The organism is Ferrimonas sp., from assembly GCF_048263965.1.
In the GTDB taxonomy this organism is placed as follows: domain Bacteria; phylum Pseudomonadota; class Gammaproteobacteria; order Enterobacterales; family Shewanellaceae; genus Ferrimonas.
This window is the reverse complement of sequence record NZ_JBLXDO010000001.1, coordinates 171181-228851: the sequence shown is the minus strand read 5'-3', so window position 1 is coordinate 228851 and position 57671 is coordinate 171181. Positions and strand designations below refer to the sequence as shown.

Below are 57671 nucleotides of genomic sequence, written 5' to 3'. Positions count from 1 at the left end.
GAGCCGGGTGAAGAGGCGGATGAAGGCCCCTATGGTGATCACACAGGTTACTACAACGAGGTGGAGCGCTTCCCGGTGTTCACCGTCACCCACATCACCATGCGCAAAGACGCCATCTACCACAGCACCTACACAGGCCGTCCGCCGGATGAGCCCGCCATGCTGGGTGTGGCGCTGAACGAGGTGTTTGTCCCCATCCTCAAGAAGCAGTACCCGGAGATCGAGGATTTCTACCTGCCTCCGGAAGGGTGCAGCTACCGGATGGCGGTGATCACCATCAAGAAGCAGTATCCAGGCCACGCCAAGCGGGTGATGATGGGGGCCTGGAGCTTCCTGCGCCAGTTCATGTACACCAAGTTCATCATCATCTGCGACGACGACGTCAATGCCCGGGACTGGAACGACGTCATCTGGGCCCTGACCACCCGAGTCGACCCCACCCGGGATACCCTGATGGTGGACAACACCCCTATCGACTACCTGGATTTTGCCTCACCAGTGGCAGGCCTGGGCTCCAAGATGGGCATCGACGCCACCAACAAGTGGCCGGGAGAGACCGACCGCGAATGGGGCGAACCCATCGTCATGGATGATGAGGTCAAGCGCCGGGTGGATGAGCGCTGGGCGGATCTCGGTATCGATTAGCCTCATCGAAAATATCCTACTGCCGCCCTGGGGCATTACTGGCCCCGGGGTTGGCGTTCGCGCTACAATGCGCCGCAAACCGGAATAAGAATGAGAACTCAATGCAAAGGATAAGCTGTAACATCGCCTCGGTGACGCCCCTGTGCGACACCGTTTTCAAGGTCATTCTCACCCCCGAACACCCTGTCCAGTTCAAGGCCGGTCAGTACCTGACCGTGGTCATGGGCGAAGAGGACAAGCGTCCCTTCTCCATCGCCTCCAGCCCGGTGGACGGCAATCAGTTGGAGCTGCACATTGGCGCCTCGGTGGCGGAAAGCTACGCCATGCAGGTGATCGATCGTCTGCAGCAGAGCGACTGCATCGACGTGGAGCTGCCCTTTGGCGACGCTTACCTGCGCCAGCAGAGCGATCGCCCCCGGCTGCTGGTGGCCGGCGGTACCGGTTTCTCCTACATCAACGCCATCATGGACACCCTGATCGCCAATGGCGACACCACCACCACCTTCCTCTACTGGGGATGCCGTGACAGGGAAGCGATGTACCTGGCGGAGAAAGCCAATGCCTGGGCACAGCAACTGCCCCACCTCACCTTCGTGCCGGTGTTTGACCAAGCCGAAGAGGGCGCACGTCAGGGCACGGTGATCGACGCCATCTGCAGTGACTTTGTCGGGCTGGGCGAGTACGACATCTACATTGCCGGCCGTTTCGAGATGGCCGGGGCCGCCCGTGAGGCGTTCCGGGAGCACGGGGTCGATGAGGCCCACCTCTATGGCGATGCCTACGCCTTTATGAAATAGGCCACAGCCAGAACCAAAAAAACACCGCCAGATGGCGGTGTTTTTTTTATCTGTTCGGAACTCAGTGTCAGCTAATGGCGTAACTGGCCACCACGCCGGTAAACAGCGCCAGGCCCGCCCAGTTGTTGTTGAGAAACGCCTTGAAACACTGGGCCCGGTCCCGGTGGCGGATCAACCAGTGCTGGTAGAGGAAGAGGGACGCCATGGCGGCCATGCCGGCAAAGTAGGGCCAAGCCAGTCCCAGACGAACACCCAGGCTGACCAGCAGGCCCAGGCAGGCCAACTGCAGCAGGGCAATGATGCCCTTGTCCCGGTTGCCAAACCAGATGGCGGTGGAGCGAATCCCCACCTTAAGGTCATCCTCCTTATCCACCATGCCATACATGGTGTCGTAGGCCACGGTCCAGCACCAGTGGGCCAGAAACATGATCCAGGCTTCCGCGGGCACGGCGTTGGTCTGGGCGGCAAAGGCCATGGGGATGGACCAGCTCCATACCACCCCCAGCACCATCTGAGGCCCAGGGAAGAAGCGCTTGGTGAAGGGGTAGATCACCGTCAGGGCGATCCCCACAAAACTCATCATGATGGTAAGGGTGTTGAGGGTCAGCACCAGAGAGAAGCAAATAAGCCCCAGCACCACAAACAGTGCCAGCGCCTCCCAGGCCTGCAGTTCACCACTGGCCAGGGGACGCCCCTTGGTACGCTCAACATGACTGTCCAGATCCCGGTCGGCGTAATCGTTGATGATGCAACCATTGGCCCGGGTCAGCCAGACACCGATGAAAAACACCAGCAGGACCCGGGTTTCCGGTGCCCCATCGTGGGCCGCCAGCCAGATGGCGGACAGGGTAGGCCAAAGCAGCAGGAAGGTTCCTATAGGGCGATCCAGCCGGGCCAGCCTCATGTAGGGGCCCAGGCGATCACGCATAACAGCTAGCATCATCCGCGCACGGTCTCTTAAGAGTTCAACTGGGGCCATTATGCGTGATCCAGATCAGATTTTACAGTGGGTTGCTACCCACTGAAGTTGAATCTCTGCAGTTGATTCTGCAGGGATGCCGCATGGTCCAGCAGAGCCTGACTCTGCCCGGCAACCTGTTGAGCCTGAAGCTCCACCTCACTGCCCGACTCATTGGCCCGGATCAGATTCTGGTTGATCTCCTCCGCCACGGCACTCTGCTGCTCGGAGGCGGTGGCGATCTGGCCGGCACGGTCGTTGGCATCGCGGATGCGGCTCACCACCTGTTCCAGCTCCAGGGCCATCGCCTTACTCTCGGCAGCGCTGTCGCTGGCCAGGGTGGTGCAGCTGCCCATGGCTTCCACGGACACCATGGCGCCCCTCTGCAAGGTTTCGATGGTGCTCTGCACCTGGGAAGTGGACTCACGGGTTCGCGCCGCCAGACCCCGCACCTCGTCGGCCACCACGGCGAAGCCGCGGCCCTGCTCTCCAGCCCGGGCCGCCTCGATGGCGGCATTGAGGGCCAACAGGTTGGTCTGCTCGGAGATGCCGTTGATCACATCGGTGATTTCGCTGATCGCCTGAACCCCCTGATGCAGTTCGCGGATGCGATCGGCACTGGCACCCACACTGGCCGCCAACTCATTGATCCGCTCCTCGGCCTGATGCATCCGCTGCTGCCCCTGCTCACTGCTGTTGCTGGCGGCATGGGTGGTGGTGGCGGTCTGCTCGGCGTTGTTGGCCACATCACCGATGGTGTGACTCATCTCATTGACCGCGGTGGCGACCTGCTGCAACTGAGATTGCTGCTCGGTGATGGAATGACGGCTGGCCTGGGCGGAATCCGCCAGCGCCAGAGCCTGCTCCTGGGCCTCGGTGGCGGTGCGCTTTACTTGTGAGAGCACGGTCACCAGGGACTGACGCATCTTGCCCAGGGCCTGAGCCAGATGACCCAGTTCATCCTTGCGGTCATGCAGGTGACTGTCCTTGTCGCCCAGGTCGCCGTCGGCCATGGCATCACAGGCCACCTCCAATTCGTGGATGGCAGTGGCGATATCCCGTCGGACGAAATGGCTCACCAGTTGGGTGACGGCGGTGGCGATCAACGACACCCAGATCAGCCTGATCACCAGATCCCAGAACAGGGCCTGACCACTGGCGTGCTCGATGCCGGCGCCAATGATCCAGTTCCACTGGGCATCGCGGACAACGTAAGCGGTCTTCTCCACCGGCTGGCCGTCAGCGCCCTTAAGGTGGTAGGTGAGGAAGCCCTGTCCCGGGCCTTGACCCAGGTTGACCATCTCCCGCCAGAAGGGGGAGCCATTGACATCGGTCTCCCGGGTGATGTCCTGGCCTAAGGCATCGGTTCTGTGTGGGTGAGCCAGCAGCTCGCCATCGGTCCCCAGCACCCAGAAGTAGTGCTTGCCCTCAAACCTGAGCTGGGTCAGGGCAGCCAATGCCTGAGACTTGGCTTGTGCCTCCCCCAGTTGTGCCGCCTGCCCCTGATAGAAGGTCACCAGGGAGTGCGCCTGATCCAGGTGCCCCTTGAGGGCCTGATCCGTGGCATCGTTGATGCGGCTTTTAAGGAGGTTGGCGGAAAAGATGAGCAGCCACAGGGTGGCAATGATGGAGAGAATGACCAGAAGCCACAGCTTCTTGCTGATAGAAATTCGTTTCAGTAACAGCACTTTAACTTCTTCCTTGAGAAACGTGTAACCGCAAAATACACGCTTCTCAAGGTGGGGTACTGATCTGGATCACAACTGCAACAACTTGGGCGTGATCCCCGCCCCCCTCTGAACTCATCTCAACTCAGAGGGGCTGACCCTGACACACGCCGACCAGGCTACAGCCAACGCCGCTGGCCATAATCCAGTGTCGGTTGCACGCTGAAGCGTCCGTGGCGGTCTTTGCGCATTACCTTGTCAAAACCTTGCTTGTCCAGCTGCACCAGCAACTGATGATCCCCGGCCTCGAAGTAAACTCTGTCCTGGTCCGACAGGGCGTCATCCACCACCACCGGCAGATTATAGGCCTGACCCAGGGCAGGCAGGGCACCAAACTGGCAGTCGGGGAAGCTTCGTGCCGCTTCCACCTCCTCCATCAGGCTGAACTCCCGCTCCATGATCTCTCCCAGGCGCTTGAGGCGGATGCGGCGATCGGCGGGAAGCACCGCCATCAAATGGCGCCCCTCATGATCTTCCAACATCACAGCCTTGGCGACCTGCTGTTTGGGGATGCCGGCACTGATGGCCGATTGCAGGGCTGACTCTGTGTAGGGGTGTGACACCACCTTAAAGGGGATGCCTTGTTGATTCAGATATTCACTGACGCTGATCGCAATGCCCATATCCCATCCTCCTCACCAAGAAAGAACCTCACTCTAAGTGTAGGGGGTATGGGCCCTGGGGGCGCAGTTTTACAGTCTCTTTGTGGGGATTGGCGGCGCAACCAGCCACTTTGACGTTGTTCGGTGTCAGCGCCGCTGCCAACGAGGCATTATGCGGGTTGCAATCGGGCGTAGGCCACCACCAGCCACTTGATCCCCTGGCCGTCGAATGCCACCTGCACCCGACTCTGAGGACCGGTCCCCTCATAGTTGATGATCACCCCATCGCCAAACTTAGGGTGCTTGACCCGCTGCCCCAGTTTCAGCCCGGTATTGTCGAAGCTCTCCTGGGTACGGCTGAAGCGGTTGACCGCCTTGGTCTGAGTCACCTGGGTCTGAGGACGGATCTGCTCCAAGTACTGTTCGGGGATCTCACTGAGGAAGCGAGACGCCTTGGCAAAGGTCTCCCGGCCATAGATGCGGCGGCTTTCCGCATAGGTAAGGTAGAGCTTCTGCATCGCCCGGGTCATGCCCACATAGCAGAGGCGACGCTCCTCCTCCAGACGATCACCCTCCTCCACCGCTTTCTGGCTGGGGAACATCCCCTCCTCGACGCCGCAGATGAACACCAGGGGAAACTCCAGGCCCTTGGCGGAGTGCAGCGTCATCATCTGCACCGCATCTTCACTGTCGCTGGCCTGATTCTCCCCCGCCTCCAGGGCGGCATGGGCCAGGAAGGCGTTGAGATCGCTCATCTCATCCGCTTCCTCCGGCTTCTCGAAGGTGCCGGCAGCGGTCACCAGTTCCTGCAAGTTCTCCACCCGGGCCTGGCCCTTCTCCCCCTTCTCCTGCTCATACATGCTCTTCAGCCCGGAGTGCTGAATCACATGGTCGGTGGCCAGCTTCAGGCTGAGATCCTCGGTTTCATCCTCCAGCTCCTCCACCAGGGACATGAAACCGCGAACCGCATTGGCCGCCCGTCCGGAGAGAGCTTTCTCATTGAGCAGTTGCTGACAGGCACGCCACAGGGAGAGCCCATGCTGACGGGCGGTGGTGCGCAGTATGTCCAGGGTGCGATCGCCAATGCCCCGGGCCGGGGTGTTAACCACCCGTTCGAAAGCCGCATCGTCCCCCCGGTTGGCCACCAGGCGCATATAGGCCAGGGCATCTTTGATCTCCTGACGCTCGAAGAAGCGCAGTCCGCCATAGATTCGATAGGCCACCTGCTGATGGAGCAATGCCTCCTCCAATACCCGGGACTGGGCGTTGGAGCGATAGAGCACGGCACAGTCGGAAAGGGCCCCGCCCTGCTCCAGGTGCTGACGGATGCGGCTGACGATAAAGCGCGCCTCCTCCAGCTCGTTAAACGCCTGGAACACCGAGATCAGATCGCCGTCCCGCCCTTCGGTCCACAACTCCTTACCCATGCGCTCGGCGTTGTTGGCGATCAGGGTGTTGGAGGCCGCCAGGATGTTGGCGGTGGAGCGATAGTTCTGCTCCAGGCGGATCACCTGGGATCCGGGGAAGTCATCCAGAAACTTGGACAGGTTCTCCACCTTGGCGCCACGCCAGCCGTAGATGGACTGGTCGTCGTCGCCGACGATCATCACATTGGTGGTGTTGCCCGCCAGCAGACGGATCCAGGCGTACTGAATGGCGTTGGTGTCCTGGAACTCGTCCACCAGCAGATGGCGGAAGCGCCCCTGGTAGTGAGCCAGGATATGGGGATGGTTCAGCCACAACTCATGGGCACGCAGCAGCAACTCGGCAAAATCCACCAGCCCGGCCCGATCGCAGGCGTCCTGATAGGTGGTGTAGATCCGCAGCAGGGTCTGCTCCATGGGGTGATGGCTGGCATCGATGTGCTTGGGACGCAGCCCCTCATCCTTTTTGGCGTTGATGTACCCCATCGCCTGACGGGGTGGCCAACGCTTCTCATCCAGATCCAGGCTTTTGAGAATGCGGCGGATCATCCGGTACTGGTCATCAGCGTCCAGAATCTGGAACCCTTCCGGCAGCCCGGCTTCCTGATGATGGGCCCTGAGCAGCCTGTGGGCCAGGCCGTGGAAGGTGCCGATCCACATGCGGTTCATGGGGCCACCGACCAGAGACTCAATCCGACCACGCATCTCCGCCGACGCCTTATTGGTGAAGGTCACCGCCAGGATGGCAAAGGGACTCTCGCCCTGGTCATTGAGCAACCAGGCGATGCGGTGGGTCAGTACCCGAGTTTTACCACTTCCGGCACCGGCCAGCACCAGAACCGAGCCCGGCGCCGACTCCACCGCCGCCCGCTGCTTATCATTGAGCGAGTCGAGAAGGGGGTGAGAGTGTGCTGCAGTCATGGTGGGGCTCCGGGGACAAAAAAGGCACTATACCAAAAATACTGAATATTTAACCAGTACTCAGAGGGGCAATTGTAACAGTTGCTCCAGTTGGCTGAAGCTGAAGGTCGGCAGGCTTTGCCCCATGGGCCGGGGCGCCTGTCCATAGGGCGGGGTCAACCAGCCACTCTGGCAGCCGACCCGGTTGGCCCCCTGAATATCCGCCCTGGGGTGATCGCCGATATGCAGCAGAGCGACAGGCGCGATATCCAGGCGTTCCAGGGTGGAAAGAAACAGGTCTTTGTCTGGTTTCATACGGCCATCAGGGCCGGCATGGACGCTGAACTGAAACGGTGCCTCGGGCCAGAAGCGGGCCAGGCTTGCGTTGCCATTGGTGATGGCCACCAGAGGCCGCCGCTGGGCCAGAACCGCCAGGACGCGCTTAACCTCCGGCGCCAAGACGATCTGAGAGCGCCACTCCAGAAAGTTGGCCATGGCCCCGTCCGCCAGTTCCTGGGCTTCACACTGCTTTGCCCCCAGCGCCCTGAGTCCCGTCTCCAGGGTGCGATGACGCAGCTTGGTGGTGTCGTGCCTCAACCCAGGCTCTCCCGCCAGCATCAGCCGCTTCTGTTCACGCCACCAGGCGGTATCTGCGGCTTTCGAATGAAAGTGGTGCCCCAGCCACGTCATCAGCCGGGATTCCGCCGCCAGCAGAACGGGCTTGTTGTTATACAGGGTGTCATCCAGATCAAAGCTGATCGCTTCGATGGGACAGAGGCGGCGATAAAACTTCATGGGGCTTCCACAGTCGGGTACGGATTGGACTTAGCATATCTTGCCCCTTTGAGGCGCCCAACAGAAAAAAGACAATTTGGATGAAATACCCTGGCGGGATAGTGGGTCTTATAGATGACTGTCCTGTCTGTTTCATCATTTCATCCTTAGCCGGGGTGCCTTCGGGCCCCCGTTTTTTTGTCCCTGAGACAAAAGGTCGGCCACATCTGCAAACCAAGTACCCGACTAAAACAGTAAGGCATTATTCTCCTGAACTTTTTTATGGTTTTTTCCTGTCGAGGCGAACCAAGCTCAACTACCTTTTAGGAGCACCTCCCTATAAGGACAAAAAGGAGAGTAATGATGAGCAGTTGGAATCGCTTGGGACTCGCCCTGCTGGTGGGTTCTTCCTTGATGCTGGGCGCCTGTGATGGCGACGATGGCGCAGACGGCGCCCCAGGACCAGAAGGTCCTCCCGGTCCTCCCGGGGATCCTGGGCTGCCCAGTGACGGCTTCACCCGAGGCGCCGAGCTGGCTTCCGATGTCACCCTGACCCTGGAGAGCATCACAGTCACCGGGGCCGACCCCTTTGCCCTGGCCTTCTCCGCCTCCGGCAAGAACGAGCGTGGTGAATCCGTGCCCCTGGTGGGCCTGTCCCGCATAGCTCTCTATGTGATGAATCAGGCCGCCAACAGCAGCGACAGCGGCGCGCCGGTGCAGTGGATCAGCCATACCCAGGCCAACGAGTTCGGCAGCTCCATGTTCTGCACACCAACGGGCACCGCAACCTCCAGGGGTAACGAGGTCAATGCCTGTACCCTGGTGGAAGATCCGGACAATCCAGGTCGCTACACCGGCAGCTGGAGCCACGACGGCAACGCCCCCGTGGTCCTGGCCGATGGCGACGCCAACGCCCTGCACCGAGTGGTGATCCGCGCCTATGACCTGGTGGACAGCAACGGTGAAGGGGTGGAGGACAAAGTGATGTCCCAACCCAAGGATTTCATTCCCGCCACCGGGGAAGACGCCATTTCGGTCAAGGACAGCGTCGCCAACGCCGCCTGCATCCAGTGTCACGGCGCCCTGGAGGGGTATCCGGAAGGGGACGATCGATTCGCCTATGTGTCACGTCACGGCAATTACCAGAAGGTGGAACAGTGCGTTGCCTGCCACACTCCAGCCCTCGGCAGTGCCGACTTCGCGCCGATGATTCATGGCATCCATTCCAGCTTCCGAGAAGGGTTCGAAGAGGTCGGCTTCCCAGGCGAACTGTTCCAGTGTCAGCACTGTCACGGCGAGATGGACAGCTGGCAGTCCAATATCTGGGGTCAGGCGTGCCAGGCATGCCACACCAGTGAAGCGGCCGCTAACCACATCACCGCCGTTGGCACTGATCGGGGATGCGCAACCTGTCATGGGGCCGATGCACCACCCGCCGGACCGGGCCTGCCCGGCTCAGTGGCGGACAGCCATATGCCGATGCGTCGAGCCATGATGGCGGCCACACCGGGAATGGCCTTTGAGTTCACCTCGGCAGTGGTCAGCGACAACGGCGTGGACGATGGGCTGAGCACCCTGACGGTCTCCGCCAATCTCAGCTTCAATGGCGCCCCGGCCGCGGACGATTTCGACTTTACCCCCTACATGACCAACACGGGTCGAGGCATCCTGCTGGGCAACGTCGCCAGCGATGGCGTGGTCACCCGCAACACCACCCTGGATATCCATGACGATCGGGTCAGCCTGACCGGAGGCGTACTGACCGTGGCCAGGGACCTGGCCGACGCCACCCTGACCGGAACCGTCTATGTCACCGCCGAAGTGCAGTTCTGTGGTGAAGCCGGGATGGCCATGCCCTGTGAGGCGGACGGCACCGGCTACGCCAACCTGGCACCTGTGGCCTACTTCAATCTGGATGGCGGCGATCCTACCCTGGCTCGCCACAGCCAGCCCGATCGGGTCACGGTCACCGAGGCCAACTGCAATACCTGCCACGAAAACCTGACCCATGTGAAAGGTACCCACGGCGCCACCGAGTTCACCCAGTGCATGCATTGCCACAACAGCACCTGGGCCGGCTCCTTCCACCCTGGGGTTAACCTGATCAACGACGATGGCAGCTTTACTGCCGTACCCGGGCTGACTTACGCCAACCGGGATCTGGTGACCGTAGTACACCGTTACCACAGTGGTGCCTGGGACAATGAAGAAGCCCACGGCGTCTACCTCGATGGTGACGTGGAACTGCAAGGTTACCCCAGCGCCATCAACGACTGCAGTGCCTGCCATACGCCCGGTCAGTCGCTGTTTGCCGCCGATGGTGGCCTGACTTCAGGCAAGCGAGCCATCGCCATCGGTGCCGACCAGTACATCACGCCGGTCGCCGCAAGCTGTCGGGGCTGCCATGCCCACTCGGATGAAGCCGCCATGGCTCACTTTGAGAGTATGGGAGCCACGGTAGACAGCAGTCCGGACACCAGCCCCAACCTGCCGGTAGAAAGCTGTGCCACCTGTCACGCAGAGGGCAAGACCTTCGGCATCGACATGGTTCACGGTCACTAGCCTGAGCCACCCTCAACAGGGCCCCAGCCGGGGCCCTGTTTCAAGCCTGCCCTCCCTGAGTTACACTGCCCTCCCCTGCATCACAACAGAGTTCCCATGAGCAAAAAAGATCAACACACTCCCTCCCCCCAGGTGGTGGCTGAAGCGGAGAAGATCGCCCGGGCCACCCAGAAACCGGGGCAAACCAAAGAGCAGACCCGACTCATCGCCAAGGGGATCGAGAAGGGGATCGCCGAGTACAAGAAACGCGAGAAGGCCAAAGCCCGGGAGCGGGACAAACTGAAAAAGAAGCAGGTCCGGGCCAAAGCCGACGCCGAGCCGGAGGCGGTTGCGCCGGCGGAGTCCAGCGACGCCAAGTCACAACCCCTGCCCTGGATTCTGCTGGGGATCAGTTGGGCGGGATTCGTCGCCTACCTGCTGATGGCCTGACTCTGTGGCGTTGAAATATCGTTGCAATCACGAAATATGGTGACATGGCGGCCACCATATTTCGTCATTCCCCTTCATAATTCAAACAATCTCCCTCCTAAGCGGGTATTTTCTCTCTTGGCACGGCCCCTGCTCTCTATTTACCACAACAAAAAACACTCTATAGGTAAATATGATGATGCCCATGCGTTTGACCAAATCAGCTTTGGTGATCTCCGCTCTGTTCTCCTCGATGTTCGCGATGAATGCAGCGGCAGAAGATGGAATGAATATCGGCGGATCCGTTCGAGTTAATTACGGCCTTCGTTTTTACGATGACCAGCAAAAAGACAAGGGCGGCGATTTTAATTTCGACGTTCTGACTCTGAAATTTGACGGCACTCACGGAAAGTGGGGCCTGTCCAGCGAATATCGCTTCGCTTCCGGCAAACATTTCATCAAGTGGGGCTACGGCTACTACCAGATGAACGACGATCTGCAGATCCAGCTGGGTGTGAACAAGACCCCCTTCGGTAACCCCGGCTTCATCTCCAACAGCTGGTGGTTTGGCCTGCCCTACTACCTGGGCTTCGAAGATGACTTCGATGTGGGCGCCAAAGCCGTGCACCACAGCGGCAACCTGACCACCGAGTTTGGCTTCTACAAGAACGGCGAATACAACTCCGGTGACAACAAGGCCTACGCCCCGGACATCTACAACGGCGTGGTCAATGGTACCGAGTACAACAACCAGGAAACCAACCAGCTGAACCTGCGCCAGGTGTACAAGCACAGCAGCGGCGAGCTGACTGTGAAGGCCGGCTACTCCCTGGAGTACGGCCAGATCTACAACACCAAGACCGAGAAGAACGGCGACCGCTACGCCGTGGCTTTGCACATGGATGCCAGCTACCAGGGCTGGAACCTGCAGCTTCAGGCGATGCAGTATGAGTTCGATGCCGAGAATCCAGAGGGCATGGACAACAACAAGATCGGCCTGGGCGGCGCTGGCTGGCAATATGAAGTGGCGTCCAAAGCGCAGATCTACTCCTTCAACATCGCCAAGACCATCCCCACCAGCTTCGGCAGCATCAAGTTCTACAACGACTTCGGCATGCTGACGCCGGATACCGATGACGCCAGCTTCGATGACAGCTTCCAGAACGTCACCGGTATGGCCATCGCATCTGGCCCGATCTACATCATGGCCGACTTCATCCAGGGTAAGAACATGACCTTCTCTACCAAGATGGATGATCACGTAGGCCTGCCTCAGGCCGGCGATGGCTGGGATCAGCGTATCAACATCAACTTCGGTTACTACTTCTAACCCGTTCTCCCCTGTTCAATTTTCCTGACCCTTTTGCCACCGCTTCGCGCGGTGGCTTTTTTATGCCAACGACACACTCCTGGCACAAAAAAGCCGGGCAGTTGCCCGGCTTGCTCCTTTGTCCGCCCCCTACATCAGCCCCAGCTTCTTCATCCGGCTGCGCAGGGTATTGGGGTGGATCTCCAGCCGTTCGGCGGCGCCTCCCGGCCCGTGGATCTTACCGCCGGTCAGGCGCAGGGCGTGCTCAATGTACTTGGCAGTCATGGTGTCCAGGGGCACCAGATGATCCCCGGCGCGGCTGGGGTCAATCACCACGGTCTCGCCGCCGGACGCGATGGGCACCTGGTCATGTTTGCCCGGCGCCAGGAAGTCGAACTGCAGCGGGCCCCCCCTGGATTGAATCATCGCCCGCTCCACCGCATTCACCAGCTCACGCACATTGCCCGGCCAGTCGTAGTTCTGCAGCCGCGACAACTGCTCCGGCGCGATACTGGGGAGTCGCTCCAGCTTGAAGCGCACCCGGAACTGCTCCAGCAGATGGTGCACCAGCAGGGGGACGTCGCCACGACGTTGGCGCAAGGCAGGAATGGCGATGGGGAACACGTTGAGTCGGTACCAGAGATCTTCCCGGAAGCCGCCGGCCCTGACCATCTGTTGCAGATCCCTGTGGGTGGCGGCCACCACCCGGATATCCAGCTCTACCGGCTCCACACCACCAACCCGGACTATGGTACGGCTCTGGAGCACCCTCAGCAGACGAACCTGGGCAGACAGGGGCAACTCCCCCAGCTCATCCAGGAAGATGGTGCCACCATTGGCCTGCTCGAAGTAACCCTGCTTGCGCTTCTCGGCGCCGGTAAAGGCCCCCTTCTCATAACCGAAGAGCTCAGAATCGATCAGGCTGTCCGGGATGGCACCACAGTTGACCTTGACGAAGGGACGCCCCGCCCGGGCCGAGCGCACGTGGATGGCATTGGCGATCACCTCTTTACCACTGCCGGTTTCCCCCTGAATCAGCACGGTGCTGTCCAGCGGCGCAATGGCTTCCACCTGCTCCATCACCTGCTTAAGCCCGGCGTGGGCGCCAATCACCTCATCCCGGCTGTCCATGGTCCGGCGCAGGCTGCGGTTCTCCGCCTCCAGTTGCGCCTTCTCCGCCAGCAGGTTGCGCCCCTGCAGATTGAAGGCGGTGACCATGGCAAAAGGCTGATGCAGGGATTGCAGCAGATCCCCGTGGCGGGGGCGAAAACTGTGCTCCTCCCTGGAGTAGAGGCCCACCACCCCGAGGTGGAAGTCGTCGCAGCGCATCCGCAGCAGCATCACGGATTTGGCGTCCGGGATCAGCTGAGACAACACGTGATGGGTCACGCTGTCCTGCTCGATGGCGTTCAGGATACGGATGGGCGGGCGCTCCCGATCCGTCAGCCCCTCACACATCTCGGGGGTCAGGGCGATGCGCCGATCCAGCAGCTGCCCACCACCGGCATTGGCGTGGGCCAACATCTGAATCTCCTGGCTTTCCGCCACGAAGATATTGATGTAGATACCATCCACCGGAATGTGGTCCGCCAGGTACTCCAGGCAGGATTGGAGGGAGCACTCCAGCTGAAGGCTACCAGACAGCCGCTGGGTCACCTCATAGAAAAAGCGCAGTTCGGAAGACATGGAAAGGCTCAGGCAGTTACGAAGTCTCGTAATGGTAAGTCACAGCCTCAGGGCAAACCGGGGGTCAGGTCATGTATTTATATTTAGCCATATAGGGAATTTTAAAAAATGAAGCCTCGCTATCATTTTTATAATCTCTTAATTAAGAGTCGGCTTAATTTCCATTTTATACGCCGCTATTTTTGCGTTTATTATCTTATTAACTCAATTTAAAATACGCTTTAGATCACAGTTTTGTTTTTCTGAGCCTGAGCCCACAAAGTACGATTTTTTTGATATTGTTCACATCCTTAGGCCGAGACATCTTATTCCTTTAGTGTGACGATGCCACACTCTCAACCCAAAGAAGCCCTTGGTTAGATTTCGTAGATAACCACGATATCCAGTAAATGAATGTACGATATATCGTAGCTTGGGGCCGCCGATCATAGTTCTGCGGCCAAACCCCCCCTTTGGCACGGCTGGCACACTAGCTGCAACCACAGGGCAAGAGACGAGGGAAACCCCCTGTCCATCGCAGACTAACAATAGATAAGCTGGAGATAGTGAAGTGAAAGCTGTAACGAGTAAAGTCGCACTTGCCCTTGCCCTTAGCCTGAGCGCTGGCAGCGCCCTGGCCAAGGATACCATCGCCCTGAACGGTTTCGACATGACCCTTGATCAGGCGTGGGCCATCGCCAAAGGCGACGCCAACGTGGACATCGCCAAGAAAGCCCACAAGCGTCTGGACAAAGCCTTCGACACCCTGATGACCGCCGCACGCCTGGGCAAGCCCGTTTACGGCCTGACCGTAGGTGTGGGCCTGAACAAGGACCACAAGCTGTTCGACGCTTCCGGCGAAATGACCGAAGAAGCTCTGAAGGCGTCTCGTGAATTCCAGTACAACGCCCTGCGTGCCCACTCCGCCGGTGTCGGTGAGCCCATGCCAGCCGAGCTGGTTCGCCTGGGCATGGTGGTCCGTCTGAACACCCTGCTGCATGGTCAGACCGGTGTGCAGCCGGTGGTTGCCGATCTCTATGAAGCCTACCTGGATAACGACATCGTTCCCGTGGTTCCCTCCAAGGGCACCGTTGGCGAAGCGGACATCCTGATGGCCTCTCACGTAGGCCTGGCCATGCTGGGTGAGTGGGACGTGTACTACAAGGGCGAGCGAATGAGCTCCTCCAAGGCGATGAAGAAGGCGGGCATCAAGCCTCTGTCCCCCATCGGTAAGGACGCCCTTTCCATCCTCTCCAACAACTCCTTCGCAACCGCCTACGCCATGCAGGCCCTGAAGGACTCCGAACAGGTTCTGGACGTGGCCCCCACCCTGTTTGGTCTGTCTCTGGAAGGCCTGAACGGTAACGTTGCCCCCTTCCTGCCTCAGACCAACGACGTGCGTCCTTTCCCCTATGTTCAGGCCACTGCCGACACCATCCTGAACAAGCTGGACGGTTCCTACCTGTGGGAGCTGAACAAGGATCGTCCTCTGCAGGACCCTCTCTCTTTCCGCACCTCTGGCTACACCTTTGCCATGGCTGAAAAGGCGGCAGACGAGCTGGAGAAGATGCTGAGCATCCACATCAACGCCTCTGACGATAACCCAGCCGTGGTGCTGAACCCAGGCAAGGAGTACGTTAACAAGCCTCAGGTCGCCAAATACCTGATCGATGGCAAGGGCGGTGTGTTCCCCACCACCAACTTCAACCCTCTGCCCGTCGCCATGGCGGTACAGCAGCTGAGTGTGGCCATGACCCAGGTGTCCCATAACTCTGTAATGCGCACCACCCGACTGTCTGACGACCACTTCACCCACCTGCCCCGTTTCCTGACTGCGCCAGGTAACATGGGTCACGCCTTCGGTGCGGTTCAAAAGGCTTACGTGGATCTGCACGTACGCAACAAGCAACTGGCTCAGCCTGTCAGCTTCGAAGGTGTAGCCATCGCCGGTAACATCGAAGACACCTTCACCAACCTGAAGCTGGCTTCCGACAACCTGATCCAGATTGCCGACAACATGAGCTACATCTTCGGCCTCGAGCTGTTCCACTCTGCCCAGGCCATCGACCTGCGTAAGATGGGTAACCCCATGCTGAAACTGGGTAAAGACACCGGCGAGATGTACAAGGAGTACCGCAAACTGGTTAAGTTCGTGGATAAGGATCGCCCTTACACTCCTGACTTCCAGGCCTCTTCCGAGTTTGTGAAAGCCTACTAAGGGTTCTCTCACCCTTGAAAAGCCGGCCCCAGGGCCGGCTTTTGCGTGTTTCGCATTTACCAAATGTCGTAATTCACAGATCGCAATCGCAAACAACCACCCGCAACAGAAAAGAAACTTTCCCATCCTGGCCATATCTTACGAAAACCACTCCAACAACTCGTAACCAGTCACCATATTTCGTAGCGCCTCAAGCCGACATTTCGTGCTTATGAGGGGCGGCTCATGAATCCGGGCCTTTTCCCTGCTTCAGGTCAGGGTGGCACGACCGCTGCAGTGTTGAGGCATCACTATGCCAAGGTGCACTGGAGAATTAACTATGAGTCACCAACACAACACCAACACCTCACGCCGGGCGCTGCTGAAGCAGGGTGCCGCCCTGGCTGCCGGCGTGGGCGGCCTGATGGTCGCCGGCCCCAGCGCCGCCGCGACCTCCTCCCCCAGCCCCAAGTTTGACGAGATCTTTGACATCATCGTGGTCGGCTCCGGCTTTGCCGGCATGTCAGCCGCCGTCCAGGCCGCCGAAGAGGGTGCCAAGGTGCTGGTCATCGACAAGATGCCGGTGTTTGGCGGCAACTCCACCATCAACGGTGGTGCCATGGCCGTAGCCAGCTCCGGCCTCCAGGCCAAATCCAGCATTGAGGACAGCGTAGAGCTGATGGTGTCCGACATGCTCAAGTCCGGTCGCGGCATGAACGATGCCGAGATGCTGAAACTGGTGTGCGACGGTACCGCAGAGTCTGCCCGCTGGTTGGAGAGCTACGGCACCGTATGGAAACCCTTCGTCCAGCATTTCGGTGGTCACTCCGTCCCCCGGGTCTTGCAAACCAGGGAGAGCTCCGGTGCCGGCATCATTCGTCCCCTGATCGCTGCGGCGAAGAAGGCAGGCGTCACCATGTACAAGCAGACCAAACTGATCTCCTTCGTCCAGGATGAGCAACACCGGGTGATCGGCGTGAAGGTCAAGAGCGGTTACTTCTTCCCCAAGGAGCGCACCGGCAAGGACAAACTGCTGGGTGCCCGCCAAGGAGTGATCATGGCCACCGGTGGTTTCGGCCGGGACATCCCCTTCCGCCAGATGCAGCAACCCAGGCTCACCTCGGAGCTGGACTCCACCAATCACCCTGGCGCCAATGCCGACGCCCTCAAGCAGATGATGCTGATCGGTGCCAACCCCATCCACCTGGACCAGATCCAACTGGGTCCCTGGTCCTCCCCCGATGAAAAGGGTTTCGGTACCGCCTCCCAGTTCAACACCGCGGCCACCTATCAGAACGGCATTGTGGTCGACGTTCGCACCGGTGAGCGTTTCTTCAATGAACTGGCGGATCGTAAGGCCCGAGCGGAAGCGATCATGACTCGCCGTGACGCGCAGGGTCAGCCGGTTTACCCCGTCGGTTTCACCAATGAGAAGGGCGCGGCCAAGGCGCAGACTCTGGAGTGGGGCCTGAAGTACGACGTGATTAAGAAGGCGGATACCCTGGATGAGCTGGCTGGCCTCTATGGCATCCCAGCGGAGAAACTGAAGGCCCAGGTAGCCCAGTGGAACCAGTATGTGCGCGACGGTGAGGACAAGCAGTTTGGTCGTCCTCTGATGAAGGCGTTCGAACTGACCCAAGGCCCCTGGTACGCGGTACGCATGTGGCCCAAGGTGCACTACTGCATGGGGGGCGTTCGGGTGAACACCCACTCCCAGGTACTGCACCTGATCTCCGACAAACCGATTCCAGGCCTGTTCGCCGCCGGTGAAGCCACCGGTGGCATCCACGGCGCCTCCCGACTGGGTGCCTGCGCCGTGGCCGAAGGGGTTGTGACCGGCCGCAACGCCGCTCGCAGCGCCGCCAAGGCTGACGCCGTTTCCCTGAAGCTGGCCTGAGGAGTACCCAAACCATGAAAAGAGCCACCATGACCAAAACCATCCCCTCCCTGGCCGCCCTGTTGATGGCCGCCATCGTCGGCCTGTCGCTGCCGGCCATGGCCGCCAAGATGCCGCTGAAGTCCTATCACAAGGAGATCTTCAGCGACGACAAAGGCAACGTGGAGTGCAGCAGTTGCCACGGTGACAGCAAGCCCTACACCATCCCGGATGAGGACGCCTGCCTGACCTGCCACGGCAGCAAGGAGGATCTGGCCGAGGAGACCGAACGTCCGGGTCACGGCGCCGCCTACGAGCCCAACCCCCATGACAGCCTGCACTATGGTCAGGATCTGAGTTGTGTCTACTGTCACGCTCAGCACAAGAAGACCGAGGTGTACTGCAACAACTGCCACGAGTTCAAATACCCCGAGCTCAAGCGCAAATAACCCCGGGGCAGGATGCCCCCACAGGTTTCATCATCATCTCACCGACAATGCCCACCTGTGTGGGCATTTTTTATGGGTTGAGGAAATTTTGGGCGATTCTGGCTACAGGACGCGCCGCAACCAGCAGATCCGGCCACTAAAGGCAAGGGAGAGGGGCGAAATACCGTGATCAGTGCCCCGGGCACTGCTAGAATCGGACTCTGTTCAACCCCTTATGCAGTAAAGTCCTATGAGCTTAGATCTATTAGATAAATTGGAGTCTCGCGTTCAGAGTGCGCTTGAGACCATTGAACTTCAGCAGATGGAGCTGGAGGAGGAGCGCGGCCGTGCCCAGGAGATGGCAGAGAAGGCGGCAGAACTGGAAGCGCGCAACCGAGACCTGGAGCAGCAGTTGCAAGCCTGGAACAGCAAGGCAGAGGGCCTGCTGAATCGCCTGTCCCAGGCTGATGACAGCAATCAGCCCGCTCCGGGGCTGAGCGAGCTGGCCTAAACCTTTATCCGGCTGCTGCGGGTTCTGGCTGCAGCAGTCCGTTCAATTCATTGATCACATCTCTCACCTTGGGCAGCGAGTGTCTGGGCATGATGAAACGCCCCGCTTTGAACTCCAGCCGACCAATGTGTTTTACCAGCACCACTCCATCCCTGAACACCCTGGCGTGCTTAGCAATCATCCTTGGTGCGTAGATTGGGAAAATTCTCACCGTCAAATTCCTTGTTATATTCTGACTGACGCAAACTATCAGACCGCCGCAATTGTATTTGGTTTTATACGCAATACAACGTACTGCGATCAGATTAGCCCAAAGGGATCCGTAGCGATAATTTGACGCCTCCTCATTTGGCAAGATGTTGCAACTTTGTTACCTTGCTTGGCGCAGTGTTCCTAACCGCGGGCACCGGCAGTCAGTACTGCGCCTCGAGGGGTATGGGGCTGAGAGGCCGTGGAGTCGGGTCCGCCTTTTTTGATCGGTGATTCACCGATCTTTTTTTTGTTATTGAGATGTGTATACATTATGCAGAAACATCCATTAACAAAAAGGGCGCCCCAAGGCGCCCTGTCAAACCGGTCAGGCTGAGTCTCAGTCCTGCTTCTTGGCCAGGTAGTTAACCAACTCGCTGAGCTGCTCGGCACTCTCCAGACTGCCCATCTCCACCTGGTACTTGCCGTTGACGATCAGCGCGGGTACACCGCGGATACCGGAGTCGATCTGCTCCTTCTTCCACTTCTTCACCTTGGCGTTCACCATAAAGCTGTTCATCGCCTTATCGTACTTATCGCCGTCAACGCCATTGTCCACAAACAGCTGCTTCACATCGGCACCGGTGGAGAACTGCTTACGGGCATCGTGAATGGCGGAGAACAGGGGGGTCTTCACCTGGTCACCCACCTTGAGGGTCTGCATCACCGCCAGGGCCTTGGTCATCTCCACGCCCATGGGGCCGCCGATGAAGTCCACGTGCTTCTGCTCAAACTTGATCCCGTCGTCCAGACCCTTCTTCAGGTTGGGCAGGTGCACCTTCTCAAAGGTGTAGCAGTGGGGGCAGTAGAAGGAGAAAAACTCGGTAACCGTTGGCTGGCCCTGCACCTTGGCCTGGCTGACCACCTTGTAGTGGGTCCCCTCTTCAAACTGGGCGGCCATGGCCATGGGGGCCAGCACCAAGGCGAAGAGGATGGCGAATAGTTTCTTCATAATCTCTACTCTGATTCAAAGGGTTAAATTGGCAACTACTGTGCCACAGCCCGGGACAAACTAATAGCCCGGAGTCAGTGACAGCGCCGGCTCCTGCAGGGCCGCCAGCTGCTCCTTGAGCGCCAGCACCTGTTCCTCCCAGAATCGACCGGTGCCGAACCAGGGAAAGTTGCGGGGAAAGGCCGGGTCACTCCATCTCAGGGTCAACCAGGAGAGGTAGTGGATCATTCTCAGCGCCCGCAGTGGCTCCACCAGCTGTAACTCTGAGTGGTTGAAGTCGCAAAAAGTTTCATATCCTTCCAGCAAAATGTCCAACTGCATCACTCTTTGACTGCGTTCGCCGGAGAGCATCATCCACAGGTCTTGTACCGCCGGACCGGTTCGGGCGTCATCCAGATCCACAAACCCCGGTCCATCGGGTGTCCAAAGAATGTTGCCAGGGTGCATATCCCCGTGAAGCCGCTGCTGAGCCTGGTCCCAGGGGGCCTGAGCCACCTGTGCCAGCACCTGGTCCAGCACGGTAAAGAAGGCGGTCTCGATGTGACCGGGCAGCTGCGCCTGTTGCTCCAGCACCTGACGAGGCTGATGACCGTGGGTATCGATGTTGAGCGGCGCCCTGTGGGCAAACTGCCCCCCGCGGGCCACCTGATGCAAGCGACCGAGAAACTGCCCCACCTGCTCCAGCTGCTCCAGGTTGTCCACCTCAAACTCCCGGCCGCCGATGCTGTCCCACAGGGCAAAGCGGTACCCCTGATGCTCAAACAGGGTCTCCCCGTCGATGCGCAATGGGGCGGCCACCGGCACCTCGGCATCGGCCAGCTCATGGGAAAAGGCATGCTCCTCCAGGATCGCCGCCTGGGTCCAGCGCTGGGGGCGGTAGAACTTGACCACATAACGACGGCCATCCTCGGCCCGGAACTGGTAGACCCGGTTCTCGTAGCTGTTCAGCGGCAGCAGGCCGGTCTCGGGGTAGATCCCCATGGACTCCACCGCATTGAGGATGCAGTCCGGTCCCAGGGAGTGAAAATCAAATTGGGCTTGGGTCATTGGTGATTCCAAAGTTGCGCCAGGAAAGCGACGACGTCCGCCTCTTGGGGGCGTTCCGCCTCCAGCCAGAGGCTGTCGCACAGTGCCTCATACTGAAGCCGCAGCCGGGCCCCTTCAAACTCCAGGGACCAGCAGTGACGATCCGCCCCCCACTGATGTTCGCCGATACGGCAATCCAGGGCCCTCGCCAGTTGGGTGACAAGGTCCGCCAGGCCCGACTCGGTCAGACTGGCCTGCCAGCGCAGTTGCCCCGCGCCGGCATCGAAGTGAGCGCTGCCTAGCTGGAGCAGGAGAGGGTGATGCTGCTGGCCCATGAAGGGGGATCCTCGGTGTAGTGGGGTGTCTCGGGATGGTCATCATAGGGATGACACAGGGCCCGATGCAAATCCATTAACGGTCCGGCGTCATCCCGCTCTGCCGCCTCGATCGCCGCCTGGGCCAGATGGGTGCGCAACACCACCGCTGGATTGGCTCCGGCCCGAGCCTGTTGCCAGGCATCAAGCTTACCGAAGGAGAGGGCCTGCTGGTACTGCTGCCACCACTGTAACCAGGCATCGTCGGCGCCGAGGCGGACCTGCAGCTCACCCCCCTCTCCCTGAGGATTGAGCCGGGCAAACAGCCTCAGGGTGGTATGGTAATCCACCCCGGTTCTTTGCATCATCCCCACCAGGGCAGACACCCTGTCCAGCCTGGCCTGAAGATCGCCCTCCCCTCCCAGGCCCAGCCTGGCTTCCATCCGCCACAGGTAACGGGCGGTCAGCCGACTCTGGTACAGCTCCAGTGCCTGAGGCATCACCTCGCTGTCCAGATGATCACTCAAGGCCAACGCCAGGCGCTGCAGGTTCCACCAACCGATGCCCGGCTGCTGATCGAAGGCGTAACGGCCATAGTGATCCGAGTGATTGCAGACAAAGCCGGGATCGCAGCGGTCCATAAAGGCAAAGGGACCATAGTCAAAGGTCTCCCCGAGCAGGGACATGTTGTCGCTGTTGAGTACGCCGTGGGCAAAGCCGGCCGCCTGCCAGTCGGCGATGGTGTCGGCGGTTCGGCCAGTGACCTCGAGAAACAGGGCCGCCACCGGGTCCGACTGTTGCTGACACTGGGGGAAATAGCGGGTCAGGGCGTAATCGAGCAGCGCCTGCAGCGGCTTAGGCTGCTGGCTGTGGCGGAAATACTCGAAATGACCGAACCTCAAATGGCTGGGCGTCACCCTGACGGTGATGGCACCGCGCTCGGGCTGCTCGCGAAACACCGGCGTGTCCGAGGCCAGCACCGCCAGGGCCCGGGAGGTGGAGATCCCCAGGTGATGCAGGGCTTCACTGGCGAGGAACTCCCGCACCGCCGAGCGGATCACCGCCCGCCCGTCTCCTCCCCTTGAATAGGGAGTGGGGCCACTGCCCTTGAGAAACAGCTCCCAGCCATTGAGCTCCCCAAGGTGGCAGCCCCGGCCATCCCCCAGCCTGGGGGTATAGCCGCCAAACTGGTGGCCAGAGTAGACCTGGGCGGTGGGCGCCAGTGCAAAGGGGCCCTCTCCGTTGAGTTGGCGCAACACTGATTCGCTGCATTCCCTCAGCCCCAGGGTGGATGCCATCTGCTCACTCCACCCGAGCAAAATCGGGTTCGCCAGAGGCACGGGCCGGACCTCCTCGGCCAGCCCGGCCACCGCCTGATTGATTCCCGGTGTTAGCTTCAGCACACTTTCTCCCTTATCCCTCTGTCACAATAGCGAGATCTGTTTTCCCAACTGGAGTGACCATGACCTCTATCCTGATGGTGGCCCACGACAGCCCCTACGGCTCCGAAAAGCTCTACAACGCCCTGCGCATCGCCCTGGCCCTGCAGGAGCACGCCGACACACCGATTCAACAACGTCTGTTCCTGATGTCCGACGCCGTGGGCGCCGCCCTGTCCGGCCAGAGCACCCCGGATCTCAGCTACCACATCGGTCAGATGCTGGAGCTGCTGATGGCCCAGGACGTGCCGGTCAGCCTGTGCAAAACCTGCGTCGAAGCCCGTGGCATCTCCGAAGAGCGACTGATCCCCGGGGTGAAGATCGGCACCCTGGTGGAGCTGAGCCAGTGGACCCTCGGCAGTGACAAGGTGATCCATATTTGATCCCCTTCGCAGATCTGACCTAAGGCTGTAGAGGCATTGTCGATGCTTTTTTAAGATACCACCATACCTGAGCAATGAACCGGGGTATTGGATGAAAAGCGAGTTTCTGACCGGGCGGCTGGCCCGTGAGTACCAGACCATGGCCAAGATGACCCGACTCTACTGTCGGGCCAACTGCAGCGATAACGAAGCGCAATCGGACCTGTGTCCCGAGTGCGACGAGCTGCTGGCCTACGCCGAGAAGAAGCTGGACCGCTGCCCCTATGGCGGGGAAAAGCCCACCTGCGGTAACTGCCCGATCCACTGCTACAAGCCGGCCGAGCGTCAGCAGGCCAGGGTGATCATGCGCTACGCCGGTCCCAGGATGATCCTGCGCCACCCCCTGGCGGCCATCCAGCATATCGCCGACAGCCGTCGACCGGTGCCGGAACGCCCCCCTATGCAGGCCAACCGACGTCGCCGCAACCGGCCAAGGCCGCTGCAACCCTGATACGCAAAAGGGCGCCAATTGGCGCCCTTTTTTGCCCGAAGTCTCCTCACCGGGGCAGTAAGTCTCTACCCTAAATCCAGTCTGAACCTACCGGCCTTTCACTCAAACAAACACAGGGTCGCCCTGACTGTTTAACCCTTTGGCAAAAATCCCCTTATCGCCCCTACTCTGGGGCGGAAGATTTGGGTAAGCTCAACGGCAACAATCACAACAAGGACACGACCCATGAAGAGAGGATGGCTCCCCGCGGCAATCGCGGCGGCCCTGTTTGCCCAACCCGCCCTGGCCGAACGTCACCACGACATCACCCTGGACGACTTTTTTACCATCAACGGCATGAGCCAGGTACAGCTGAGCAGCGATGGCAAGCAGGCTGTCTGGGTCCAGAGCTACTGGGACGAAGCGGCTGACAAGAGCCTCAACGACCTGTGGCGGGTGCAATTGGGCAGCCAGATGCCCGAGCGCCTCACCTTCACTCCCGAGCGTGAATCCCAGCCAAGGATCGATGCGGCCGGCAAATACCTCTACTTCCTGAGGGCAGAGAAGCGGGGCGAAGGCAAGCAGCCTCCCTACAACGGCAAATCCCAGGTGTTCCGTATGCCCCTGGCCGGGGGCGAAGCGGTGCCGCTGACCCGTGAAGTGAAGGGGGTACGCCACTTTGAGCTGGCAGACGGTCAGCTGTGGTTCACCGGGGTACGTGACCACACCGAGCAAGACACCTTCACCAAGCACCGCAGTGCCAACAAGGGACCGGACTACGGTCACGGCACCGTCAAGGTGAACCCTCTCTATAAGCTGGACCTGCAAAACTTCCGCCAGGAACTGGTGCTGGACGACGATAAGGTGGTGTGGGACTTCGACATCAGCGCCGACGGTAAGCGTCTGGCCCGGGTAACCACCACGGACAACGAACTGATCTTCCTCGAGGGCTGGTCCAGTGTCGAGGTGTATGACATCGCCAAGGGCAGCAACCTGGTGCTGGAAGACAGTGCCTGGCGTGAGCAGGCGCCCTCTCCCTACGGCTGGCTGATGCACCCCAAGTGGAGCCCGGATGGCGACAAGCTGGCCTGGCGCATCGACTTCGATGGTCACCCGGGTCAGATGTTCGTCGCCCAACTGGATGATAAGATGAAGGTTGAGTGGCAGCTGGACATGAAGCGTCCCGGCAAGGCCACCCTCAACGGCAGCGACAGCCAGTGGCTGCCCGGCTCCGATGAGCTGTGCTACCGAGGCGCCGAGCAGGGCTCAGTCAAGCTGTTCTGTACCGACATTGACGACGGCAAGCAGGGCAAGACCCGCACCCTGACCAAGGGCGACTATGTGGTGGGCAGCTACGCCTTCGATGGCCGCGGCAAAACCATGGTGATGAGCCACAACGCCCTGGATCACTTCTATGACCTGTACCAGGGCAAAGTGGGTAAAACCCCTCACCGGGTAACCAACATCAACCCCCAGTCCGACGACTGGAAGCTGCCTCAGATCAGTCGCTACCAGTGGACCGCACCAGATGGCAGCACAGTCGAGGGGATTCTGGAACTGCCCCCAGGCTACAAGAAGTCTGACGGCCCTCTGCCTCTGGTGGTACAGATCCACGGTGGTCCTACTGCCGCCACCCCCTACGCCCTGGCACACCGCTCCTACGGACGCGCGACCTTTGCCGCCAAGGGCTGGGCGCTGCTCTCTCCCAACTACCGCGGCTCCACCGGCTATGGTGACAAGTTCCTGGTGGATCTCATCGGCAACGAGCACGACATCGAAGTGAAAGATATCGAAGCCGGTGTGGATGCCCTGATCAAAGAGGGGATCGCCGACGCTGACAAGCTGGCGGTGATGGGGTGGAGTAACGGTGGCTACCTGACCAACGCCCTGATCAGCACCAACACCCGCTACAAGGCGGCCAGCTCCGGTGCCGGTGTGTTCGATCAGCGTCTGCAATGGCTGCTGGAGGACACCCCGGGGCACGTGCTCAACTACATGGAGGGGCTGCCCTGGGAGAAGCCCGAGGCCTACACCCATGGTTCCAGCCTGAGCCACGCCGGCGACATCCGTACGCCCACCCTGATTCACATGGGTGAGAACGACGAACGGGTACCTGCCCCTCACGCCAAGGGGCTCTACCGCACCCTGCGCCATTACCTGAACGTACCCACCGAACTGGTGATCTACCCAGGTGAAGGCCACGGCCTGAGCAAGTACTCCCACCGCAAGACCAAGATGGGGTGGGACCTGGCCTGGTTCGAGCACTATGTGCTGGGCAAAGAGCAGAAATAGCTGATAGTTAACTAAAAAGGGGAGCCGACCGGCTCCCCTTTTTTATCCTGTGGATCTCAGACTGGCATGGCAGATCACCAAACTGTGGAGACCATCCGATATGAGCAGGTGATGGACTAAAGACCCCAGCCGTCACCGACTGGGGATTAGGTGGCGGCTGACCGCCAGGGTCTCGGAGGGGGTTTTACCCAAAGTGTAACGCCCGGCCACGGAAAACTGCTGGTTGTACCTGGCCAGCCACTCATCCAGCTTCTGTTGAACCGGTACCAACTCTTCATACCTCTGGGCCTTGAACAGGGGTTCATAGAGCTCGTTCCAGATCAGAGTATGGAAACGGGCCCCCAGACCATTGACCACAGGACCATTGTAGGCCCGCATATGGATGTGATTACACTCCAACTCATCGATGGCATTCTGGTAAGGCAGGCTCTTGCCACCGAAAAACTCTGCCCCTTTATCGGTCAGTAGATTAGCAATGGGCAGGCTGTGCTGGCGATACCAGGGGGCCACCCGGCTCAACAGGAATTCGCCGGCAGCGGCAGAGTCATTGCTGGTGCTGATCCAGGCGTGGGCGTACTGGCTGTAGGCGTCGAGGAAGGTGTGCTGATACAGCATTCCCAGGCAACCGATCTCCCCCAACTTAAAGGTGTCCTGAACACACACCTCTCCTGGGTAACGACACTCCCCCACCTGGTCCACCTTCAGTTCGCAGAGCGCCTCCGCCTTACGGCGAGCCTCAGAGTCCAGCGCTTTGCGCTGATCCAGGGCACTCTGCAAAGCCAGCAGCCGATTCTTCTTGGTTTCCAGGTTGTGACGAACCCAGATGGCGCGCACCCCTGAGGGCGAGATGGTGCAGCCACGGGCGGTAAGCAGTTCGGCGACCCTGGCCTGGCCATAGTTGGGGTAATCCAGGGCAATCTCTATGACCTGGGACTCCACCTCGGGCGAAACCCGGTTCTTCAATGCCGGCTTCTTACGGGATAGGTTCTTCAGACCCTTCTCCCCAGCCTTCTCATACTGACGTTTAAAGCGGTAGTAACTGTCCCGGCTGTAACCCATGATGTCACAGGCACGGCTGATGCTGCCCAGCTCCTTTGCAAGCTGCAGCAGAGCCAGCTTGCTGCGAATGTCACCACTGCTTTTTCCGGTCACTAGAGTGCCACTGATTTGTTGCAAGTGAGTTCGAGGTTACCAGAAAACTCCGTGGCTCGTGTAGTCCAACCATTTAAACCTGATTTCTCCAAGTAACACACTGGTAAACCTACTGATAATCGGCCATGTTAAGCTGAATTTGCAGGTGTCAGACAGGCTGTAATCGGGGGTGGAATGGCGCGCCGCGCCTGCTTGCTGTTGAAGGGAAACAGATAGCAATGCTCCATCAGCAAACAGCAATCGTGACCCTGTGGGTGTTGTCAGGCCGACATTGGCCTGTTGGGGGCTTTGAAACGACAAAAGAGGCGCCTGGCGCCTCTTTTTCTGTTCCGTCTCCAGGCTCAGGACCCCATCAACAGCTTCACTGCGATGGACCACATCAGCGCCCACACCAGCAGGTCGATGGCCCGCCACACCTTGGGGGAGGAGAGCACCGGCGCCAGCTTGGCCGCTCCCAGGCTGAGGCCGACGAACCACAGGGTGGAAGCCGTCACCGTACCCGCATAAAAAGACCAGCGCGCCTCTCCGAACTGGGCACCGATGGAGCCGAGCAACACCAAGGCATCCAGGTAGACGTGGGGGTTGAGCAGGGTCACCGCCAGGGTGGTGCCCATCACTTTGCGGCGACTGGCGATGGCCTCACCGGCCTTCATACCCTGCTGCCCCCCCAGGGCCCGTCGCAAAGAGCAGAAGCCAAACCACAGCAGGAAGGCCGCACCACCATATTGGGTCAGGGCCATCAGCTGCGGGGTATCGGTGATCAGGGCGCCGACACCGGCCACACCCAGGCCGATAAGCACCACATCCAGCAGGGTGCAGGTCAGGGCCACCATCAGATGATACTGGCGCTTCAGCGCCTGACTGAGCACAAAGGCACCCTGAGCGCCGATGGCCATGATAAGCCCCGCTCCTACTCCCAAACCATTGATGTATGCCGATACCATCTTCCCTTCTCCTGAACTGCAACCCTGAGGGCTTGTGACTCGATGGCTGGGATTGTAGGCTGGAGATTGAATTAACAAAAATTAATAGTGCTAATCAAATATTAGCGGAGCTAATTAACAAATGCTGGATTACAAGCTGTTGGAAGCGATGGCGTCTGTGGCTCGCCTTGGGAGCTTCGATCACGCCGCCAAGGAGCTGGGCCTGACCCAGTCGGCAGTCTCCCAACGGGTCAAACTGTTGGAACAGCGACTGGGACAGCCCCTGCTGGTGCGGGCTCACCCCATACGTCCCACCCAGGCTGGCCTGGCACTGATGCGCCATCAACAGCAGGTGGCGATGATGGAGTCCACTCTGGCCGCCAGCCTGACCGAGGAGCAGGATGACAGTCACACCCCGGTGCGGCTGGCGGTCAACGCCGACAGTCTGGCCACCTGGCTGACACCGGCACTGGCACAGCTGTACCGGCAGCACGGCGTTCTGGCCCAGTTGACGGTGGAGGATGAGGAACTGACTCTGGAGCGATTGCGGGGCGGCGAGGTCGCCGGCTGCATCGCCTCCCACGCCCGGGCCGTACAGGGGTGTCGCTCTCACCTGTTGGGGGCCCTGCGTTATCGATTGATGGCGACGCCCGCCTTCGCCGAGACCCATTTTGCCCAAGGTCTCACCGAAGAGGTGCTGATCGCCTGTCCGACCCTCACCTACGGCCGGGACGATGAACTGCTCAACCGTTTCTTTGCCCGCCACTATCCCCAGGTCGCTGGCCGCCCTCCCCATCATCAGCTGCCCTCCTCCCAGGGGTTTGTGGATGCGGTGCTGCTCCACATGGGGTATGCCCTGTTGCCGGAGCTTCAGGTCGAGGAAGCGCTGTCTCGGGGAAAGCTGCAGCTGCTGTCCGACGCCCATATCGATGTGCCTCTCTACTGGCACAGCTGGCGTCTTCAGAGCCCGGTGATGGAGGTGGTGGGTCAGGTTCTCACCGCAGAGGGGAAGCAGCGGTTGATTCAGTAGGTTCACAAGTTGGACAGCAGAGATAATAAAGGGGGCCTTCAGGCCCCCTTTTTCTCAATTTGATGCCACTTAGAAGCGGTAGGTCGCCTGAACACCGGCCAGCCATACGTCACCGGAGATCTCGCCTTCGTAGACGGCAGCCGCCTGCTCGCTCAGGGCCACGCTCTCGGTGATGGGGGCATCGCCGTGAGACTTGATGTAGGTCAGGGACATATCCAGGGTCAGATCCTTGGACGCCTGGTAGCCGGCACCGAAGGAGAACCACAGACGATCGGAATCAGGAATGCTCAGGGTGCGGTGCTCGTCGTCTACCGCAGTCTTATCCAGGGCAACACCGCCGCGTACCAGCCACTGGCTGTCCAGCTGATAGGTGGCGCCCAGGGCAACACGCCAGTTGTCCTTGAAGTTCTCCTCCTTCAGCAGATCGGAGGGTTCACCGGGGAAGTCCACCACCAGCTCCTCGAAGGCACTCCAGTCGGTCCAGTTGATGGAGCCGTGCACGGACAGGGCCTCGGTCAGCTGGTGCACACTGGAGAGCTCGGCGTAGGCGGGCAGAGGCAGCTTGAGGCTGCCCTCTTTGCTCTGACCGGGCATCAGGCCAAAGGCCAGGCCTTCTGCATCGCCTTCCAGCTTGAGCTCCACCTCGGAGTGGTAGGCCAGGCCGATACGGTGGCCTTTGGCCGGCTCCCAGGTCATACCCAGCTGGTAACCCCAGTCTACGCCGTCACCCTCAACAGCCTTCAGCTTGGCGCCAACGGGCAGACCAAAGTTACCGCCCCAGTTTGGCACTGTGCCTTCCACCTTGCCCTCACCGTAGACGATGCGCAGACCCAGGCCCACGGCCAGGGTATCGCTCAGCTTGTAGGCTATATTGGGTGCCAGCTCCACGGTGGTGATCTGGGTGTCGGAGCCAAAGATCGCCGCTTCATGGGTGTCCGGCAGCTCGGTGGCAAAACCGTAGTTGGAGGTCAGGGCCAGGCCGATGGCCCAGTCATCATTCAGGCGGTTGCTGTAATAGAAGTTGGGTACCCACTGAGCCGGCGCGATGTCATCGGCATTGGCCGGGGTGGTGAAGCCGGCGGCAGGCACTGAGGTGGTGCCTTCCACATCGATATTGGGATCCACATAGATGAGACCTGCGGAGATCTGATGCCCCTCCAGCTGCATCAGCAGGGCGGCGTTACGACCCTGGGCAGAGGCATTATCAGCAATGGCTGCTTCACCGGCAAAAGCACGACCAAGGCCAGTGGCGGAGTACTCAGCCAGTTGGAAACCAGCGGCGTGAACCTGACCGGCGAGGGCGCCGGCCACCAGGGCAGCAACTACACGAATCTTCATACTTTCCCCAAAAATTTTCGGTGTGGATATTATTAGACGCGGCCATATTAGGGGGAGGAAAAAATAGTGCAATTACTCCAGCCAGAAAAGCGGAAAAACCCTGGTTCATGGATAGATTGCGGAAGATCTAACGTAAAACAACAATGAAATTCAGAGCTTTCGGCGAACACCAGTAAACAGCTGTACCCTGATCACGACAGAAACAGTCAGCAAACAAACAAACAAAATGAACAAAAACAACAAGATAGAGGCAAGAAGGAAGGAGTTTGATGTAGGCCAAAAAAATAGAAGCCAGCCAGTGGATCTCACTGGTCGGCTTCGGGTCATTGGGCTCGCCAACCTAAATATTTGATTAGAAAGGCTTTACACTGGTCGGAGCTGTGAATCACCTCTGTTTTCAGCGTACAGCCGATCACTGTCTCCACGCAGGCAGCTGAGCTTCATGGTCGGCAATGGCATCATCATGGGCCAGAGTCAGGCCAATGGCGTCCAGGCCGTTCAACAAGTTGTGCCTGGCATCGGCATCGATCTCAAAGCCGAAACTGTGCTCACCACAGCTAACCCGACACTTCTCCAGATCAATCGCCACGGAGTGCTCTGAACAGGCCTCCATCAGCGCCTCCACCTGCCCCTGGGGCAGAGTGATGGGCAGCAAGCCATTGTTGATGGCGTTCTGATAGAAGATGTCGGCGAAGCTGGGGGCGATGATCGCCCTCAGGCCGAAGTCTGCCAGGGCCCAGGGGGCGTGTTCCCGGCTGGAACCACAACCGAAGTTCTCCCCCGCCAGCAGCACACTGGCATCACTGCCTGGCTGCTGATTCAGGACAAAATCCGGGTTGGGCTGGGTGCCTTCATGGTCCAGATAACGCCAATCATGGAACAGGTGAACACCAAACCCCTCCCGGGTCACCTTGGCCAGGAACTGCTTGGGGATGATCTGGTCAGTGTCGATGTTGGCCCGATTGAGTACCGCGGCCACCCCAGAGTGTTGTGTAAAAGCTTGCATTAGGTTCTCCTAGAGCTGGCGGATATCGACAAAGTGACCGGCGACCGCCGCGGCGGCGGCCATGGCTGGGCTGACCAGATGGGTGCGGCTGCCCCTGCCCTGGCGGCCCTCGAAATTGCGGTTGGAGGTAGAGGCGCAGCGATCCCCCTCCTCCAGCCGGTCATCATTCATCCCCAAGCACATGGAGCAGCCCGGCAGGCGCCATTCGAATCCGGCGGCGACAAACACCTTATCCAGACCTTCCGCCTCAGCCTGGGCCTTCACCAGGCCCGAGCCTGGCACCACGATGGCATCTACCCCGGAGGCCACCCGCTTGCCCTCAACAATGGCGGCGGCGGCACGCAGATCCTCGATACGGGAGTTGGTGCAGGAACCGATAAACACCTTGTTGATGGCCACCTGGGTCAAGGGCGTGCCCGGCTGCAGGTCCATGTAGGCCAGGGCCTTCTCGGCGGCGGAGCGACTGACCAGCTCATCGAAGCTGTCCGGTGCCGGCACCGGCTGATCGATGGCGATCACCTGACCCGGATTGGTGCCCCAGGTGACCTGCGGGGCGATCTCGTTGGCCTGCAACACCACCTCGGCATCGAAGCTGGCGTCGACATCGCTGTGCAGGCTTTGCCAGAACGCCACCGCCTGCTCCCAGGCCTCACCCTGAGGCGCCATGGGGCGCCCCTTAAGATAGTCGAAGGTGGTCTGATCCGGCGCAACCAGCCCCGCCTTGGCCCCCAGTTCGATGGCCATGTTACACACGGTCATCCGCCCCTCCATGGAGAGGTCTCGAATCGCCTCGCCACAGAACTCCACCACATAGCCTGTACCGCCGCCATGGCCCACCCGGCCGATGATCGCCAACACGATGTCCTTGGCGGTGATGCCTTCAGCCACCTTGCCACGCACCTCGATGCGCATGGTCTTGGCCCGGCGCTGCCTCAGAGTCTGGGTGGCCAGCACATGCTCCACCTCTGAGGTGCCGATGCCGAACGCCAGGGCGCCGAACGCACCATGGGTGGCGGTGTGGGAATCACCACAGACGATGGTGGTCCCCGGCAGGGTAAAGCCCTGCTCCGGCCCCATCACATGAACAATCCCCTGGTTCTGGTGGTGGATGTCGTACAGGGTGATGCCGAACTCTTCGCAGTTGCGCTGCAGGGTCTCCACCTGGGTGCGCGCCAGAGGGGGCAGGGCCTCGATGGAGCGGGTGCGGGTGGAGGTGTTGTGATCCATGGTGGCCAGGGTGCGGCCGACCGCCCTGACCTGGCGTCCAGCCTGGCGCAGACCGTCGAAGGCCTGGGGCGAGGTCACCTCGTGAACCAAGTGACGGTCAATGTAGAGCAGCGGCGTCTCTTCCGTTGGCACCGTGATGGTGTGGCTGTGCCAGATCTTGTCATAGAGGGTCTGTGCCATGTCGTCTCCTTAAGCGATGTAGGCAGCGATGGCATCGCCCATCTGTGCGGTAGTCAGTGCCTGGTCGAGACGCTCCTCGGGCAGCAACTCGGCAGTAAAGCGTCCTTCGGACAGCACCTTAGCCACGGCGGCATCGATGGCGTCGGCAGCCTCGGCCTCTCCCAGGCTGTGGCGCAGCATCAACGAGGCGGAGAGGATCTGTGCCACCGGGTTGGCAATGCCCATGCCGGCGATGTCCGGAGCGCTGCCTCCGGCAGGCTCGTACAGGCCGAAACCGGACTCATTGAGGCTGGCAGAGGGCAACAGGCCCATGGAGCCGGTGATCATCGCCGCTTCGTCGGAGAGGATGTCACCGAACAGGTTGGAGCAGAGCATGACGTCAAAATCGAAGGGCCGGCGCAACAGCTGCATGGCGGCGTTGTCGATATAGATGTGCTCCAGCGCCACGTCGGGGAAGTCGGCGGCAACGGCGTTGACCTCCTCCCGCCACATCACCGAACAGGCCAATACGTTGGCCTTGTCCACCGAGGCCACCTTGCCTCGGCGCTTGCGAGCCGCCTCGAAGGCCAGGCGGGCGATACGGCGGATCTCATGACGGCTGTAGGTCATGGTATCGAACGCGGTCTCCTGATCCCCTTCACCCCGACGCCCCTTGGGCTCACCGAAGTAGATGCCGCCGGTGAGCTCACGCACCACCAGCAGATCCATCCCCTGGGCACTGATGTCCGCCCTCAGGGGGGACAGAGCTTCCAGGCCAGGGTGGATCTGGGCAGGCCTCAGATTACAGAACAGGCCAAAATGGCCCCGCAGGGGCAGCAAAGAGGCACGTTCCGGCTGCTCGTTGGGGGGCAACCCCTCCCACTTGGGACCACCTACGGACCCAAAGAGGATCGCCCTGGCCTGCCCACAGGCGTCCAGGGTCTGCTCTGGCAGGGCCTTGCCGTGGTTGTCGATGGCGGCACCACCGATGTCGCAGTGAGTAGTCTCCAGCTCGAAGCCGAAACGCTCCCCGGCGACCTTCAACACCTTCATCGCCTCGGCCATCACTTCGGGACCGATGCCGTCCCCGGCCAATACTGCTACGGGATACTGCCTGCTCATGCTTCCTCCAAAATCTGCTGCTTCTTCTTCTCGATCTGTTGCTGACGGTGAATCAGGTTGTAGACCCGAATCAGGGCGATGGCCGAGGACTCAATGATGTCGGTGGACAGCCCCATACCGTGGAAGGTGCGCCCCTCGCACTCGGCGGTGATGTCCACCCGGCCCAGGGCATCGTGGCCGCCCCCCTCGGCGCCAATGTGGTAACTCTTGATGGCCAGCTGGCGCCCTGTGGCCCGAGCGATCGCCTTGTAGGCGGAGTCCACCGGGCCGTTACCGGTGGCCGCCTCGGTCACCGTTTCCTCGCCAATCTGCATCTCGATCGAAGCCGTGGCGAAGTGGCTGCTGCCCGCCTGAACGTTCAGCTGGTTGATGCGGTAGTGCTCCTCGTCCTCTCTCTGGTTTTCGAAGAACAGCAACGCCTCCAGGTCATAATCGAACACCTGGCCCTTCTTGTCCGCCAGAGCCAGGAAGCGCTCATACAGGGTGTCCAGATCGTATTCGGCATCGGTGTAGCCCATCTCCGCCATACGGTGACGAATGACGTGGCGACCGGAGCGGGAGGTTAGGTTCAGGTTGTTGCGTCCCAGGCCGATGGACTCAGGGGTCATGATCTCGTAGGTGTTCTGACTCTTGAGCACCCCATCCTGATGAATGCCGGAGCTGTGGCTGAAGGCGTTGGCGCCCACAATCGCCTTATTGGACTGAATCGGCATGTTGCACAGGCGACTGATCGCCTGGCTGACCCGGTGAATCTCCTGAGGGTTGGCCCCCACTTCCAATCCGAATCGGGCTGCCCGGGTCTTGAGGATCATGATCACCTCCTCCAGAGCGGCGTTACCGGCACGCTCACCGATGCCGTTGATGGTGCCCTCCACCTGACGGGCCCCCGCCTCAACGGCGGCGATGGAGTTGGCCACAGACAGGCCCAGGTCATCATGGCAGTGGACGGAGATCACCGCCTGGTCGATGTTGGGCACCCGCTCGAACAGGGTGCGGATGATGCCGCCGAATTCGGTTGGAGTGGTGTAGCCCACGGTATCGGGAATGTTGACCGTGGAGGCGCCGGCACGAATGGCAGACTCCACCATACGGCACAGGTTGTCGATGGGGGTCCGGCCTGCATCCTCGCAGGAGAACTCCACATCGTCGGTGAAACGGCGGGCGTAACGCACCGCGTCGACCGCCATCTCCTCCACCTGAGAGAAATCCCGGCGCAACTTGCTCTGCACATGGATGTCCGAGGTGGAGATAAAGGTGTGGATGCGGAACTGGTCCGCCACCTTGAGGGATTCGGCAGCGGCATCAATGTCGCCTTTGACCGCCCGGGACAAGGCGCAGATGCGGCTGTCCTTGATGGTGGCGGCAATCTGCCTGACCGACTCGAAGTCTCCCGGAGAGGAAACGGGAAAACCCGCCTCGATGATGTCGATCCCCATACGTTCCAGAGCGCGGGCAATCTGCAACTTCTCATTCACCGACAAGCTGGCTGCCAACGCCTGCTCACCGTCCCTCAATGTGGTATCAAACAGGATTACCCGTTCACTCATAATGCCTCCATGACGACCTGGCTCTGAGCGCGGGCATAAAAAAACCCGCGCATACAGCGCGGGTTCTAATGCTCGAGTCGTACCGTTTTCAGTCCACGACCAAGCCGCCCGCGCAGCGTCCTGCTAGGGTTAGGCTAATTAGTAGGTTGGACCGAAAAACGTTGTACATAAATGGATTCTGTTTTCGTGGTTACGAAGTGACCTAACTATGACCGGAACCCGGCAGGGATGTCAACCCCTGAATACACAATCACCCTGAGGCAATTATTATGCAGTCAACAATGGTTATTGTGCGACCTGGATCAGCCTCTATATTGCTTCTTCTTTACCGAGAGTTAACAGAGGTCTTATCCTATACCCCTTTTTACCCCAAGATACTGGCCTGATGCCCGCACCGTTAAGGATAACTCTCTGGCTGCTGCTGATTCTGAACTGCCCTCTGGCAACAGCAGATGACCTGACCCAACGCCTCGATGAGCTGACACTCGAGGTGCAGCTCTCTACGCCCGGGGCCTACGCTAAGCTGGACAGGCTTGGAGCTAGAGTACTTACCGCTACTCCTCAACAGCAGATGCGATGGCATGTGCTGAGGTGCGAAGCTGCCATCAGCAATCAATCCCTTTCTGAAGCTCAACAAGCCATAAACAGTGGGCTCGCCGCTGCAGAGAAGCTCAAGAAGCCTCAGTTGATCGCCTACATGAATGCCTGTGAAGCCAATAATCTGATGATGCTGGGCAAATACGATCGAGCCCTGGAGACCATCAACAAGGCGATCCATGGCGCAGGGGCGGGCCACGCTATGGGCCTCAGCCTGATGAGGCGTGCAGACATCTACGCCGACCAGGGAGACCTGGAAGCCGCTCTGGATGATCTCCATCAGGCGTTAACCTGGATGGAAAGCACACATGACAAGATGCCCATCTATCAGCCGCACCCTGCGCTTATCTCCTACTCCCTGGCCCGAACCTACTACTATCTCGGTGATTACCTGAGGAGCGACACCCTGTTTGAGCAGGCGATACAACAAGCGCCCCAAGGATCAACCTTAAGCTGGATCATTCAGGTCAACCACACCTTCACCCTGATGCAACAAGAGCGCTATCAGGATGCCAGTGTACGAATGGAGCAATTGGAGAAGCTGGTGCCCACGATGGATGAGTTGGCCCAGGCAAGATTCAACCTGCTCTTCTCCAAGCTCTCCCTCAAGTTAGAGCGTTACTCCGATGCCTACAGCTACGCCAGTCTGGCCCTGGGCATGTTCAGTGACCTGGCCATGGAGGAACGCAAGGCTAGGGCAAGGTCATTCCTTGCTGAAGCGGCTTTCCAATTAGGAAAATTTGAAGAAGCCAATTACCAACTGAAACTGGCCAGACAACGTTTCACACTTGAGCAAGATGCCAGAGTCTTAACCGAACTCGATTGGATCGAATCTCAGGGAGAAGCTTTGCAGGGCAATTATCAACGAGCCTATGAGCTTCAGCTCAAGTATCACAGCGCTTATGCCGAACAACAGGAAAACCTGCGAAAAGAAGCCCTGCTCCAGCAAAAAGTGCAGCTGGACCAGAAGATCGATCGCAACCGGGCACAGCTGGCCACCCAGTCCTCCTCCTACTTCAAGCTGCACAACCAACTGATGGTGTGGCAGGTGGTGGCCTCTCTCAGCCTGCTGCTGTGGTTGATCTGGCTGCTGTTCAGGCTCACCAGCAGCCGGAAAGTCACCGAGTCGGTTCAGGACTACGAACACCTGGATTGGCGAATCCGCCTCGAGCGGGCTCTCTCCAGTACAGATCGGACACTCCCAGTGGTGAAATTTTCCTGGGAAGGCAATGGGCTGACCGACACGCTGCGCAAGCGAATTCGAAATAAAGACATTCGAATCAATGATTTGATGATTGAGTGCGGCGAGCGTCAGCTGCTGGTTCTGCTGGTGGATGCCAGCGAAGCGGAAGCGGAAAGGCTGAGATACCGCCTCAGTCGTAACCTGGCGGAAGCGGGTTACAGAAACATCGCCACCGGGGTGGCTCGAACCCACCCCCTGGATCAGGCAGACTCACTGCTGGCCAGGCTGGAGTGCAATCAGATTCAGCACAGCCTGATGCTGTCGGAAAACGTTATTCGTCCAGATAAGCCACAATGGCGTCGATGAAGGCCTCGCCGTAGCGCTCCAGCTTCTTGGCCCCCACCCCATTGATCCTCAGCAGCGCCCACTCGGTCGTGGGCATCTCGCTGGCCATCTCTGCCAGGGTGGCGTCTGAGAACACCTGGTAGGGCGGGATGCCAGCTTCGTCCGCCAACTCCCTTCGCAGGGTCTTGAGCCTGGCAAACAACCGCCGGTCATAATGCTGAGGCAACAGCCGACTGCGTCCACGCTTGGGCTTGGCCAGCACCACCCTGGGTTCAGCCAGCTCCAGACTCTGCTCACCCTTGAGCACCGCCCGGGCCGCGGGATTCAGGGTCAACGCCATGGAGCGGGTGATGTCCTGATTCACCAGTCCGTGGTGCACAAGTTGCCTGAGCACCGACAGCCAGTGGTCGCTGGAACGTTCCGAGCCGATTCCCCAGGTTGAGAGTTTGTCATGACCCCGCTCGACCACGGCGTGGCCCTTGCTGCCCCTGAGCACCTCAATCACATGTCCCATGCCAAATCTCTGGTTGACGCGGTAGATGCAGCTCAGGGCCTTGCGAGCCTCCTCGGTGGCATCATAGCGCTTGGGAGGATCCAGGCAGATATCGCAGTTGCCACAAGCTTGGTGGGCGGGTTCGTCGAAGTAGTTGAGCAGCACCTGGCGGCGGCAGGTCTGTGCCTCGGCGAAGGCGGCCATGGCGTTGAGCTTATGAATCTCCACCGGGTTGGGCTCGCGCTCTCCGCTCTCCAGCAGCTGGCGCACCCGGGCGATGTCTCCCGGGTCAAACAGCATCAGGGCTTCCGCTTCCAGGCCATCCCGGCCGGCACGGCCAGTCTCCTGGTAATAGCTTTCGATCGACTTTGGCAGGTCCCAGTGCACCACAAAACGCACATTGGATTTATTGATCCCCATGCCAAAGGCCACGGTGGCCACCACGATGTCGATCTTCTCCCTCAGGAAGGCGTCCTGGACCTGATGGCGCAGCCCGGATTCCAGCCCAGCGTGGTAGGCCTCGGCAGCGACCCCCTCCTTGCGAAGCTTCTCGGCAACCTCCTCCACCCGACGGCGGCTGCCGCAGTAGATGATGCCGGCATTGCCCTTCTGTTGCTGCAGGAAGGTTTTCAACTGGGAAAAGGGGCTCAGCTTGTCCATCACGCTGTAGCGGATATTGGGCCGGTCGAAACTGGCCAGATGCTCATGGGGCTGGTTCAGGCCGAGCTGCTGCAGAATGTCCCTGCGGGTCGCCTGATCGGCGGTGGCGGTCAGGGCCACCATGGGCACCGACGGGAAAGCGGCTTTCACCTCTCCCAGGCGGGCGTACTCGGGGCGAAAATCATGTCCCCACTGGCTGATGCAGTGGGCTTCATCCACGGCAATCAGCGACAGGGGCCACTCCCGCAACCTGGCCATCATATCCGGAGCCAGCAGACGTTCCGGAGAGAGGTAGACCAGTTTGATCTGACCATCGCGAATTGCAGCCAGGCTGGCCAGCCACTCCTCACGACTCAGGCTGGAGTTCAGGGCAACCGCCCCAACCCCCAGCTGGCGCAACGCATCCACCTGATCCTTCATCAGGGAGAGCAGGGGGGAGATCACCACGGTCACGCCGGGGAGTAACAACGCGGGAAGCTGGTAACAGAGACTCTTGCCGCCACCTGTAGGCATGATCACCAGGGCATCTCGCCCGGCACAGAGCTGCTCCACCACCTGCTGCTGGCCCGGACGAAATGCACGGTAACCGAACACCTGTTGCAGCAACGGCTGTGCTGGGGCGGTGCTGATGTCGCAATCTGCTGGGCTGAGGGTGGTATCCATGGGTCTCGGCACGGGGTAAAAGGGCCGCCATTGTAATGCAACTTGCGGCCCCTGTCTGCCACCCTCTGGGAGTTGTGTCCACCAACAGATAGTGCTTTGATAGTTGAGCGAAGTTGTTCAGGAAGAGCAGGAGAAAACCGGATGGAACTGACCCAGGCCCAGGCGCTGGAGTACCTCAGGGATCTGTTTGCCAACAGGCTTCCCTTTCATCAGCTGATGGGCATTGAGCTGCACCAACAACAGGATGGTTCCATCGAGTTGCAGCTGCCGATGCGACCCGAGCTGGTGGGGAATCCGGCACAGCAGATCCTCCACGGAGGCGTCACCGCCACCCTGCTGGATGTGGTTGGAGGGCTGACCGCGTTCAGTGCCGTCCTCAAGACCCGGGAAAGCTGGCCCAAGGAGCTGCTGGCCCGGAGGCTGAAGAACCTGGGCACCATCGATCTTCGCGTGGACTACCTTCGCCCCGGCCGGGGAGCCCTTTTTGTGGCCTCAGGCACAGTGATTCGGGCAGGCAACAAGGTGGCCGTGGCCCGGATGGAGCTGCACAATGAGAAGGGCAGCCATATCGCTTTCGGCACCGGAACCTATCTTGTGGGTTAGGGCTTGATGGGTGCATAATATCGCCCCTCTTTGGGGATTCACCCTTTTCCAGATTCAGGTCCGCCATGCAAAACCAGGAAATGCGTCAGGGCATCATCTTCGCCCTGATGGCCTACTCCATGTGGGGGTTTGCCCCGATCTACTTCAAAGCCATTGATGCGGTTCCCGCCACGGAGATCCTGATGCACCGGGTGATCTGGTCCTTCGCCCTGATGGCTTTGCTGGTGGCCTTCACCGGACAACTGGGCGCAGTCCGCCAGCTTCTGCGCAATCCCAAGCAACTCTGGACCCTGGTGGCCACCGCCATCCTGGTGGCGGGCAACTGGTTGATCTTTATCTGGGCGGTAAACTCCGGGCGCATGCTGGAGGCCAGCCTGGGCTACTTCATCAACCCCCTGGTCAACGTGGCCCTGGGGATGCTGTTTCTGGGCGAGCGCTTACCCAAGATGCAGCTAGCCGCCGTGGTTGTGGCCGTCATCGGGGTAGTGGTAGAGCTGATTCAGTTTGGCTCCCTGCCCTGGATCTCTCTGGCCCTGGCGGTCAGCTTCGGCCTGTACGGATTGCTGCGCAAGAAGGTGGCCCTGCAGTCGGTGACCGGCCTGTTTGTGGAGACCAGCCTGATGCTGCCGGTGGCCCTGCTGTTCTGGTGGCAGCTGGACAGCCCCACCGCCGACCTGACCGGCAACGGTCTGGAGTTGAACCTGCTGATCCTGGCCGCCGGGGTGGTCACCACCCTGCCGCTGCTGGCCTTTGCCGCCGCCGCCGTCAGAATTCCCTTCTACATGCTTGGCCTGTTCCAGTACATCGGCCCCAGCCTGATGTTTGTTCTGGCCACCACCCTCTATGGCGAGACTCTGGATCCGGCGATGCTGACCACCTTCTGCTTTATCTGGGCCGCCCTGCTGATGTTCACCCTGGATCTCTGGCGCCGCTCCCGCACCAAGCCGGTTACCGCCAAGGCCTGATCAAAAAAGCCCGCAATATGCGGGCTTCTTTCTGTTTCGCTTAAGCTGGCCGAGTTTCAGGTCAGTTCGGGATCCGCCAGTCTGCGATAGCTCTCCAGGGCGCCCCGGTGTTCACCCAACTGTTCCTGCAGCTCCGCCAATTGCGAATAGCGATAGCGGGTGGGCGCCAGCTCGATCGCCTTACGCTGATACTGCTTTGCCTGCTTGTACTGCCGGCCCTGGCGACTCAGGTTGGCCAGACAATCCCAGTAATCCGGCATCTGAGGTGCACTGTAGTTGCGCTCCAGAAGGTGCACCAGGGACTCTCCCGCATCCTCGCTGCACAGGGGCAACAGCTCCAGAAGGTTGGCCTGAGGCTCTTTCTTGTTCAATTGCGCCAACAGCGCCTTGCGCGCTTCCGCAGGCTGCTGGAAGCGAATTAGTCCCTGGACATAACTCTCCACCAGAGGATCCTGGCGGCGACGACGCTTGGGCAGTTGCTGCCAACGCTCGTTGAGTGCCTCCAGAGTATGACAGGCCTCGAGGGCTCCCCGCTCGATCTGCACCGGCAGTTGCTCCAGGGTCTCGGCATCCAGCACCTTATGTTTGGTCAGTGCCGGGGCAATTCTGGCCACGGCATCCCAGTCCCTCTGACGCAGGAACAGCTCATGGGCCAGTTTCAGTACCGTGGGCCGATTTCTCAGGCTGGCAGAGAGTGACTCGAGACATTGGCGGGCAGCGGCCAGCTCGCCATCCTGAATCAGGTAGCGGATACGGGCGATGTTCACCGCCGCGTCACTGCCAGGAAAACTCTGCGCCTGGGTGAGGAAGACCTCCACCTGTTCACTGTGGCCCTGATGATGGGCAGCCCGGGCTGCAGCCAGGTAATTTACCAGGGGCAACTCGCCCGCATCGGCCCCCTTGGCCATCGTCTGCTCCGCCTTGGGCCAGTTCTCTTCGGCCAGGGCCAGAGCCCCTTCCAGGGTAAACTTGCGAGACTTGCGCTGACGCCAGCGCCTGGGCAGAGAGCGGGTCAGGCCGGCGGTGCGCAGCAGCTTGACCAGCAACCACTCAATCAGCTGCAGCAAGGCAAAACCCACCAGCAGCAACACCACCGCCGCCACCACAGAGGTCTCTATGGTGTACTCGCCGATGGCAACCAGCAGATACCCTTTGTTCTCAACCAGCTTGGGACCTGCAATGGCACCGGCAAGTACAATCAGGGTATAGATCAGCAGCCTAATCATCCCTTACTCTCCCGGCCCAGCCTCTCCTGAACCAGCGCCTCCAGCAGCGGTTGGCTCGCCAGGGATTCGGGCAGACGACTGCCCAACTCTGTCCGCTGCAACTCAGCTAGGCTGGTGAGCGCCCCTTCGATGGTGGCGTCATCCCGCTTGAAGTAGGTTTCCACCCAATCCGCAGCGGTGGACAACGCCTTGCGATAAGCATCGGTATGGCCATGATAGAGTGCCAGCTGGGCCTGCATCAGCTTGCCTTTCAGATGTTCCCTCAGGTACCACTCCTGCTCTGGCGCCAGCAGAGGCTGCAGTTCTCCCTGGCGGCGGCGAATAGTAATGAAATCATCCACCAGGGCATTCCAGCTCTTGGCCAGGTTGCTTTTCCAGTCGCTGACTGAATCGCTGGGGGAGTCACTCACCTCGGCCTGAGCCAGCTCGGGCAACTCCACCCGGTTCAGAGGCCAGCGGTCCACAGACGCGATGAGAGATTCGATGGTCAGTGCCACTCCGGCCAGATCCTGGCGGGGCAGCCCCTGAAGTGCGGTGATGTCATCCCGCAGCGCCTGGCGCACCGGGGTCAGGGCTTCATCCCTCATCAGATTCAGGCGCCGGTCGGCATCCTTGAGCAGGGCAATGGCGGTGGCCACATCCTGCTCGAGCCACAGCTTACGTGCTGCCATCTGTACCAGATAGTCGGACTCGGCCAGCAGCCAGTCTCTGGGCTGGCGCTCCCTGGCTTTGGCCAGTTCGCCCTGAAGCCCTGTGACCTGCTTCACCAGCTCCTGCTGCTGCCTGTCCTGCTCCACCAAGCGCTGCTCCAACTGGTTTCGTTCCGCCCCCATGCGGTTGCGCAGTTCGTCCAGTTTGCCGGAGAGAGATTGAGACTGCATCAATTGAGCCTGACGCTGCTGGCCTTGCCACACGGTGTAACCCACAGCGGCGGCGGCGATCAGCAGAGCCACAACGGCCACCATCAACGCCGGCCCCTGGCTGGCACTCTCCCGGGCACGCTCCGGCTCGGGTGCCGGGGCAGGGTGATCCACCTTAGGTTCAGGGTTAGGCTCCGCCTTGGGCTTGGGTGTCCCCTCGGGTTTGGACGCTGACTTTACCGATTCGGTCTCAGCCTTGGTCACAGAAGACGAACTCTTGGCAGGCGTCTTGGCGGCACGACTGCGGCCTTTGGCCGCCGGGCGGGTGGCGGGCTTATCTGCCGCCTCCTTGGCATTCTCCGCGGAGGTGGACTCGTTAAGAGCGGCTTGATCCTGTTCGGCGGGTTTGGCGCTGGGAGAGCGAGGATTTTCGGGCTTCTTATCCATTACTGACGGTTCTTCCAGTTGGCTATCGACTCAAGGATAGCGTCATCTCCTGCACCGCCGGTGACCAGGGTATACTGACAACCCAACTTCCGGGCCGCATCGGCCACCCTTTCTACGGGCACCAGCCACAACTGCCGGGTCAGCCAGGCATGCTGGTGTTCCGGCAGCAGGGTAAAAAGGTTCTGCAGAATCTCGACACTGGTAGCCAGTATGGCGTTTACGCCGTCCCGTTGCCAGCTTTGAGCAAGATCTAATCCATTTAATTTAGGCAGTTGCCGACGGTAAACCTGCCAGTAGCACACCTGTGCCCCCTCGCGATTCAACCGGTTAGCCATCGCCTCCCGGCCGCCGTTACCACGCACTATGACAAAGTGCTTACCGGCGACCTGTGCCATCTCAGGCAGAGTCCAGATCCCTTCGGTGGTTTCGTTGTCACTGGGGGCGGTAATCGGATCGAGCCCCTGGGTACGCAAGGCAGCGGCAGTGGCGCCGCCGACGGCCAGATAGGTGATCTTGGGCCAGGAATCCACCAAAGCAGCAGCGTGATTCACCGCATTGGCGGACACGAAGAAGGCGGCATCGGCGTTAGCCAGAGGAGAGGGGGATGGCGAAGGCTCGGCAACAATCTCCACCATGGGGCAGCAGCTAGCCTGCCACCCCACAGCCGCCAGCTTCCCGGCCAGCGGCTCGTTGCGACCCGCAGGGCGGGTCAGCAATATGTGCATCAGGCCTCCCCGTACACCTCTTTCAGAATGACACCGGCGCCAGCATCCAGCAGCTTGTCTGCCAGCTCAATACCCAGAGCCTCGGCGTTCTCCTTGTGGCCACGAACCTCATCACGCAGCAGCAGGCTGCCATCAGGCTTACCCACCAGACCGCGCAGCCACAGCTCATCACCCTCGAGCTCGGCGTAGGCACCGATTGGCACCTGGCAGCCACCTTCCAGGCGGGTGTTCATGGCACGCTCAGCGATAACCCGGGCACGGGTTTCAGGGTGCTCAAGAACGGAGAGCAGCTCCAGCAACTCGTCATCACCCAGGCGGGCTTCGATGCCCACAGCACCCTGCCCATTGGCTGGCAGAGACTGGTCGCTTTCGATAAAGCCGGTGATGCGGTGTTCAAACTCCAGGCGCTTCAGGCCGGCCGCGGCCAGGATGATGGCGTCATAGTCACCGGCGTCCAGCTTGGCCAGTCGGGTGTTGACGTTGCCGCGCAGATCGCGAATCTCCAGATCCGGGCGCAGCTCACGCAGCTGACACTGACGACGCAGGCTGGAGGTGCCGACGATGGCGCCCTGGGGCAGCTCATCCAGGCTCTTGTAGTTGTTTGACACGAAGGCATCGCGGGGATCTTCACGCTCACAGATGGTGGTCAGGCCCAGGCCCTCAGGGAAGTCAACGGGCACATCCTTCATGGAGTGAACGGCGATGTCGGCACGTCCCTCCAGCATGGCCACTTCCAGCTCCTTGACGAACAGCCCCTTACCACCAACCTTCGCCAGGGGGGTGTCGAGAATCTTGTCGCCCTTGGTGGACATAGGCAGCAGGATCACCTCCAGCCCGGGGTGTGCCTTCTCCAGCTCAGCCTTAACAAACTCAGCCTGCCACATGGCCAGGGGACTCTTGCGGGTGGCGATACGAATCTCTTTGCGTGCCATAACTCTCGGTATCCTCAAACTAATCACCGGCTCAGCAGCGGGCCGGAACCGTCAAAAATTGCGCTCATGTTGCCAGCATTTCGCCGGGCATTAAAGCTACTGCGCCTGTCAGACCTCGAATTCTCCACCTGAGTTCCGGAAAATTGATCCTTTTCACGGTTTCTCCTCCGAGCCCACAAAGTGTTATCATGATCACAGTTTTATGATTTTCTGTGAGAGCCGCTTGAACTCCTACGACTCCGATCTTGCCCTGAGCGATACCCTTAACCAGTCCAGACTGAGCCAATTTCTCGGTTGGCTCACCCTGCCTCAGAGACAGGTGTTGGACAGGGTGGTTGAGGCATTGCAAGGCAGCGGACCCGAGGGTTGCCCCGCTGCGGCTCAGGGTTTCGTTACCCCCCCCATGGATACGCTGCCCACAGGTCAGCCAGGGCCCCTGCTCGGACTCTATGCCATGGGCAGTTGCGGAAGCCTGGGCCAGACCCGCAGCTCCGACGTGGATCTGTGGGTCATTCATGAGAGCAACATGCCCAAGGAGGAGGTGGCCGCCCTGCAGCGCAAGGCAGATTGGTTGAGTCACTGGGCCACGGAGCAGGGGCTGGAAACCCACCTGTTTGTCATCAATCCCTGTCAGTTTGGTATCCCCTGTCAGCGCTGCCTGGACAAAGAGCACAGCGGCAGTGCCCAGCACTGGCTGCTGCTGGAGGAGTTCTACCGAACCCAGGTGCGCCTGGCGGGGTTACCCATCGCCTGGTGGCCCGGAGCGCCGCAAGACGACCCGGGCCTGCTGAGCCTGGGCGAGATCCAGCACCTGCCTGCGGCCGAATTCTTCGGTGCCGCCCTGTGGCAGCTGTTCAAGGGGATCTCCCGGCCCCATAAGTCCGCCCTCAAGGTGCTGCTGCTGGAGGCCTATGTGGCCGACTACCCGGATCAGCGCATTCTGAGGGATCAGCTCTGGTATCGTTTGAAAGCGGGACAGACGCCTCAACAGGCGGACCCCTATCTGATGCTGTATGAGCGTATCGAGGGATTCCTCAAGCGTCAGCAGGAGACCAGCAGGCTCTCCCTGGTCCAGCGTTGCTTCTACCTGAAGTGCCATGACCCAAGGTTCAGCGATCAATGGCGTGGTCACGTCATGGATGACCTGACCCGGGATTGGCAGTGGACCCCGCTGCTGATCGAGTCACTGAACCAGGCGGAACAGTGGCACGCGGGTCAGGTGCGCTGGTTTAACCACCAGTTGCAACAGCTGATGCTCACCAGCTATCAGCGTCTGACCGCGTTTGCCAGTCGCCAGCGCCTGCCAAGACAGTTGCAGATTCAGGACATGGGCATTCTCACCCGCAAGCTCTATACCCAGTTCGAATCGGAGCCGGACAAACTGGTTCGCCTCAACCCTCTGTGGAGCCACTCCCTGGCGGAGCAGGATCTGACCCTGCTGCAGGTGGACTCAGATGACGTCCAGGGCGGCACCTGGTACCTCTATCGTCAGCCCGCGGACAAACGCCAGCTGTTTGGCGAGAGCCCCCTGTTTCACCACCGAAGCCGGCTGGCCTGCATCGCCTGGGCCGCCGCCAACGGCCTGGTGGAGGAGTTCACCAGGGTGCACCGCTTCCACCTCGGTGACGGCAGTGTCGACAAGACCCTGAGCCGGCTGGCACGAAGGCTCACCTCGGCCCTGCACCGACCCGAGCGTACCGATCTGGATGCCCTGCAACAACCCTGGCACCTGGATGAGGTCACCCTGGTGGTCAACCTGGAACAGGATCCCAGCAGGCACTGGCACGGCTCTGAGCTGATGCTGGACCTGCGGGGTAACCGGGTGCTCTCCACCGGCCGCCCCCGACGCTCTCTGGCGGGTTCCCTGGAGCTGATAACCCGCAACAGTTGGGGGGAGCTGCACTACCACCAGTTTTCAGGGGAGCGGGGATTGCTGCAGATGCTGGAGCAGTTGCTGACCGGCATCACCACTGAGCATCTGCCCGAGATTCAGGTGATCTCCGTGGGCCAGCGCGCCAACGCCCAGTTGGAGGACAGGCTCAGCTTCCTGGTGCACCAATGCTGCCGCCTGCGCCAGCAGAGCCGGGCCGAAGCCCTGCAGGTGCTGCCATTGACCCTGGGCGAGGAGCGATTTGGGCTGCTGTTTTCCAGCCATGGCATGCACTGGCGTCCCGCCGACGAACTGCCTGCACTGCCGGCACCACTGGTGGATGGCGAGCTTCAGACCCTGCCCCAGCCGGCTCTGGGAGAGGACCCCTATGCCAGTGCGCCGGAGATTCTCCGCCAGCACGCCCGCAAAGGGATGCGCCAATACTTCGTCCGCGAACGGGAGCAGGGGCTGGATGTCTACCTGCTCGATGAAAACAATGTGCTGCAGCGCTTTTTCCACTCCGTTGGTCAGCTCAGCGCCCTCATCGACAGCATCAGTGAGCTCTATGTGTTCAAACGGGAGGGCCGCTTCGGCGGGGGCAGCTTCAACCTGCCGCAGTTCTATCGGCTGAAGCGCTGCCAGGGCGAGCTGACGGTGCTGCCCCTGGCTGAATCTGAGCTGGTCCACAACCAGGAGTGATCGTTTGGGCGACCGGCGCCGTACAGAGGGGTATTCCCTTCAGCGGAGGCCAGCCATGCTTTCACGAATTGACGAAACTGCCATGGAGAGGATGGCCCAGCGCTATCGGGCCCACTTCGTCAACAGCCTGTCCGGCTACAAGAGTGCCAACCTGATCGGCAGCATCAGTCCACAAGGGCTGACCAACCTGGCCATCGTCAGCTCGGTGTTTCATCTGGGCGCGGATCCGCCGCTGATGGGACTCATCATGCGGCCCCACTCCTCCCCCCGTCACAGCCTGGAGAACATTGAGGCCACTGGCTGTTTCACCATCAACCAGGTCCACCAGAGCATTCACCGTCAGGCCCACCAGAGCTCCGCCCGCTACCCCAGGGGGGAGTCGGAGTTTGACGCCGTGGGGCTGACCCCAAGATTTGGAGAGCGGCTGATTGCTCCCTATGTGGCAGAGAGCCGACTGAGCATGGGGATGGAGCTGGTTCGGGTGAGGCACCTCGAGGAGAATGACACCCTGATGGTCTCAGCGCGAATCGTGGAAGTCTGGCTGGATGAGGTGGCCCTGGCGGGAGATGGTCACCTGCACCTGGAGCATCTGGATACCGTGACGGTCAGTGGCCTGGACCACTATCACAAAGGGGAGAGTCTCGGACGGTTGGCCTACGCCAAACCCGATCGTCCCCCCTTAACGCTGGAGGAGTAGAGGCCGCCATCGCGGCCACACTGAATCAGGGCATGGTGGGCTGGTCAGAAGCTGATCTGTTCGCCGCCCTGCTTGGCCACAGACTCACTGAGGAAGGTCAGCAGTTCCTGGCCGCCTCGCTCCTCGAGCCAGTCTCCCTCACGGAAATCGAAGCGATAGCCACCGAACTTGGTCGCCAGCCACAGCTGAGACATCGCCTCCTGCTTGTTCAGGACGATGTGGCTGCCATCGATGCACTCAAGATCGAGCACATTACCGGACTGTTCGTAATCCAGCTCCAGCTCGGAGTCGTCGATGCTCTCCACAATTTGTTCCAGAATCTCGTCAGCCAGCTGGTGGAAGCGACTTTGGTCCATAGCCATAATCTCGTTCTCTATAAGTTGCATTTGGCACATGGGATGCGATTATAGAGGGCTAACTCAACAAGGTCATTTGTTTTCCATGTCTCGACTCTCCACCGCCCTGATACTGGCAATGCTGCTCTGCGCCTGCGGCCAGAAAGGCCCCCTTGAGCTGCCCCAGCAGGAGCAGGTCAATCCGCCTCAGGCGGACGCCCAACAGCAGCAGCCACAGGCTGCTCAGGAACAGTAAGGACACTCGATGGACCACTTCAGTTATCAACAGGGAACCCTGATGGCTGAAGCCGTCTCGGTCGCCAAACTGGCCGAACGCATCGGCACCCCCTTCTATCTCTACTCGCGGGCCACCCTGGAACGGCACTGGCACGCCTTCGATCGCGCCGTGGGCGAACACCCCCACCTGATCTGCTATGCGGTCAAGGCCAACTCCAACCTGGCGGTACTCAACCTGCTGGCCCGCCTGGGCAGTGGCTTCGACATCGTTTCAGGCGGCGAGTTGGCCCGGGTACTGGAAGCGGGGGGGGATCCTGCCAAGGTGGTGTTTTCCGGGGTGGGCAAGTCCGCCGATGAGATGCGCCAGGCGCTGTCGGTGGGGATCCACTGTTTCAACGTCGAATCGGAAGCTGAGCTGGAGCGCCTCAACATGGTGGCCCGGGAACTGGGTGTTATCGCCCCCATCTCCTTGCGAATCAACCCGGATGTGGACGCCAACACCCACCCCTATATCTCCACCGGCCTGAAAGAGAATAAGTTCGGCATCCCCATGGCCCGGGCCCTGGCGAGCTATCGCCGCGCCGCCGGCCTCTCCCATGTGGAGATCAAGGGGCTGGACTGCCACATCGGCTCACAGCTCACCAGCCTGCCCCCCTTCCTGGCCGCCCTGGAGCGCTTGCTGGGACTGATTGAACAGCTGGAGCAGGAGGGGATCCATCTGGCCCACCTGGATGTGGGCGGCGGTTTGGGCGTCACCTATGATGACGAAACGCCCCCCCACCCGGACCAGTATGCCCAGGCACTGCTCCAGTGCCTGAAGGGACGCCAGCTGACCCTGATCTTCGAGCCCGGTCGGGCCATCATGGCCAACGCCGGCATCCTGGTCACCCGCATCGAGTACCTGAAGCAGGGTGAGGAGCGGGATTTCGCCGTGGTGGATGCCGCCATGAACGATCTGCTGCGCCCCAGTCTCTACAGTGCCTGGCAGAAGATCATCCCGGTCACCCCCCGTAGCGGCGAGCCGCGCCACTACGATGTGGTGGGGCCGGTGTGCGAAACCGGTGACTTCCTGGGCAAGGAGCGTCAACTGACGGTGGAACAGGGGGATCTGCTGGCGGTGCGCAGTGCCGGTGCCTATGGGTTTACCATGGCCTCCAACTACAACAGCCGGCCCCGCATCGCCGAGGTGATGGCCGATGGCAACCAGACCCACCTGATTCGGGAAAGAGAAACCCTGAATCAGTTGTGGCAAGGTGAGCATCTGCTGCCGTAAACTAGTCAAAATTCAGATTCAACAGGGGTAGCCTCTTGATTCACTTCTCCAAAATGCAGGGGTTGGGCAACGACTTCATGGTGATCGACGCAGTCACCCAGAACCTCTATCTCTCGCCGGAACAGATCCGCCGTCTGGGAGACAGGCATTTTGGTGTGGGTTTCGATCAGCTGCTGCTGGTGGAACCGCCCTATGATCCCGAGCAGGATTTCCACTACCGCATCTTCAATGCCGACGGCAGCGAAGTGGAAAACTGCGGCAACGGCGCCCGCTGTTTCGCCCGCTTCGTGCGAATGAAGGGACTGACCAACAAGGATCGCATCGGGGTCAGCACCAAGGCGGGCTCCCTGGCCCTGCGTCTGGGCAACGAGAACCAGGTGACCGTCAACATGGGCACCCCCAACTTCGAGCCCGGCTCTCTGCCCTTCAGGGCCAACAAGGTGGAGAAAACCTACCTGTTGCAGACCGATGATGGGGTGCACCTCTGTGGTGCGGTCTCCATGGGCAACCCCCACTGTGTCCTCAAGGTGGATGACCTGGACAGCGCCGACGTCGAAGGGATCGGTCGCAGCCTCAGCACCCATGAGCGCTTCGCCAAGGGGGTCAATGTGGGCTTTATGCAGATACTGTCGGAATGCCACATCCGCCTGAGGGTGTATGAGCGTGGCGTCGGCGAAACCCTGGCCTGTGGTACCGGCGCCTGTGCCGCCGCCGTCATAGGTCAGCATCAGGGACTGTTGGGAGAGAGGGTGCGCGTAGACCTTCCAGGTGGTACCTTACACATTGAATGGCCAGGCCAGGATAAGGCAGTGGAGATGACCGGGCCAGCCGTACACGTCTACGATGGTCAAATTGGATTATGAAGCACGATTACAGTGACAGCCTGAAAGCCTTGAGCACCGACATGGTCAAAGAGTACCTGTTGGAGAACTCGGACTTCTTCATCCGCCATCCGGAGCTGCTGCTCAGCCTGCGCATCCCTCATACCGAGCGGGGTACCGTCTCCCTGATAGAGCATCAGCAGCAAAACCTGCGCTCACGGGTCGCCCAACTGGAGGAGGAGATCACCTCACTGCTCTCCGTGGCCTCCCGCAACGAAGACATCTACCGCTTCTACAATCAGCTGTTTTTCGATCTACTGGAAACCGAAAGCCTGGAGGAGATCAATCGGGTCCTGGTGGACAGCTTCAAGAACCGTTTCCGCTTCGCCAAGGTGCGCTTGGCGGTCACCGACAGCACGGGTCAGTTTGATCAACCTGAGCTGAACCTGATCCTGCGCCGACGCCTCAATGAGCACGGCTACTATCTGGGAAGGCTGCCCGCCCAGGAACAGAACCCGCTGGTGGCCCAGGACAATGGCTCTGTGGCCCTGGTGTGCATCGGCGATCGCGGCACTCCGGTGGCCCTGCTGGCCATCGCCTCCAACGATCCCAGCCACTTTTCCCCGGATATGGACACCATGATGCTGGACCAGATCCGTCAGTTGCTGGCCTATAAGATCCCTCAGCTGCGCCATGGCTGACACTGTCGCCCGCTTCGAGCGCTATCTGCGCAGCGAGCGCCAGTACTCCCCCCACACCTGCCGTAACTATTTACGAGAACTCAGCCGCTGCCAGCCGCAGCTCATTGAGCTGGGGATGACCCATTGGCACCAGGTCACCCTGGAACAGTTGCAGGCCCTGCTGGCCAAGCTGCACCGTCAGGGACTGTCGCCGCGCTCCCTGGCCCTTACCCTCTCTGCCCTGCGACAGTTGGGGGAGTTTATGGTGCTGTGCGGCGAGATGGACCACAATCCGGCCAAACACCTCTCCGCCCCCAAGCAGGGCAAGCCCCTGCCTAAGAACCTGGACGTGGACCAGATGGACCAGCTCCTCAACCTGGACGGACAGGATCCCCTGGTTGTCCGTGACCGGGCGATGATGGAGCTGCTCTACTCCAGCGGCCTGCGGCTGGCAGAGCTGGTTTCCCTGAACCTGGGGGATCTGGATCTGAATGAGAGGCAGGTGCGGGTGACAGGGAAAGGAGGCAAAACCCGCCTGTTGCCGGTGACCAGCACAGCCGTCGCCAGCCTGAAGCTGTGGCTGAGCGTTCGCCCCCAGCCCACAGATGCTGAGGATCAGGCGCTGTTCCTCTCCAACCGGGGCAGGCGCATCAGCCACCGCTCGGTCCAGGCAAGGCTGTCAAAGTGGGGGATGGAGCAAACCGTCGGAGCCAGGGTTCACCCTCACAAGTTGCGACACGCCTTCGCCACCCATATGTTGGAGTCGTCCGGCGACCTGAGGGCGGTGCAGGAGCTGCTCGGTCATGCCAACCTCAGCACGACCCAGGTCTATACCCACCTGGACTTTCAGCATCTGGCCGAGGTCTATGATCAGGCCCATCCCAGGGCCAAGAAGCGCTGACTGACAGCCAGCCTGGGCAGGCTACCCCTTATTGATGGTGATCTTGTTGTCGGGCCTGGGCGGCTCGGGATAGATGGGGCTGCCCTGCTCATCCAGTGACAACCACACCAGGGGGCCGTCCGGCATAAAGGGATCCTTGGGACCGCAGAGCACCATCTTGCCCACCATCTCGATGCGGGCGCCCTGGGAATACTCGCGCCCCTCAAACCAGCAAACCGACTGCAGTTGCTGAGGCTGAGCAATGACGACCGGGTCCACCTTGGCAGAAGCAGGGGTGGCAATAAGGATCAAAGGGAGAAAAACTGCAGGGGATTTCAAAGACATTGTCCTGGCTCCAGGGAGGCTTCCTTGCTCCTCAGACTATCGAACCGGGACCGGGAATCAAGAGGGGAATCAGACCAGATTGCCGGAGATCATCATAAAGGCATTGATCACGAAAGGGGTCAGCGCCAACAGCACACCGAAGATCAGCACATAAAGATGAGGTAAGCGAGCCTGTCGCATGTCGCACTCCACTGGGTTCACAAAAAGAATCATGTTCGGGAACAAAAATTCAGCGTGAGCAGAGTAGCGAATCTGGGAGAAACCCCATTGATCGAGATCAACGAAAGCCCCGTTAATTGAAAACCGTCACACTTTTTGAAGCATTTCGGCCCCTGTCACTGTTTTTGCTTATAGCGCCCTAGATTTCGAGACTCACAGCCCAAAAGCGGTGCAAAAAGGGTAAAAGCCAAATTTAACATCCTATTTACTACCGAGAATCTGCCAGGCTGACACAGAAAAACAGGCTGATCACTAAACACTCTAGCAAAGGGACATTCTGTCCCAACCCACAGTGAATTAGGGGTTTTTCAGTGACAAAGCTCAACAAACCATTAGGGAAAATGCCTTTTTGTTTCAATTTGCGGTCAAGATTCCGTGAACCTACTGTTAATTCAGGCTTAACAAGACGATTCAGGTCAAATAACCGTTCGATTTCTCTCTCCCCCTCAGAGGAAACCCGTTTCAGTTCACGTTTTTCCCCCGGTTCTCCATGGACAATCCGGCCAGCCATTTAGATGGCCTTAACTCGCCCTACAAACAACTGTTTAAAAAAGGCACTACGCCCTTTTGTCACACCAGATTCGAGAGAAGACGATGACACAAGATCACGCCAAGTCGACCCGTCGCGGTCTGCTGAAGGCCCTGGCCATGGCTCCGGCCGCCGCCGGCCTCGCCACCGTTGCTGCCCCCTCCAAGGCAGAGACCGGTCGCCCCCAGGAAGCTGTCCAAGGCTACCAGGAAACCGATCATATCCGCCGCTACTACGCCAGCCTGCGCGGCCAGTAATCCAGGAGAGTTTCTCTGATGCAACTTACCCGCACCTCTGCCAAGGTTACGGCAGACGCCAACAAAGGACTGGGCCTCGACCGCCGTCAGTTCCTGAAGAACGCCGGTGTCACCACCGGTGGTATCGCCGCCGCCTCCATGCTGGGCACCGGCATGATCCGCAAGGCCAACGCCTCTGACCATCACGTTGACCCCAGCGCCCCCATCGAAGTGAAGCGCACCATCTGCTCCGCCTGTGCCGTGGGCTGTGGTGTCTACGCCGAAGTTCAGAACGGTGTCTGGACCGGCCAGGAGCCCGCCTTCGATCACCCCTTCAACCGCGGCGGTCACTGCGCCAAGGGTGCCGCACTGCGCGAGCACGGCCACTCCAAGCTGCGGGTGAAATACCCCATGAAGCTGGAAGGCGGCAAATGGAAGAAGCTCTCCTGGGAGCAGGCCATCGAAGAGGTGGGCAACCAGATGCTGAAGATCCGCGCCGAATCCGGTCCGGACTCCATCTACTTTATGGGCAGCGCCAAGTTCTCCAACGAAGGCTGTTACATGTACCGCAAGTTTGCGGCCATGTGGGGCACCAACAACGTTGACCACTCCGCCCGTATCTGTCACTCCACCACAGTAGCCGGTGTTGCCAACACCTGGGGCTACGGTGCGATGACCAACTCCTTCAATGACATCCGTCACGCGAACGCCATCTTCTTTATCGGTGCCAACCCTGCGGAAGCCCACCCGGTTTCCATGCAGCACATCCTCACCGCCAAAGAACGCAACAACGCCAAAATCATCGTTGTTGACCCACGTTTCTCCCGTACGGCTGCTCACTCCGACCTGCACGTTGGCATCCGCCCAGGCACCGACATCCCCTTCATCTACGGCATGCTGAACGTCATCTTCGACAACGGCTGGCAGGATCAGACCTTCATCGACCAGCGCGTCTGGGGCATGGAAGATATCCGTAAGGAAGCCGCCAAGTGGCCCCTGGAAGAGGTGGCTCGCGTCTGTGGCATCGACGGTGACCTGGTATACCAGGCTGCCAAGCTGATGGCGGAAAACCGTCCCGGTTCCGTGGTCTGGTGTATGGGTGGTACCCAGCACACCGTGGGTAACGCCAACACCCGTGCCTACTGCCTGCTGCAGCTGGCCCTGGGTAACATGGGTCAGTCCGGCGGCGGTACCAACATCTTCCGCGGCCACGACAACGTACAGGGCGCCACCGACCTGGGTCTGCTGTTCGACACCCTGCCCGGCTACTATGGCCTGTCCACCGGTGCCTGGAAGCACTGGAGCCACGTGTGGGATCTGGAGTTTGACTGGGTGAAAGGCCGCTTCGACCAGGGCGAATACCTGGGCAAGGTGCCCATGACCACCCCTGGCATGCCCTGCTCCCGCTGGCACGACGGCGTTCTGGAAGACAAGAACAAGCTGGGCCAGAAAGACAACATCCGCATGGCCTTCTTCTGGGGCCAGTCCGTCAACACCGAGACCCGTGGCCGCGAAGTGCGTGATGCCCTGGACAAGATGGACACCGTGGTTGTGGTCGACCCCTACCCAACCATGGCCGGTGTGATGCACCGCCGTAAGGATGGCGTCTACCTGCTGCCCGCCTGCTCTCAGTTTGAGACCGAAGGCTCCCTGTCCAACTCCGGCCGCTCCGTACAGTGGCGTCAGCAGGTGGTTGAGCCCCTGTTTGAGTCCAAGCCTGATCTGGAGATCATGTACCGTCTGGCCAAGAAGCTGGGCTTCGCCGAGCAGTTCACCAAGCGCATGCAGGTGAAGAACGACATGCCGGTGATCGAGGACGTGACCCGCGAGATCAACCGCGGCATGCTGACCATCGGTATGTCCGGCCAGTCTCCCGAGCGCATCAAGGAGCACACCAACAACTGGGGCACCTTCTCCCACGAGAACCTGCAAGCCCTGGGTGGCCCAGCCAAGGGTGAAACCTATGGCCTGCCATGGCCTTGCTGGGGTACCCCTGAGCAGAAGCACCCTGGTACCCACATCCTGTACGACACCTCCAAGCACGTGCTGCAGGGCGGCGGTAACTTCCGTGCCCGTTTCGGTGTCTCCTACGAGGGTGAAAACCTGCTGGCCGAAGGCTCCGCCTCCCTGGGCTGTGACCTGGGCGACGGTTACCCCGAGTTCACCGACAAGATGCTCAAGCAACTGGGTTGGTGGGACGAGCTGACCGCCGAAGAGAAAGCGGAAGCAGAAGGCCGTAACTGGAAGACCGATCTGTCCGGTGGTATCCACCGGGTGGCGATGAAGCACGGCTGCATCCCCTTCGGTAACGCCAAGGCCCGCTGTAAGGTGTGGACCTTCCCCGATCCTATGCCGGTACACCGTGAGCCCCTGTACACCCCTCGCCGGGACCTGATCGCTCAGTACCCCACCTACAACGACATGCAGGTGCATCGTCTGCCCACCCTGTACAAGTCCATTCAGGACAAGGTGATCAGCGACAACCTGGATAAGCGTTACCCACTGGTGATGACCTCCGGCCGACTGGTGGAATACGAAGGTGGCGGTGAAGAGTCCCGTTCCAACCCATGGCTGGCAGAGCTGCAGCAGGAGATGTTCATCGAGATCAACCCTGCCGACGCCGCCGACCGTGGCCTGCAGAACTGGGACGACGTCTGGGTGGAAGGTGCCGAAGGCGCCCGCATCAAGGTGAAGGCGCTGGTGACCCCACGGGTCAAGCAGGGCGTAACCTGGATGCCTTACCACTTCGCCGGTGTCATGCACAACGAAGACCTGGTCTACCCAGAGGGCACCAAGCCCTACATCGTCGGCGAATCCGCCAACACCGCTCTGACCTATGGCTATGACCCGATCACCCAGATGCAGGAGACCAAGTCCTCCCTGTGTCAGATCGAGAAAGCGTAAGGTTCAAGGTAGGAGATAAGCCAAAATGGCAACTATGAAATTTATGTGTGACACCCAGCGCTGCATCGAGTGCAACGGCTGTGTCACCGCCTGTAAGAACGAGAACGACAGCGCCCTGGAGTGGGGTGTCACCCGTCGTCGCGTGGTCACCATCAATGACGGTGAGCGCAACGAAGCCTCCCTGTCCGTGGCCTGCATGCACTGTGCCGACGCCCCCTGCATGGCGGTCTGCCCGGTGAATGTGTTCACCAAGACCGACGACGGCATCGTCCTGCATGACAAAGAGCGCTGCATCGGCTGTGGCTACTGCCTGTACGCCTGCCCCTTCGGCGCGCCGCAATTCCCCAAGAAGGCGGTATTCGGCTCCAAGGGCAAGATGGACAAGTGCACCTTCTGTGCCGGCGGTCCCGACACCGAAGCGGGCAGTGCCAAGGAGCGCGAGCTCTACGGTGCCAACCGTCTGGCCGAAGGCAAGCTGCCCATGTGTGCCGAACTGTGCTCCACCAAGGCACTTCTGGCCGGCGATGCCCAGATGGTTTCCGACATCTACCGCGAGCGCGTTGCCCAGCGTGGCATGAAGCGCGGCGTCTGGAACAAGTAACCTCGAAGCGGGGAGGTCACTCCCCGCTCCTTTGGAGCATTCATATGAAGCATATGTTCAAGACGCTGCTGGTGATGGCTGCCCTGCTGCTGCCCGGCCTGGCCCTGGCAGAGGCGGCGGATTCCACCGCTCAGGCTGCCAGCCAGTCGGAAGTGGTGTGGCAGGCCCTCAAGGAGGGCGCCACCGGCTACACCACCTCCCAGAGCGAGTTCCACGGCCAGCCCATCAACAGCTA

The 57671-nt window shown here is 60.2% G+C and carries 52 protein-coding genes (2 of these 52 only partly in view); 27 read left to right on the top strand and 25 right to left on the bottom strand.

Features of this window, described 5'->3' with window-relative positions:
* Together ubiD and fre are read left to right on the top strand one after the other, a co-directional pair.
* Positions 1-645, top strand: the 3' portion of a protein-coding gene (gene ubiD, locus ACN0RV_RS01060; protein ID WP_417344786.1) for a 4-hydroxy-3-polyprenylbenzoate decarboxylase. Its footprint begins 822 nt before the window's first position; the window shows 645 of its 1467 coding nt (coding positions 823-1467); the start codon falls outside the window, past its left edge; its stop codon occupies positions 643-645.
* Between the two features lie 101 nt (positions 646-746).
* Positions 747-1442 carry an NAD(P)H-flavin reductase gene (fre, locus tag ACN0RV_RS01055; RefSeq protein WP_417344784.1) on the top strand — a complete coding sequence of 232 codons (696 nt, stop codon included), beginning with the start codon at positions 747-749 and terminating at the stop codon, positions 1440-1442.
* A 67-nt stretch (positions 1443-1509) separates the two neighbouring features.
* Here fre and ubiA read toward each other — a convergent pair whose 3' ends face one another.
* The 5 genes from ubiA to ACN0RV_RS01030 all read right to left on the bottom strand — a co-directional run bounded on the left by ubiA (position 1510) and on the right by ACN0RV_RS01030 (position 7848).
* Positions 1510-2382, bottom strand: coding sequence for a 4-hydroxybenzoate octaprenyltransferase (ubiA, locus tag ACN0RV_RS01050; RefSeq protein WP_417345378.1), 873 nt, complete (start codon positions 2380-2382; stop codon positions 1510-1512).
* A gap of 74 nt (positions 2383-2456) precedes the next feature.
* On the bottom strand, positions 2457-4088 hold the full coding sequence (locus tag ACN0RV_RS01045) for a methyl-accepting chemotaxis protein (protein WP_417344783.1): 1632 nt from the start codon (positions 4086-4088) through the stop codon (positions 2457-2459).
* Between the two features lie 158 nt (positions 4089-4246).
* Positions 4247-4750: an aminoacyl-tRNA deacylase gene (locus tag ACN0RV_RS01040; RefSeq protein WP_417344781.1), complete on the bottom strand. Its 504-nt coding sequence runs from the start codon at positions 4748-4750 to the stop codon at positions 4247-4249.
* Between the two features lie 149 nt (positions 4751-4899).
* Positions 4900-7074, bottom strand: coding sequence for a DNA helicase II (uvrD, locus tag ACN0RV_RS01035; protein WP_417344779.1), 2175 nt, complete (start codon positions 7072-7074; stop codon positions 4900-4902).
* A gap of 60 nt (positions 7075-7134) precedes the next feature.
* Positions 7135-7848, bottom strand: a complete 714-nt coding sequence (locus ACN0RV_RS01030; RefSeq protein ID WP_417344777.1) for an HAD-IA family hydrolase — start codon at positions 7846-7848, stop codon at positions 7135-7137.
* 342 nt (positions 7849-8190) lie between these two features.
* On the opposite strand from ACN0RV_RS01030, the gene ACN0RV_RS01025 reads away from it, so the two are divergent.
* From ACN0RV_RS01025 to ACN0RV_RS01015, 3 genes are all read left to right on the top strand, one after another.
* A complete protein-coding gene (locus ACN0RV_RS01025) occupies positions 8191-10389 on the top strand; it encodes an OmcA/MtrC family decaheme c-type cytochrome (protein ID WP_417344775.1) in 2199 nt (732 codons plus the stop codon).
* A 96-nt stretch (positions 10390-10485) separates the two neighbouring features.
* Complete coding sequence (locus ACN0RV_RS01020) at positions 10486-10818, top strand: DUF2956 domain-containing protein (RefSeq protein ID WP_417344773.1); 333 nt, start codon at positions 10486-10488, stop codon at positions 10816-10818.
* Positions 10819-10993: 175 nt separating this feature from the next.
* On the top strand, positions 10994-12127 hold the full coding sequence (locus ACN0RV_RS01015) for a hypothetical protein (RefSeq protein WP_417344772.1): 1134 nt from the start codon (positions 10994-10996) through the stop codon (positions 12125-12127).
* A gap of 129 nt (positions 12128-12256) precedes the next feature.
* On the opposite strand, the gene ACN0RV_RS01010 is transcribed toward ACN0RV_RS01015, so the two are convergent.
* The gene (locus ACN0RV_RS01010) at positions 12257-13792 is read right to left on the bottom strand and encodes a sigma-54 interaction domain-containing protein (protein WP_417344770.1); all 1536 of its coding nucleotides are present in this window, start codon (positions 13790-13792) and stop codon (positions 12257-12259) included.
* 550 nt (positions 13793-14342) lie between these two features.
* Between ACN0RV_RS01010 and ACN0RV_RS01005 the strand changes: the two genes are divergently transcribed.
* From ACN0RV_RS01005 to ACN0RV_RS00990, 4 genes are all read left to right on the top strand, one after another.
* The gene (locus ACN0RV_RS01005) at positions 14343-15989 is read left to right on the top strand and encodes an HAL/PAL/TAL family ammonia-lyase (protein WP_417344768.1); all 1647 of its coding nucleotides are present in this window, start codon (positions 14343-14345) and stop codon (positions 15987-15989) included.
* A 319-nt stretch (positions 15990-16308) separates the two neighbouring features.
* The gene (locus tag ACN0RV_RS01000) at positions 16309-17865 is read left to right on the top strand and encodes a flavocytochrome c (RefSeq protein WP_417344766.1); all 1557 of its coding nucleotides are present in this window, start codon (positions 16309-16311) and stop codon (positions 17863-17865) included.
* Between the two features lie 14 nt (positions 17866-17879).
* Positions 17880-18293 carry a cytochrome c3 family protein gene (locus ACN0RV_RS00995; RefSeq protein WP_417344764.1) on the top strand — a complete coding sequence of 138 codons (414 nt, stop codon included), beginning with the start codon at positions 17880-17882 and terminating at the stop codon, positions 18291-18293.
* Between the two features lie 229 nt (positions 18294-18522).
* A complete protein-coding gene (locus tag ACN0RV_RS00990) occupies positions 18523-18783 on the top strand; it encodes a cell division protein ZapB (protein WP_417344762.1) in 261 nt (86 codons plus the stop codon).
* 4 nt (positions 18784-18787) lie between these two features.
* Here the strand turns inward: ACN0RV_RS00990 and ACN0RV_RS00985 are convergent, their stop codons facing one another.
* From ACN0RV_RS00985 to ACN0RV_RS00965, 5 genes are all read right to left on the bottom strand, one after another.
* A complete protein-coding gene (locus tag ACN0RV_RS00985; RefSeq protein WP_028107889.1) occupies positions 18788-18994 on the bottom strand; it encodes a DUF1107 family protein in 207 nt (68 codons plus the stop codon).
* Positions 18995-19372: 378 nt separating this feature from the next.
* Positions 19373-19984 carry a thiol:disulfide interchange protein DsbA/DsbL gene (locus tag ACN0RV_RS00980; RefSeq protein ID WP_417344760.1) on the bottom strand — a complete coding sequence of 204 codons (612 nt, stop codon included), beginning with the start codon at positions 19982-19984 and terminating at the stop codon, positions 19373-19375.
* 60 nt (positions 19985-20044) lie between these two features.
* Positions 20045-21031 (bottom strand): serine/threonine protein kinase, encoded by a 987-nt coding sequence (locus ACN0RV_RS00975; protein WP_417344758.1) that lies wholly within the window; start codon positions 21029-21031, stop codon positions 20045-20047.
* Positions 21028-21345, bottom strand: a complete 318-nt coding sequence (locus ACN0RV_RS00970; protein ID WP_417344756.1) for a DUF3630 family protein — start codon at positions 21343-21345, stop codon at positions 21028-21030. Before ACN0RV_RS00970 ends, ACN0RV_RS00975 begins: the two co-directional genes overlap by 4 nt.
* Positions 21309-22727, bottom strand: a complete 1419-nt coding sequence (locus ACN0RV_RS00965; RefSeq protein WP_417344754.1) for a protein adenylyltransferase SelO — start codon at positions 22725-22727, stop codon at positions 21309-21311. Before ACN0RV_RS00965 ends, ACN0RV_RS00970 begins: the two co-directional genes overlap by 37 nt.
* A 59-nt stretch (positions 22728-22786) precedes the next feature.
* Here ACN0RV_RS00965 and ACN0RV_RS00960 point away from each other — a divergent pair, with 59 nt between their 5' ends.
* The 3 genes from ACN0RV_RS00960 to ACN0RV_RS00950 all read left to right on the top strand — a co-directional run bounded on the left by ACN0RV_RS00960 (position 22787) and on the right by ACN0RV_RS00950 (position 25907).
* Positions 22787-23146 (top strand): DsrE/DsrF/TusD sulfur relay family protein, encoded by a 360-nt coding sequence (locus ACN0RV_RS00960; protein ID WP_417344753.1) that lies wholly within the window; start codon positions 22787-22789, stop codon positions 23144-23146.
* 91 nt (positions 23147-23237) lie between these two features.
* On the top strand, positions 23238-23636 hold the full coding sequence (locus ACN0RV_RS00955; RefSeq protein WP_417344751.1) for a nitrous oxide-stimulated promoter family protein: 399 nt from the start codon (positions 23238-23240) through the stop codon (positions 23634-23636).
* 225 nt (positions 23637-23861) lie between these two features.
* Positions 23862-25907, top strand: a complete 2046-nt coding sequence (locus ACN0RV_RS00950; protein WP_417344749.1) for a S9 family peptidase — start codon at positions 23862-23864, stop codon at positions 25905-25907.
* Positions 25908-26039: 132 nt separating this feature from the next.
* Here ACN0RV_RS00950 and ACN0RV_RS00945 read toward each other — a convergent pair whose 3' ends face one another.
* Both ACN0RV_RS00945 and ACN0RV_RS00940 read right to left on the bottom strand, forming a co-directional pair.
* Positions 26040-27059 carry a helix-turn-helix domain-containing protein gene (locus ACN0RV_RS00945; RefSeq protein ID WP_417344747.1) on the bottom strand — a complete coding sequence of 340 codons (1020 nt, stop codon included), beginning with the start codon at positions 27057-27059 and terminating at the stop codon, positions 26040-26042.
* 341 nt (positions 27060-27400) lie between these two features.
* Positions 27401-28003: a LysE/ArgO family amino acid transporter gene (locus tag ACN0RV_RS00940; protein ID WP_417344745.1), complete on the bottom strand. Its 603-nt coding sequence runs from the start codon at positions 28001-28003 to the stop codon at positions 27401-27403.
* 121 nt (positions 28004-28124) lie between these two features.
* Between ACN0RV_RS00940 and ACN0RV_RS00935 the strand changes: the two genes are divergently transcribed.
* Positions 28125-29012, top strand: a complete 888-nt coding sequence (locus ACN0RV_RS00935; RefSeq protein WP_417344744.1) for a LysR family transcriptional regulator ArgP — start codon at positions 28125-28127, stop codon at positions 29010-29012.
* A gap of 69 nt (positions 29013-29081) precedes the next feature.
* Here the strand turns inward: ACN0RV_RS00935 and ACN0RV_RS00930 are convergent, their stop codons facing one another.
* From ACN0RV_RS00930 to leuA, 5 genes are all read right to left on the bottom strand, one after another.
* Entirely contained in the window at positions 29082-30350 is a 1269-nt protein-coding gene (locus ACN0RV_RS00930; protein WP_417344742.1) for an outer membrane protein transport protein, read from the bottom strand.
* 412 nt (positions 30351-30762) lie between these two features.
* Positions 30763-31356 carry a 3-isopropylmalate dehydratase small subunit gene (gene leuD, locus ACN0RV_RS00925; RefSeq protein ID WP_417344740.1) on the bottom strand — a complete coding sequence of 198 codons (594 nt, stop codon included), beginning with the start codon at positions 31354-31356 and terminating at the stop codon, positions 30763-30765.
* 9 nt (positions 31357-31365) lie between these two features.
* Positions 31366-32763: a 3-isopropylmalate dehydratase large subunit gene (gene leuC / locus ACN0RV_RS00920; RefSeq protein WP_417344738.1), complete on the bottom strand. Its 1398-nt coding sequence runs from the start codon at positions 32761-32763 to the stop codon at positions 31366-31368.
* Between the two features lie 9 nt (positions 32764-32772).
* Complete coding sequence (gene leuB, locus ACN0RV_RS00915) at positions 32773-33864, bottom strand: 3-isopropylmalate dehydrogenase (RefSeq protein ID WP_417344736.1); 1092 nt, start codon at positions 33862-33864, stop codon at positions 32773-32775.
* A complete protein-coding gene (gene leuA / locus ACN0RV_RS00910) occupies positions 33861-35411 on the bottom strand; it encodes a 2-isopropylmalate synthase (protein WP_417344734.1) in 1551 nt (516 codons plus the stop codon). The genes leuB and leuA overlap by 4 nt, the downstream gene beginning before the upstream one ends.
* 385 nt (positions 35412-35796) lie before the next feature.
* Between leuA and ACN0RV_RS00905 the strand changes: the two genes are divergently transcribed.
* A complete protein-coding gene (locus ACN0RV_RS00905; protein WP_417344733.1) occupies positions 35797-37557 on the top strand; it encodes a tetratricopeptide repeat protein in 1761 nt (586 codons plus the stop codon).
* Here the strand turns inward: ACN0RV_RS00905 and recQ are convergent.
* The gene (gene recQ, locus ACN0RV_RS00900) at positions 37523-39352 is read right to left on the bottom strand and encodes a DNA helicase RecQ (RefSeq protein ID WP_417344731.1); all 1830 of its coding nucleotides are present in this window, start codon (positions 39350-39352) and stop codon (positions 37523-37525) included. The two genes, ACN0RV_RS00905 and recQ, sit on opposite strands and share 35 nt — an antisense overlap.
* Before the next feature lie 141 nt (positions 39353-39493).
* On the opposite strand from recQ, the gene ACN0RV_RS00895 reads away from it, so the two are divergent.
* Positions 39494-39955, top strand: a complete 462-nt coding sequence (locus ACN0RV_RS00895; RefSeq protein ID WP_417344729.1) for a thioesterase family protein — start codon at positions 39494-39496, stop codon at positions 39953-39955.
* 65 nt (positions 39956-40020) lie between these two features.
* On the top strand, positions 40021-40920 hold the full coding sequence (rarD, locus tag ACN0RV_RS00890; RefSeq protein WP_417344728.1) for an EamA family transporter RarD: 900 nt from the start codon (positions 40021-40023) through the stop codon (positions 40918-40920).
* Positions 40921-40976: 56 nt separating this feature from the next.
* Here the strand turns inward: rarD and ACN0RV_RS00885 are convergent, their stop codons facing one another.
* From ACN0RV_RS00885 to hemC, 4 genes are read right to left on the bottom strand one after another with little or no spacing between them, the layout of a single operon-like run.
* Positions 40977-42146: a heme biosynthesis HemY N-terminal domain-containing protein gene (locus tag ACN0RV_RS00885; protein ID WP_417344726.1), complete on the bottom strand. Its 1170-nt coding sequence runs from the start codon at positions 42144-42146 to the stop codon at positions 40977-40979.
* Positions 42143-43453, bottom strand: a complete 1311-nt coding sequence (locus ACN0RV_RS00880) for a uroporphyrinogen-III C-methyltransferase (RefSeq protein WP_417344724.1) — start codon at positions 43451-43453, stop codon at positions 42143-42145. The genes ACN0RV_RS00885 and ACN0RV_RS00880 overlap by 4 nt, the downstream gene beginning before the upstream one ends.
* Entirely contained in the window at positions 43453-44178 is a 726-nt protein-coding gene (locus ACN0RV_RS00875; RefSeq protein ID WP_417344722.1) for a uroporphyrinogen-III synthase, read from the bottom strand. The genes ACN0RV_RS00880 and ACN0RV_RS00875 overlap by 1 nt, the downstream gene beginning before the upstream one ends.
* The gene (gene hemC, locus ACN0RV_RS00870; RefSeq protein ID WP_417344721.1) at positions 44178-45110 is read right to left on the bottom strand and encodes a hydroxymethylbilane synthase; all 933 of its coding nucleotides are present in this window, start codon (positions 45108-45110) and stop codon (positions 44178-44180) included. Before hemC ends, ACN0RV_RS00875 begins: the two co-directional genes overlap by 1 nt.
* 223 nt (positions 45111-45333) lie before the next feature.
* Between hemC and ACN0RV_RS00865 the strand changes: the two genes are divergently transcribed.
* Both ACN0RV_RS00865 and ACN0RV_RS00860 read left to right on the top strand, forming a co-directional pair.
* Positions 45334-47679 (top strand): class I adenylate cyclase, encoded by a 2346-nt coding sequence (locus ACN0RV_RS00865; protein ID WP_417344719.1) that lies wholly within the window; start codon positions 45334-45336, stop codon positions 47677-47679.
* A 55-nt stretch (positions 47680-47734) separates the two neighbouring features.
* On the top strand, positions 47735-48376 hold the full coding sequence (locus ACN0RV_RS00860) for a flavin reductase family protein (protein ID WP_417344717.1): 642 nt from the start codon (positions 47735-47737) through the stop codon (positions 48374-48376).
* A 44-nt stretch (positions 48377-48420) separates the two neighbouring features.
* Here the strand turns inward: ACN0RV_RS00860 and cyaY are convergent, their stop codons facing one another.
* Positions 48421-48738: an iron donor protein CyaY gene (gene cyaY / locus ACN0RV_RS00855; RefSeq protein WP_417344715.1), complete on the bottom strand. Its 318-nt coding sequence runs from the start codon at positions 48736-48738 to the stop codon at positions 48421-48423.
* Between the two features lie 79 nt (positions 48739-48817).
* Here cyaY and lptM point away from each other — a divergent pair, with 79 nt between their 5' ends.
* From lptM to xerC, 5 genes are read left to right on the top strand one after another with little or no spacing between them, the layout of a single operon-like run.
* Positions 48818-48967: an LPS translocon maturation chaperone LptM gene (lptM, locus tag ACN0RV_RS00850; RefSeq protein ID WP_417344713.1), complete on the top strand. Its 150-nt coding sequence runs from the start codon at positions 48818-48820 to the stop codon at positions 48965-48967.
* A gap of 9 nt (positions 48968-48976) precedes the next feature.
* Positions 48977-50221: a diaminopimelate decarboxylase gene (gene lysA / locus ACN0RV_RS00845; protein ID WP_417344711.1), complete on the top strand. Its 1245-nt coding sequence runs from the start codon at positions 48977-48979 to the stop codon at positions 50219-50221.
* A 35-nt stretch (positions 50222-50256) separates the two neighbouring features.
* Positions 50257-51084, top strand: a complete 828-nt coding sequence (dapF, locus tag ACN0RV_RS00840) for a diaminopimelate epimerase (RefSeq protein WP_417344709.1) — start codon at positions 50257-50259, stop codon at positions 51082-51084.
* The gene (locus tag ACN0RV_RS00835; protein WP_417344707.1) at positions 51081-51743 is read left to right on the top strand and encodes a DUF484 family protein; all 663 of its coding nucleotides are present in this window, start codon (positions 51081-51083) and stop codon (positions 51741-51743) included. Before dapF ends, ACN0RV_RS00835 begins: the two co-directional genes overlap by 4 nt.
* Positions 51736-52623, top strand: a complete 888-nt coding sequence (gene xerC, locus ACN0RV_RS00830; RefSeq protein WP_417344705.1) for a tyrosine recombinase XerC — start codon at positions 51736-51738, stop codon at positions 52621-52623. The genes ACN0RV_RS00835 and xerC overlap by 8 nt, the downstream gene beginning before the upstream one ends.
* Before the next feature lie 21 nt (positions 52624-52644).
* Here xerC and ACN0RV_RS00825 read toward each other — a convergent pair whose 3' ends face one another.
* On the bottom strand, positions 52645-52947 hold the full coding sequence (locus ACN0RV_RS00825) for a DUF1496 domain-containing protein (protein ID WP_417344703.1): 303 nt from the start codon (positions 52945-52947) through the stop codon (positions 52645-52647).
* Between the two features lie 813 nt (positions 52948-53760).
* On the opposite strand from ACN0RV_RS00825, the gene ACN0RV_RS00820 reads away from it, so the two are divergent.
* The 4 genes in view from ACN0RV_RS00820 to ACN0RV_RS00805 are tightly spaced (at most 44 nt apart) and all read left to right on the top strand, a layout consistent with a single transcriptional unit that may run on beyond the window.
* Positions 53761-53952, top strand: a complete 192-nt coding sequence (locus tag ACN0RV_RS00820) for a twin-arginine translocation signal domain-containing protein (protein WP_028107918.1) — start codon at positions 53761-53763, stop codon at positions 53950-53952.
* 18 nt (positions 53953-53970) lie between these two features.
* Positions 53971-56835: a formate dehydrogenase subunit alpha gene (locus ACN0RV_RS00815; RefSeq protein WP_417344701.1), complete on the top strand. Its 2865-nt coding sequence runs from the start codon at positions 53971-53973 to the stop codon at positions 56833-56835.
* Positions 56836-56860: 25 nt separating this feature from the next.
* A complete protein-coding gene (gene fdh3B, locus ACN0RV_RS00810) occupies positions 56861-57436 on the top strand; it encodes a formate dehydrogenase FDH3 subunit beta (protein ID WP_417344699.1) in 576 nt (191 codons plus the stop codon).
* Positions 57437-57480: 44 nt separating this feature from the next.
* Positions 57481-57671, top strand: the 5' end (the start) of a protein-coding gene (locus ACN0RV_RS00805; protein ID WP_417344697.1) for a formate dehydrogenase subunit gamma. 790 nt of this gene lie beyond the right edge of the window; the window shows 191 of its 981 coding nt (coding positions 1-191); the start codon lies at positions 57481-57483; its stop codon lies beyond the right edge, outside the window.

Coding starts and splice junctions, on each gene's coding strand:
- ACN0RV_RS01030 (WP_417344777.1), bottom strand. CDS start 7,848: ATGAAGTTTTATCGCCGCCTCTGTCCCATCGAAGCGATCAGCTTTGAT.
- leuD (WP_417344740.1), bottom strand. CDS start 31,356: ATGCAAGCTTTTACACAACACTCTGGGGTGGCCGCGGTACTCAATCGG.
- ACN0RV_RS01040 (WP_417344781.1), bottom strand. CDS start 4,750: ATGGGCATTGCGATCAGCGTCAGTGAATATCTGAATCAACAAGGCATC.
- ACN0RV_RS00880 (WP_417344724.1), bottom strand. CDS start 43,453: ATGGATAAGAAGCCCGAAAATCCTCGCTCTCCCAGCGCCAAACCCGCC.
- ACN0RV_RS00975 (WP_417344758.1), bottom strand. CDS start 21,031: ATGACCCAAGCCCAATTTGATTTTCACTCCCTGGGACCGGACTGCATC.
- rarD (WP_417344728.1), top strand. CDS start 40,021: ATGCAAAACCAGGAAATGCGTCAGGGCATCATCTTCGCCCTGATGGCC.
- lysA (WP_417344711.1), top strand. CDS start 48,977: ATGGACCACTTCAGTTATCAACAGGGAACCCTGATGGCTGAAGCCGTC.
- ACN0RV_RS01020 (WP_417344773.1), top strand. CDS start 10,486: ATGAGCAAAAAAGATCAACACACTCCCTCCCCCCAGGTGGTGGCTGAA.
- ACN0RV_RS00935 (WP_417344744.1), top strand. CDS start 28,125: ATGCTGGATTACAAGCTGTTGGAAGCGATGGCGTCTGTGGCTCGCCTT.
- ACN0RV_RS00950 (WP_417344749.1), top strand. CDS start 23,862: ATGAAGAGAGGATGGCTCCCCGCGGCAATCGCGGCGGCCCTGTTTGCC.
- ACN0RV_RS00825 (WP_417344703.1), bottom strand. CDS start 52,947: ATGTCTTTGAAATCCCCTGCAGTTTTTCTCCCTTTGATCCTTATTGCC.
- ACN0RV_RS01010 (WP_417344770.1), bottom strand. CDS start 13,792: ATGTCTTCCGAACTGCGCTTTTTCTATGAGGTGACCCAGCGGCTGTCT.
- ACN0RV_RS00875 (WP_417344722.1), bottom strand. CDS start 44,178: ATGCACATATTGCTGACCCGCCCTGCGGGTCGCAACGAGCCGCTGGCC.
- ACN0RV_RS00895 (WP_417344729.1), top strand. CDS start 39,494: ATGGAACTGACCCAGGCCCAGGCGCTGGAGTACCTCAGGGATCTGTTT.
- ubiA (WP_417345378.1), bottom strand. CDS start 2,382: ATGCTAGCTGTTATGCGTGATCGCCTGGGCCCCTACATGAGGCTGGCC.
- ACN0RV_RS01000 (WP_417344766.1), top strand. CDS start 16,309: ATGAGTCACCAACACAACACCAACACCTCACGCCGGGCGCTGCTGAAG.
- ACN0RV_RS00940 (WP_417344745.1), bottom strand. CDS start 28,003: ATGGTATCGGCATACATCAATGGTTTGGGAGTAGGAGCGGGGCTTATC.
- ACN0RV_RS00905 (WP_417344733.1), top strand. CDS start 35,797: ATGCCCGCACCGTTAAGGATAACTCTCTGGCTGCTGCTGATTCTGAAC.
- fre (WP_417344784.1), top strand. CDS start 747: ATGCAAAGGATAAGCTGTAACATCGCCTCGGTGACGCCCCTGTGCGAC.
- fdh3B (WP_417344699.1), top strand. CDS start 56,861: ATGGCAACTATGAAATTTATGTGTGACACCCAGCGCTGCATCGAGTGC.
- ACN0RV_RS00970 (WP_417344756.1), bottom strand. CDS start 21,345: ATGGGCCAGCAGCATCACCCTCTCCTGCTCCAGCTAGGCAGCGCTCAC.
- ACN0RV_RS00990 (WP_417344762.1), top strand. CDS start 18,523: ATGAGCTTAGATCTATTAGATAAATTGGAGTCTCGCGTTCAGAGTGCG.
- ACN0RV_RS00860 (WP_417344717.1), top strand. CDS start 47,735: ATGCTTTCACGAATTGACGAAACTGCCATGGAGAGGATGGCCCAGCGC.
- cyaY (WP_417344715.1), bottom strand. CDS start 48,738: ATGGCTATGGACCAAAGTCGCTTCCACCAGCTGGCTGACGAGATTCTG.
- ACN0RV_RS00885 (WP_417344726.1), bottom strand. CDS start 42,146: ATGATTAGGCTGCTGATCTATACCCTGATTGTACTTGCCGGTGCCATT.
- ACN0RV_RS01015 (WP_417344772.1), top strand. CDS start 10,994: ATGATGCCCATGCGTTTGACCAAATCAGCTTTGGTGATCTCCGCTCTG.
- ACN0RV_RS00815 (WP_417344701.1), top strand. CDS start 53,971: ATGCAACTTACCCGCACCTCTGCCAAGGTTACGGCAGACGCCAACAAA.
- ACN0RV_RS00930 (WP_417344742.1), bottom strand. CDS start 30,350: ATGAAGATTCGTGTAGTTGCTGCCCTGGTGGCCGGCGCCCTCGCCGGT.
- leuB (WP_417344736.1), bottom strand. CDS start 33,864: ATGAGCAGGCAGTATCCCGTAGCAGTATTGGCCGGGGACGGCATCGGT.
- ACN0RV_RS00995 (WP_417344764.1), top strand. CDS start 17,880: ATGAAAAGAGCCACCATGACCAAAACCATCCCCTCCCTGGCCGCCCTG.
- lptM (WP_417344713.1), top strand. CDS start 48,818: ATGTCTCGACTCTCCACCGCCCTGATACTGGCAATGCTGCTCTGCGCC.
- ACN0RV_RS01025 (WP_417344775.1), top strand. CDS start 8,191: ATGAGCAGTTGGAATCGCTTGGGACTCGCCCTGCTGGTGGGTTCTTCC.
- ACN0RV_RS00955 (WP_417344751.1), top strand. CDS start 23,238: ATGAAAAGCGAGTTTCTGACCGGGCGGCTGGCCCGTGAGTACCAGACC.
- ACN0RV_RS00835 (WP_417344707.1), top strand. CDS start 51,081: ATGAAGCACGATTACAGTGACAGCCTGAAAGCCTTGAGCACCGACATG.
- uvrD (WP_417344779.1), bottom strand. CDS start 7,074: ATGACTGCAGCACACTCTCACCCCCTTCTCGACTCGCTCAATGATAAG.
- hemC (WP_417344721.1), bottom strand. CDS start 45,110: ATGGCACGCAAAGAGATTCGTATCGCCACCCGCAAGAGTCCCCTGGCC.
- xerC (WP_417344705.1), top strand. CDS start 51,736: ATGGCTGACACTGTCGCCCGCTTCGAGCGCTATCTGCGCAGCGAGCGC.
- recQ (WP_417344731.1), bottom strand. CDS start 39,352: ATGGATACCACCCTCAGCCCAGCAGATTGCGACATCAGCACCGCCCCA.
- ACN0RV_RS00980 (WP_417344760.1), bottom strand. CDS start 19,984: ATGAAGAAACTATTCGCCATCCTCTTCGCCTTGGTGCTGGCCCCCATG.
- leuC (WP_417344738.1), bottom strand. CDS start 32,763: ATGGCACAGACCCTCTATGACAAGATCTGGCACAGCCACACCATCACG.
- ACN0RV_RS00820 (WP_028107918.1), top strand. CDS start 53,761: ATGACACAAGATCACGCCAAGTCGACCCGTCGCGGTCTGCTGAAGGCC.
- leuA (WP_417344734.1), bottom strand. CDS start 35,411: ATGAGTGAACGGGTAATCCTGTTTGATACCACATTGAGGGACGGTGAG.
- ACN0RV_RS00960 (WP_417344753.1), top strand. CDS start 22,787: ATGACCTCTATCCTGATGGTGGCCCACGACAGCCCCTACGGCTCCGAA.